The 57,671-nt window shown below is 70.4% G+C and carries 47 protein-coding genes (1 of these 47 running past the window's edge); 24 read left to right on the top strand and 23 right to left on the bottom strand.

Translation table 11 applies throughout. The features are described from left to right. On the top strand, positions 1-16 hold the end of the coding sequence (locus tag H6726_20310; protein ID MCB9660005.1) for a hypothetical protein. It extends 1,181 nt beyond the left edge of the window; the window shows 16 of its 1,197 coding nt (coding positions 1,182-1,197); the start codon falls outside the window, past its left edge; its stop codon occupies positions 14-16. A 26-nt stretch (positions 17-42) separates the two neighbouring features. Here H6726_20310 and H6726_20305 read toward each other — a convergent pair whose 3' ends face one another. Continuing rightward, the gene (locus H6726_20305) at positions 43-2,463 is read right to left on the bottom strand and encodes an AarF/ABC1/UbiB kinase family protein (GenBank protein MCB9660004.1); all 2,421 of its coding nucleotides are present in this window, start codon (positions 2,461-2,463) and stop codon (positions 43-45) included. Between the two features lie 66 nt (positions 2,464-2,529). Between H6726_20305 and H6726_20300 the strand changes: the two genes are divergently transcribed. After that, positions 2,530-3,645 (top strand): hypothetical protein, encoded by a 1,116-nt coding sequence (locus tag H6726_20300; GenBank protein ID MCB9660003.1) that lies wholly within the window; start codon positions 2,530-2,532, stop codon positions 3,643-3,645. Between the two features lie 99 nt (positions 3,646-3,744). Here H6726_20300 and H6726_20295 read toward each other — a convergent pair whose 3' ends face one another. Both H6726_20295 and H6726_20290 read right to left on the bottom strand, forming a co-directional pair. Beyond that, on the bottom strand, positions 3,745-5,112 hold the full coding sequence (locus tag H6726_20295; protein ID MCB9660002.1) for a DUF2330 domain-containing protein: 1,368 nt from the start codon (positions 5,110-5,112) through the stop codon (positions 3,745-3,747). A gap of 215 nt (positions 5,113-5,327) precedes the next feature. Next, complete coding sequence (locus tag H6726_20290; protein ID MCB9660001.1) at positions 5,328-7,130, bottom strand: ABC transporter ATP-binding protein; 1,803 nt, start codon at positions 7,128-7,130, stop codon at positions 5,328-5,330. Positions 7,131-7,443: 313 nt separating this feature from the next. Here H6726_20290 and H6726_20285 point away from each other — a divergent pair, with 313 nt between their 5' ends. After that, on the top strand, positions 7,444-7,764 hold the full coding sequence (locus H6726_20285; protein ID MCB9660000.1) for a hypothetical protein: 321 nt from the start codon (positions 7,444-7,446) through the stop codon (positions 7,762-7,764). Positions 7,765-8,599: 835 nt separating this feature from the next. Here the strand turns inward: H6726_20285 and H6726_20280 are convergent. Further along, positions 8,600-8,785, bottom strand: coding sequence for a hypothetical protein (locus H6726_20280; protein ID MCB9659999.1), 186 nt, complete (start codon positions 8,783-8,785; stop codon positions 8,600-8,602). 144 nt (positions 8,786-8,929) lie between these two features. Here H6726_20280 and H6726_20275 point away from each other — a divergent pair, with 144 nt between their 5' ends. Next, positions 8,930-9,223 (top strand): hypothetical protein, encoded by a 294-nt coding sequence (locus tag H6726_20275; GenBank protein MCB9659998.1) that lies wholly within the window; start codon positions 8,930-8,932, stop codon positions 9,221-9,223. A gap of 45 nt (positions 9,224-9,268) precedes the next feature. Here the strand turns inward: H6726_20275 and H6726_20270 are convergent, their stop codons facing one another. After that, on the bottom strand, positions 9,269-9,433 hold the full coding sequence (locus H6726_20270; GenBank protein ID MCB9659997.1) for a hypothetical protein: 165 nt from the start codon (positions 9,431-9,433) through the stop codon (positions 9,269-9,271). 338 nt (positions 9,434-9,771) lie between these two features. Here H6726_20270 and H6726_20265 point away from each other — a divergent pair, with 338 nt between their 5' ends. From H6726_20265 to H6726_20245, 5 genes are all read left to right on the top strand, one after another. Continuing rightward, on the top strand, positions 9,772-10,905 hold the full coding sequence (locus H6726_20265; GenBank protein ID MCB9659996.1) for a hypothetical protein: 1,134 nt from the start codon (positions 9,772-9,774) through the stop codon (positions 10,903-10,905). A 389-nt stretch (positions 10,906-11,294) separates the two neighbouring features. Next, positions 11,295-11,990 (top strand): PAAR domain-containing protein, encoded by a 696-nt coding sequence (locus tag H6726_20260; protein ID MCB9659995.1) that lies wholly within the window; start codon positions 11,295-11,297, stop codon positions 11,988-11,990. A 49-nt stretch (positions 11,991-12,039) separates the two neighbouring features. After that, on the top strand, positions 12,040-15,906 hold the full coding sequence (locus tag H6726_20255; GenBank protein ID MCB9659994.1) for an RHS domain-containing protein: 3,867 nt from the start codon (positions 12,040-12,042) through the stop codon (positions 15,904-15,906). Between the two features lie 142 nt (positions 15,907-16,048). Continuing rightward, the gene (locus tag H6726_20250) at positions 16,049-16,726 is read left to right on the top strand and encodes a hypothetical protein (GenBank protein MCB9659993.1); all 678 of its coding nucleotides are present in this window, start codon (positions 16,049-16,051) and stop codon (positions 16,724-16,726) included. Further along, positions 16,719-17,336 carry a pentapeptide repeat-containing protein gene (locus tag H6726_20245; protein ID MCB9659992.1) on the top strand — a complete coding sequence of 206 codons (618 nt, stop codon included), beginning with the start codon at positions 16,719-16,721 and terminating at the stop codon, positions 17,334-17,336. The genes H6726_20250 and H6726_20245 overlap by 8 nt, the downstream gene beginning before the upstream one ends. A 254-nt stretch (positions 17,337-17,590) precedes the next feature. Here H6726_20245 and H6726_20240 read toward each other — a convergent pair whose 3' ends face one another. The 5 genes from H6726_20240 to H6726_20220 form a co-directional block, all read right to left on the bottom strand. Further along, positions 17,591-18,769, bottom strand: coding sequence for a transposase (locus tag H6726_20240; GenBank protein ID MCB9659991.1), 1,179 nt, complete (start codon positions 18,767-18,769; stop codon positions 17,591-17,593). Positions 18,770-19,105: 336 nt separating this feature from the next. Beyond that, positions 19,106-20,095, bottom strand: a complete 990-nt coding sequence (locus tag H6726_20235) for a quinone oxidoreductase (GenBank protein MCB9659990.1) — start codon at positions 20,093-20,095, stop codon at positions 19,106-19,108. A gap of 38 nt (positions 20,096-20,133) precedes the next feature. Further along, positions 20,134-20,784 carry a hypothetical protein gene (locus H6726_20230; GenBank protein ID MCB9659989.1) on the bottom strand — a complete coding sequence of 217 codons (651 nt, stop codon included), beginning with the start codon at positions 20,782-20,784 and terminating at the stop codon, positions 20,134-20,136. A 208-nt stretch (positions 20,785-20,992) separates the two neighbouring features. Next, positions 20,993-23,311: a hypothetical protein gene (locus H6726_20225; GenBank protein MCB9659988.1), complete on the bottom strand. Its 2,319-nt coding sequence runs from the start codon at positions 23,309-23,311 to the stop codon at positions 20,993-20,995. Positions 23,312-23,313: 2 nt separating this feature from the next. Continuing rightward, a complete protein-coding gene (locus tag H6726_20220) occupies positions 23,314-23,910 on the bottom strand; it encodes a tetratricopeptide repeat protein (GenBank protein MCB9659987.1) in 597 nt (198 codons plus the stop codon). An 89-nt stretch (positions 23,911-23,999) separates the two neighbouring features. Between H6726_20220 and H6726_20215 the strand changes: the two genes are divergently transcribed. The 3 genes from H6726_20215 to H6726_20205 are packed head-to-tail and all read left to right on the top strand — an operon-like array spanning position 24,000 to position 28,604. After that, the gene (locus H6726_20215; GenBank protein ID MCB9659986.1) at positions 24,000-24,839 is read left to right on the top strand and encodes a dienelactone hydrolase family protein; all 840 of its coding nucleotides are present in this window, start codon (positions 24,000-24,002) and stop codon (positions 24,837-24,839) included. After that, complete coding sequence (locus H6726_20210) at positions 24,836-25,807, top strand: bile acid:sodium symporter family protein (protein MCB9659985.1); 972 nt, start codon at positions 24,836-24,838, stop codon at positions 25,805-25,807. Before H6726_20215 ends, H6726_20210 begins: the two co-directional genes overlap by 4 nt. Positions 25,808-25,853: 46 nt before the next feature. Further along, a complete protein-coding gene (locus H6726_20205; protein MCB9659984.1) occupies positions 25,854-28,604 on the top strand; it encodes a CehA/McbA family metallohydrolase in 2,751 nt (916 codons plus the stop codon). A gap of 38 nt (positions 28,605-28,642) precedes the next feature. On the opposite strand, the gene H6726_20200 is transcribed toward H6726_20205, so the two are convergent. From H6726_20200 to H6726_20150, 11 genes are all read right to left on the bottom strand, one after another. Further along, complete coding sequence (locus H6726_20200) at positions 28,643-29,563, bottom strand: hypothetical protein (GenBank protein ID MCB9659983.1); 921 nt, start codon at positions 29,561-29,563, stop codon at positions 28,643-28,645. Positions 29,564-29,566: 3 nt separating this feature from the next. After that, positions 29,567-30,874, bottom strand: a complete 1,308-nt coding sequence (locus H6726_20195) for a hypothetical protein (protein MCB9659982.1) — start codon at positions 30,872-30,874, stop codon at positions 29,567-29,569. 119 nt (positions 30,875-30,993) lie between these two features. Beyond that, complete coding sequence (locus tag H6726_20190; protein ID MCB9659981.1) at positions 30,994-31,581, bottom strand: hypothetical protein; 588 nt, start codon at positions 31,579-31,581, stop codon at positions 30,994-30,996. 39 nt (positions 31,582-31,620) lie between these two features. Further along, positions 31,621-32,673 (bottom strand): hypothetical protein, encoded by a 1,053-nt coding sequence (locus tag H6726_20185; protein MCB9659980.1) that lies wholly within the window; start codon positions 32,671-32,673, stop codon positions 31,621-31,623. Between the two features lie 77 nt (positions 32,674-32,750). Then, entirely contained in the window at positions 32,751-34,106 is a 1,356-nt protein-coding gene (locus H6726_20180; protein ID MCB9659979.1) for a hypothetical protein, read from the bottom strand. Further along, the gene (bamD, locus tag H6726_20175; GenBank protein MCB9659978.1) at positions 34,103-35,008 is read right to left on the bottom strand and encodes an outer membrane protein assembly factor BamD; all 906 of its coding nucleotides are present in this window, start codon (positions 35,006-35,008) and stop codon (positions 34,103-34,105) included. Before bamD ends, H6726_20180 begins: the two co-directional genes overlap by 4 nt. After that, positions 35,005-35,526, bottom strand: coding sequence for a sigma-70 family RNA polymerase sigma factor (locus H6726_20170; protein ID MCB9659977.1), 522 nt, complete (start codon positions 35,524-35,526; stop codon positions 35,005-35,007). The genes bamD and H6726_20170 overlap by 4 nt, the downstream gene beginning before the upstream one ends. A gap of 29 nt (positions 35,527-35,555) precedes the next feature. After that, positions 35,556-36,731 (bottom strand): hypothetical protein, encoded by a 1,176-nt coding sequence (locus H6726_20165; protein ID MCB9659976.1) that lies wholly within the window; start codon positions 36,729-36,731, stop codon positions 35,556-35,558. Between the two features lie 340 nt (positions 36,732-37,071). After that, positions 37,072-41,622 carry a hypothetical protein gene (locus H6726_20160; GenBank protein MCB9659975.1) on the bottom strand — a complete coding sequence of 1,517 codons (4,551 nt, stop codon included), beginning with the start codon at positions 41,620-41,622 and terminating at the stop codon, positions 37,072-37,074. An 823-nt stretch (positions 41,623-42,445) separates the two neighbouring features. Next, entirely contained in the window at positions 42,446-43,324 is an 879-nt protein-coding gene (locus H6726_20155; protein ID MCB9659974.1) for a TIGR03619 family F420-dependent LLM class oxidoreductase, read from the bottom strand. 269 nt (positions 43,325-43,593) lie between these two features. After that, positions 43,594-44,265, bottom strand: coding sequence for a hypothetical protein (locus H6726_20150; protein MCB9659973.1), 672 nt, complete (start codon positions 44,263-44,265; stop codon positions 43,594-43,596). 99 nt (positions 44,266-44,364) lie between these two features. Between H6726_20150 and H6726_20145 the strand changes: the two genes are divergently transcribed. The 6 genes from H6726_20145 to H6726_20120 all read left to right on the top strand — a co-directional run bounded on the left by H6726_20145 (position 44,365) and on the right by H6726_20120 (position 48,999). Next, positions 44,365-45,345: a glycoside hydrolase family protein gene (locus H6726_20145; protein ID MCB9659972.1), complete on the top strand. Its 981-nt coding sequence runs from the start codon at positions 44,365-44,367 to the stop codon at positions 45,343-45,345. A gap of 161 nt (positions 45,346-45,506) precedes the next feature. Continuing rightward, on the top strand, positions 45,507-45,662 hold the full coding sequence (locus H6726_20140; protein ID MCB9659971.1) for a hypothetical protein: 156 nt from the start codon (positions 45,507-45,509) through the stop codon (positions 45,660-45,662). A 143-nt stretch (positions 45,663-45,805) separates the two neighbouring features. Continuing rightward, on the top strand, positions 45,806-46,879 hold the full coding sequence (locus H6726_20135; GenBank protein MCB9659970.1) for a hypothetical protein: 1,074 nt from the start codon (positions 45,806-45,808) through the stop codon (positions 46,877-46,879). Further along, the gene (locus H6726_20130; protein MCB9659969.1) at positions 46,879-47,532 is read left to right on the top strand and encodes a TetR/AcrR family transcriptional regulator; all 654 of its coding nucleotides are present in this window, start codon (positions 46,879-46,881) and stop codon (positions 47,530-47,532) included. The genes H6726_20135 and H6726_20130 overlap by 1 nt, the downstream gene beginning before the upstream one ends. Further along, entirely contained in the window at positions 47,529-48,392 is an 864-nt protein-coding gene (locus tag H6726_20125; protein ID MCB9659968.1) for an HAD-IIA family hydrolase, read from the top strand. Before H6726_20130 ends, H6726_20125 begins: the two co-directional genes overlap by 4 nt. Positions 48,393-48,540: 148 nt before the next feature. Beyond that, entirely contained in the window at positions 48,541-48,999 is a 459-nt protein-coding gene (locus H6726_20120; GenBank protein MCB9659967.1) for a VOC family protein, read from the top strand. A 52-nt stretch (positions 49,000-49,051) separates the two neighbouring features. Here the strand turns inward: H6726_20120 and H6726_20115 are convergent, their stop codons facing one another. Continuing rightward, complete coding sequence (locus tag H6726_20115) at positions 49,052-50,032, bottom strand: fatty acid desaturase (protein MCB9659966.1); 981 nt, start codon at positions 50,030-50,032, stop codon at positions 49,052-49,054. A 65-nt stretch (positions 50,033-50,097) separates the two neighbouring features. Here H6726_20115 and H6726_20110 point away from each other — a divergent pair, with 65 nt between their 5' ends. The 5 genes from H6726_20110 (at position 50,098) to H6726_20090 (ending at position 55,638) form a co-directional block, all read left to right on the top strand. Next, a complete protein-coding gene (locus tag H6726_20110; GenBank protein MCB9659965.1) occupies positions 50,098-50,721 on the top strand; it encodes a TetR/AcrR family transcriptional regulator in 624 nt (207 codons plus the stop codon). A gap of 105 nt (positions 50,722-50,826) precedes the next feature. Next, positions 50,827-52,494, top strand: a complete 1,668-nt coding sequence (locus H6726_20105) for a protein kinase (protein MCB9659964.1) — start codon at positions 50,827-50,829, stop codon at positions 52,492-52,494. Between the two features lie 5 nt (positions 52,495-52,499). After that, a complete protein-coding gene (locus H6726_20100; protein ID MCB9659963.1) occupies positions 52,500-53,480 on the top strand; it encodes a hypothetical protein in 981 nt (326 codons plus the stop codon). Next, positions 53,477-54,283 (top strand): hypothetical protein, encoded by an 807-nt coding sequence (locus tag H6726_20095; protein MCB9659962.1) that lies wholly within the window; start codon positions 53,477-53,479, stop codon positions 54,281-54,283. Before H6726_20100 ends, H6726_20095 begins: the two co-directional genes overlap by 4 nt. A gap of 176 nt (positions 54,284-54,459) precedes the next feature. Next, positions 54,460-55,638, top strand: a complete 1,179-nt coding sequence (locus tag H6726_20090; GenBank protein MCB9659961.1) for an acetylornithine transaminase — start codon at positions 54,460-54,462, stop codon at positions 55,636-55,638. A 97-nt stretch (positions 55,639-55,735) separates the two neighbouring features. Here the strand turns inward: H6726_20090 and H6726_20085 are convergent, their stop codons facing one another. After that, on the bottom strand, positions 55,736-56,941 hold the full coding sequence (locus tag H6726_20085; protein ID MCB9659960.1) for an NADH:flavin oxidoreductase: 1,206 nt from the start codon (positions 56,939-56,941) through the stop codon (positions 55,736-55,738). Between the two features lie 39 nt (positions 56,942-56,980). Here H6726_20085 and H6726_20080 point away from each other — a divergent pair, with 39 nt between their 5' ends. Further along, complete coding sequence (locus H6726_20080) at positions 56,981-57,559, top strand: TetR/AcrR family transcriptional regulator (GenBank protein MCB9659959.1); 579 nt, start codon at positions 56,981-56,983, stop codon at positions 57,557-57,559. Positions 57,560-57,671 lie beyond the last annotated feature (112 nt).

The raw sequence follows: 57,671 nt of genomic DNA, 5'->3' as shown, positions 1-57,671 counted from the left end.
TCGGCGCAACCGCTGACCTGTTGGGCGGGCGAGACCCCGAGGTCAGCTCGCCCGCGCCTCGGCGGCCGCGACGGTGGCCTCCACCGCGGCCCGGAACGACTCGGAGGACGAGTCGACTCCGGTGCGCAGCAGGGCGAGCACGTACATCGTCCCGTAGTAGGCGCGCAGCCCGAACACGAGCTCGGGGGGCATCTGCAGGTTGTGGTAGTTGACGCTCTTGCGAGAGAGGAAGTCCGCCAGCTGCTGGCTGACCACGCTGGCCGAGAGCATGGGCACACCCCCCTCGTCCGCGGCGCTCGTGTAGAAGCTGGTGTGGAAGCGCTGGACGTACTCCTCGTAGTCGAAGTGGTCGGGGTCCACCGGGAAGCCGAGCTCGCGGATGCCGCGCCGCATGCCGGCCTCGTCCGCCTCCATCATGGCGCGCCCGAGGCGCACCCAGCGTAGGCGATGCTCGGGGTCCCAGCGCTGAACGCAGCCGAAGTCGAGCACCACGAGGTGCTCGTCCGTCACAAGGAAGTTGCCCGGGTGGGGATCGCAGAAGGTGTACTCGTCGTCCACGAACCCGAACAACAAGCGGAGCAGCGCTTGGGCGACGTCGCTGCGCTCGGTGTAAGGCGCGTCTTCCGCGAACGACGCGAGCGACGTCCCGTACACCCGCTCGGTGGTCAGCACGCCATCCGAGCACCAGTCGGGGAACACGCGCGGCACGCGGATGACCGGGTCGGCCGCGAAGTGCCGCAGAAACGCTGCCTGGACGACCGCCTCGCGCTGGTAGTCACACTCCGAAAGAAGCGTGCTCCTGAGCTCGTCGAGCACGGCGCGCCAGCGCACCTTCGGACGCAGGATGTGCGCCACGGGCACGAGGAGACCGAGCACGGCCAGGTCGCTGTGGATGGCGGCGCGGATCCCGGGGAAGCGCACCTTCACCGCGACCTCGGTGCCATCCGGCAGCTGCGCACCATGCACCTGCCCAATGCTGCCCACGCCGAGCGGCCGCTCCGAGAGCGTGTCGATCAAGCGCTTGGCGCGCAGTCCGAGCTCCGCGCGCAGGGCCGCTCGGATGTCCGCCGTGGGCACGGGCGCGCTGTGGTCGCGCAGCGCGGCGAGCTGCCGGTCCGTCTCGGGGTCGGTGTCCCAGCCCGCGTAGCTGAGGTGCTGGGCGACCTTCATCAGCGGACCCTTGAGGCTGTCCAGCTGGCGGACCGCGGCCCGCGTGAGCGCGCTGCGCTCGAGAGCCCGCAGGCGCTTCGTGCGGTCGGCTGGCTCGAAGAGTTGCCGCGTGCGGCTGACGCCGAGCTGTGCGATGAGGTCCGCCACCATGCTGGTGGTGAGCCGCACGCGCGCCCCACGGCTGCCCCCCGTTCTCACGATCACCGGGTCGGCCGCCCGTGACCACACGCCCGCGTCGATGTCGGCGATGAAGCCCAGTACGTCCTCGCAGGCGCCCCTGCTCGCGCGCCTCGAGAGCCGGCGATAGGCGTCGAGTACGACCCGCACGAACGTAGGGCGCTTGGCCTGCACCAGCCAACGCGCCATGCCGGAGAGGAACGCCAGCTGCAGTTCGAGTGGCCGCACCTTGTCCGCCAAGGCGCTCAGCGCCTGGCCCCCGTCGAGCAAGCGGAGGTGCATGGGCGTGTCCACCTCCCGCAGCGCCCCCAACTGCTCGACGGCCTCCGTGACCAAACCCGTACGTCGCTCCGGGAGCCACTCGGCGGTGCGCTCCGCCGCGAACTTCTTCGGTTCCGAGTGCGCGTAGAGCGCCACCCACGCACGTCGGTCTTGAAAGACCTCGGGTGCAGCGGCGAGCGCGGCCTCCCAGCGCGTGAGGTGCTCGCGGACGGGTGCGGTGTCGGCGCAAAGGTGCATCCGGGCGCACGCCCCCTGCCATGCCACATCCTCCGCATCCAGACCGGTCCGGGTAGCCTCGCCTTCGACGGCCGCCAGCACCTCGAACTGCGCGCCTGACAAGCGGAGGGCGCGCAGGTCGGAAGCGGCGGGCGGTGGGCGCCGCGACAGGCTCCCATCGTTCGTTGCGCGGGACGTCGCTGCCGCTAGGGGCGGCGCAGGCTCACGGACCGACCAGAGGTCGGCGCACAGGGCATCGCTGGCGGCCGCGAGGACGCGCGCATCGGGCTCTCCGACGTCCGCCTCGCAGTCCAGGGCCAGCAGCTCGCACCAAGCGCGAGCGAAGGCATCGCCCCGGCGCGTCGCCGCGTCCGCCGCAGCGCGGTGCACGTCGACATAGACGCGTCCGGCACGCGAGCGCCGCGGGCGCACGCCACGCGCTTCGAGAGCGTGCACGGCCTGCCGCTGCAACCGTTCGACCGTCGTACGCTCCTCCGCCACGCGCAAGCTGGCGAGGCAACGCACCACCACCTCCAGCGTCGCGTCGGCAGCCTGTCCACGGGCGACCGCGTCCTCGTAGGCGCGCAGCGAGAAGGCAGGTTCGGACCCCAACGTCATCGGGCCGCGAGGGTATCGCGCACGGTTACGAGCTCGCAACCGTGCGTCTGGGCTACCCTGCGCGCCATGGCTTCGACCTATGTCTGGCAAGGCTTTCGCCACGAGTGGCTCCGAGAGGTGCTCGGCGTCCGCCTCCCGCACCGCATCTCGCGACTTCACTCCCACATCGCCCCGGATGGTCGCTTCTCGTTCGCGCAGTCGACGGGCGTCGACGGCAACTACATGCGGCCCGTGGGCCTGTGGGCGCGCGTGGAGGCTCCCGACCTGCATGTGGACCACGCCGACGTCCAGCTGACGTGGCGCGACGCGATCGAGACGCGCGGCGTCGTCCCGCTCGCGACGTCCAGCCGGTCCGAGACCGTCCGCTTCGAGCTACCGCCGCAGCAGGGGATCGAGCGAGTGGAGGCGCTCCTGCGTGGCGTGCGCCTCGACACGCGCTGCTGCGACGCGCACCAGCCCGACGGGCAGCCCTGCAACTCGAATGGGTTCTGGCCTGTTTCGTTGCAGGTCCGCCTCGGCGAGGTGCGTCTCGCGCCCGGGTACGCCGAGGTGGACGTCGAGACGCAGGTGGTCCGCGGCTGGACCCCGACCCGCGGCGGCATTCCCGTCCTGGAGGAGAAGCCCCTGAACGCAGCGCTCGACTACGACCTCGAGGTCGGCGTCACGCTCGTGGGGAGCACCGCTGACGGTCTCGCTGCGACGCGGGTACGGACCGAGACGGAGGGCTCGGCGCGCCTCCGCGATGGACGCCGCGCGAGCCGCCGTGTCCGCGTACGCGACGAGGCGCCTGTCGTGGTGGGCATTACGGGCTTTGGGTTCGAGTTCGTGAAGACCGGACGGACGCGCTTCCACGAGCACCGAGGACGCTACCTGTCCGCCCTCGACTTCCGCGCGGGCGACGTCACGCGCTCCCCGGGCATCGCCGAGCTCGAGACCCGCACCGGCGTGTGGATCCCGCGGACGGTCGTCGGCACGGACGTGCGCGCCTTCCTCGAGACCAGCGTCCTCCAGCCTCTGCACGCCGATGCGCGCGTCGCGCGGGGAAGCGTCGCAGGGAGCCTGTGCATCCACAGCAGCGACCAGGCGCCTTTCTTCTCGTGGTGGCGACCGAAGGCCGGCAGGTACGGCGCCGTGCAGAGCGCCGATGCTCGTGTGCTTCCGAGCTCGTTGCCGGCGCGCTGACCACGACGAGTTGGTGCCGGGAGTGCGAAGTGGTCGCGCGCCAGCGTGCCAGTGCACAGGCTACGCGACGGGGAGCGCCAGCCGCCTCCGCCGTGGAGCTCACGGCCTGGCGCGTGCGTGTCGAGCCGTCCTCCACGGCGTGCCCGACCCGCGAAACGAGTGCGATGACGCCGCCGCCGCTGGACGCTCCGCGCCGAGGCCCGGTGGCACGACGGGTGTGGCCGCCCCCCATCCTCGGGAGGGTGGGGGTCCCCACATGTTCCTGCGCGGGTTGTCGCACGCGATGCGCCCGCCGTAGGGGTGCCGGATGATGTAGCGCGCTTGGAACGCGTTCACGCCTCCGACGGACGCGCCGTTCCCCGGTGTGTCCTCGCGACCTCCCTGGATGGGCAGCCCCACGCGGAAGACGAGATCCTCGCCGAGGACCGTCGGGGCGTACCGGTGGTGCAGCCGCGTCAACACCACACGACTCTGATAGGCCGACAGGTTGTAGCTTGGCCCCAGGACGTCCATGCCCAGCGTCTGGAGGTCGCTGGACGAGAGCCCCATCACGCCGCCCGGGCAAGGGTCGCACGAGCCCGCCGACCACGCGTACTCGGTCACCACGGCGCCCGGGGAAGCAGCCAGTGTCTCGCGAAACAGCGCTTCGTAGAAGCTCCCGAACGCGCTGCGCGTGCGGTCCTGTACCTCGAGGTTGGTCGGGATCGTCACGTTCGGGTAGTTGGCGACCTCGTAGCGGCGACTCTCCGCGAGGATGTGCACGATGAGGTCCTGCTCGCCGCTCGAGTTCAGGAGTCCCAGGCGCACGGGCAGGCTGAACCCCTGGCTGGCGTAGGCGATACGGAGCGGGGAGAGCACGGCGCGCCCACCCACGAACCGCACGCGCGAGGCATCCACCTTGGCCACGAAGAACTTCATCCCTTGCTGGACGTAGGGACGCAGGATGGCTGCCGCGCCGTCGGGGATGCGATAGCCGTGAGCGCGTAGCCACTGCTCGAGCGCGGCCGAGTCGCCGGCCCCCAGCACGACGACGTCGTACTCCCCCACCGCGAAGCGCGCGTGGACCTGCACGGGCTGGGGCGCCACCGCGCGCCCGAGGAGGTCGTCGATCGAGTGCGACATGGACGACGTGTGGGCCGTGGTTGCGGAGGCGCACGGGTCCTGCTCCCAGTACTCGACCAGCCGCGGGGCGGAGAGCGCGTTGACGCGGTCGAACACATCACGCGGCAGTGTCCGCACGTCGTCTGCCTGCAGCACCACGGGCACGGGCACGACCATGGCGAAGTCCGCTGGGGGGCCGCTGTAGTCGTTCTGCATGGAGAGGACGGTCAGCGTCCCGATGCGCATCAGCACCACGTGCGTGCCGCTGTTCTGCAGCTGCGCGCCAGACCCCGCAACGTAGAACCCGCAGAACGCATCGGCGTCTCGTGGGCACAGCACCGCCCCCGCGAGCAGCGCGCAACACATGAAGGCCCCGCGGGCGCCGCGGGACAACCATCCCTGTCCAACCGTCATTCGAGTCTCCTGAACCAGAGGGAACCCGCACCCTGCGGACCCTTGGGTGCACCGCCCGCTCTCCCGGCCGGCACCGCACGGCCTTCACGGACTGTCCGCGTGCCGCGCGGAGCCCGCCGCCGTCGGCGTGATGACCCAGATGCGGGCCGCGCAAACTCAGTGACGGCTCAGCGGTAGCCCGCCGCCTGCAGCTCGAACAGCTCGGCGTAGCGCCCGCCGCGTGCCAGCAGCGCGTCGTGGCTGCCCTCCTCCTCCACCTGCCCGCCGCTCAGCACCAAGATGCGGTCGGCCATGCGCACCGTCGAGAAGCGGTGCGAGATGATCACCGCTGTGGTGTTTGCGCTCAGCTGCTTGAAGCGCTGGAACACCTCGTACTCGGCGCGGGCGTCCAGCGCGGCCGTGGGCTCGTCCAAGATGAGCACGTCCGCGTCGCGCATGTAGGCGCGCCCGATGGCGACCTTCTGCCACTCGCCGCCGCTCAGCTCGACGCCCGTCTTGAAGCGCTTGCCGATCACCTGCGCGTAGCCGCGGGGCAGCTTGGCGATGACCTCGTCGGCCAAGCTCTGCTCCGCCGCGCGCTCGATGCGCGCCTGGTCTTCCAGCGCATCGATGCGGCCCACGGCGATGTTCTCACCCGCGCTGAGGTGGTAGCGCACGAAGTCCTGGAAGATGACGCCGATGTGCGCGCGCAGCTCGTCGAGGTCGTACTCGCGCAGGTCGTGGCTGTCGAGGGTGATGCGCCCCTCGCTGGGCTCGTAGAGGCGCGCGAGCAGCTTGACGATGGTGGTCTTGCCCGCCCCGTTCTCCCCGACCAGCGCCAGCACCTGCCCCGCGGGGAGCTCGAAGCTCAGGTGGCGCACGGCCCAGCGCTCCGCGCCCGGATAGCGGAAGCCCACGTCCTCGAAGCGGAAGCCGCTCCGCATGGGCGAAGGGAAGGGGAGCGCGTCGGACGGCGAGAGGATCTCCGGGCGCACCTCGAAGAACGAGAACAGGTCGCCGAGATACAGCGCCTGCCCGGCGAGCGACGAGAAGCCGCTCAGCAGCCCCTCGAGCAGCGTGCGCAGGCGCCGGAACGACGCGGCAAGGAACGTCAGGTCGCCCACGCTGAAGTCCCCGCGCAGCGTGCGCCACGTGATGACCCCGTAGGCCGCGTAGTAGCCCAGCGTGCCGACCGCCGTGAGCAGGCTGCCCCACCCCGCGCGGCGCAGCGACAGCGCTCGGTTCTGCGCGTAGATGCGCGCCGCCAGCGCCTCGAAGCGGGCGATGAGGAACGCGTGCAGCCCGAGGATCTTCACCTCCTTGGCGGTCTCGGTGCTGGCCCCGGTCTGACGCACGTAGTCCAGCTCGCGTCGCTCTGGTGTGCGCCGGTAGTCCAGCGTGTAGCTCTCCGCGTTGAAGTGCGCCTCGCCCAGGAACGCGGGCAGCAGCGCCAGCAGCAGGAGCCCCATCAGCCAGGGCGCGTACGCGACGAGGCCCACGGCGAACGACACCACCGTCAGGGCATCCTGCGCCTGACCGAACAGCTGCCCCAGCAGCGGTGTGCGCCCGATGGTCTGGCGCCGCGCGCGGTCCAGCTGGTCCTGCAGCTCGCTGTCCTCGAAGTCCTCGAGGTCGAGCGTGGCCGCGTGCGCCATCACGCGCGCGCCCATGGCGTTGCTGTACTGTTCGGACAGGAGCGCGTCGGCCAGCGACACCACGCGGCCCAGCACGTCGGCCAGCACCGCCAGACCCAGCTCGACGGCCAGGAGGCCCCACAGCGACCGCAGCTGCGGGCTCAGCAGCGCAGCGCTCAGCTCGGCCGGCAGCGGCCCGCCCCCCAGCAGCGCCAGCACCTCGTCGATGATCAGCTTGCCCACGTAGAGGGTGGCGACGGGCAGCAGCGCGCGCACCAGCCGCACGCCCACGCTGGTGAGCGCCAGCCCCCGGTGCACGCGGAACACCTCGCGCAAGAACGCCGGCACGTGGGCCAGCGCCGTCAAGCGCTCACGCCACGTCTTGGGGGTGCCGCGCGTGGCGGGCGGGTGAGGAGGGACTGATGGCACGTACCGGTCGCAGTCGGTGGAGCCACGCCAACGCTACGGGATGCGCCGAGAGCGAGACCCTGGATGTTGAACCTTGACGGTGTAGGTCGCAGTACGCCACAGTGCGCGCCTCGACCCGCGCGGCCGCGACGACCGATGCTGGCGCTGATCCTGGACATCCCCAAGCGCACCGGCGCGAGCGTCATCCTGTCCACGCACATACCTCCCGGACGTCGAGAAGCCGTGCCACCAAGTCGTCGTCATGACGCAGGGCGAGGCGCTCTACGCCAGGGCGGCGCAGGCAGAGCTGCTGCGGACCGACCACAGCATCTACGAGGTGCGCGTGAAGGGCGACCCGGACGCGGTGCGGAAGGCGCTCGAGATGGAGGCGCTGCGTGGTGCAGCGCGATGGCGCGGCGCTGCTGCGTCCGCTTGCCGGACGCCGTGGGCCCCCGACGCCATCCTGCGCGCCGCCCAGCGAGGCGAAGCAGCCTGTGCGGCACATGGCGCCGTTCAAGCTCACGTTGGAGCGAGCGTTCCTGGACACCCTGGCCAAGCGCGACGACGCCGACGAAGCCGCTAGCGGGGCCGGGGCCACCGCCCCCAAGCCGGAGGTACCAGCCCCGTGTCCGTCCTGTTCTGCCCTTTCTGCGAAGAGTCGTTCGAGGGCCTGACCCACTGCCCGGAGCACGAGCTGGAGCTCGTCCCGTTCGATCGCCTGCGCAGCCGACTGGACGAAGGGCGTGCTGCGTGAACAGGCGGCGCCCGAGGAGCGCATCACGGTGCGCTGCACCCCGGCTTCATGGCGCGCGGGCCCATCGCGCTCGGCGCCATCACCACGTTCGTCGGCTTCTTCCTGCCCTTCATCGAATTCGCGCATCTTCGACGACCAGCCTGGCGAGATCCGCCTCTGCGTACACGTTCGCGCTGGATCGCAAGGGTCAACCTGTGGACCCGCCTGCGAGTCGCGCTGGCGCAGCTCGCTTCGTGCTCGCCACGCGGCGCACCCCCAGCGCGATGCGCAGCGCCCGGCTGACCATCCCCCTGCTCTCTTGCGTGGTGGCGCGTCCATCGCCCACACGGCCCAGCGCGTGTTCGCGCACGTGGAGCAACCTGCTGCAGGCAAAGGGCGCCGCGGCGTGCGCAGCTGCGCAGATGGCCCAGCCTTGGTCATGATGATGGCACGCCTCGCATTCAGCGGGGTCGCGGGGGCGGCGGCTTCGGCCTGCCGACGCGTGACGTCGAGACACCGAACGACGGGTTTGCCAAATAGGTCGGGTTCGTGGCGGAGCTCCTCACGTCTCCCACACTTCCTCGAGCGGCTCGGCGCGTCCCAGGGGTCGGTAGCCCCGCAACGGTCCGTAGAGGGGCACGATCGACCGAGGATCGCGGACGCCCGAGCGTGATGCAGGAGGGCGTCAGGAGACCATGTGGCTGCGGGCCTCGCCGCGTGGCCCGGTCACGGCGTGACTGAGCGCGATGACCTCCACGAGCAGCGCGCGGTAGACGCTGTCGAGCTCCGTCAGCTCGACCTCTCCCTCGGCCTGCTCGATGGCCTCCTCCACGTGGTGCTGCACGAAGTCGAGCACTGCGGGCTGACCCATGGCGACCACGTCGTCGCTGCATCCAGCGTCTCCGTGGGATCGTTGGCGCGCAGCTCCTCGTCCACGCTGAGGGTCTCGAGGGCGATCTGCAGCGAGCGCTCGTCGACCTCCTCGAGGCGCGTCGGGAAGGCCTCGCGGAAAATCATGAAGACGGTCACCACCAAGAAGTACCCGAGTGACTGCACCAGTTCGTCCTGGCCGTCCGAGGAGCTGCTCCGCCAGCCAGTCGCTGAGCGCCGGCTGGCGCCTGTCCAGCTCGGAATAGCCGCGGTCCAGCAGGCCCTGGAGGTCGTCCTCGTGCGCGTCCAGCTGCGCCTCCACGAGCTGGACGAAGTGCTCGTCCACCACCGCGTGACGGGGCACGGGGCGCAGGGCCGCTTTGCGAAGGAACATGCGCCCGATCTAGCAGGCCCCGCCCCGCTGACCAGACGAAGGTAGCGGAGGGGCGCTGGCCTGCCGCACGGCAGCTGATACCGTGGGGCGTCAAGCCGACGACGCGCGCTCCTCCGAGGACTCACCGCTCGTCGGGCAGCTGGCCCCGAGCCTGCGCGCCACGCCCCCACGCACCAGCCGCGAGCAGCGCTGGGCCGCGTTGCTCGCCGCCGTCAGCACGATGGTCGGCGCGATTGGCACGGCGCTCTCGCCCATGCTGCTGCTGCATCACCCCGAGTGGCTGCTGGGGCTGAGCCCCGACACCAACGGCACATCATGCTCACCGCGACCTCGCTCGACCTGCGCACCGTCCTGCTCATCTGCGTGCCGCGCCGGGTGTTTGGGATGTACGCGGCCTGGGCCGTCGGCGCAGCGTTCGGTGGCGCGGCGTTGGGCTTCATCGAGGGACGCTATCCACGCGTCTTGCGTCTGGTGCGCTTCATCGAGCGCGCCTTCCTGCGCACTGGCCCAGCGCTCCTCGTGGTCTGGCCGTCCTACACGTTGAGCTCCATCGCTGGCGTGGTGCGCATCCCCGCTGGGCCGCTTTACAGGCCGTGGAGGACGAGACGCCGTCGGACATCTTCCTCTCGTTCGCGGTCCCCTGTACGGGTCTCGACGCGTACCTCGAGTCCATCTTCGTTCGCGCCAACCTGTGCATCGACCGCGCGAACGAGGAGCTGGCCGAGGAAGGCTTTCCGCCGCTCGCTGGTCTCCCGGAGATCTGCGGTGATGCCAGCGCCACGGTCTTCGAGCGCTTGAAGGCGATGGTGGAACACTTTCGGCAGTTGGCGGGAGATCCTCTCGACCGTCACCTGGTCATCGCGTTCCTTCCGCTGGAGATCGCGGACAGGAGCGCCTACGCCACCATCGTGTCGGGCTTCTTTCCGCGGGCCGGACACGAGCACTGGATGCGCGGGGTGCGGGTGTTCGTGCGCGACGACGCCAGCAACCCGTTCGTGCTGCCGTTCCTGCGTCGCGAGGGCATCGGGGACATCCGCGTGCTGGACGCCAATCTGTCGCCGCAAGCGCTGCTCGACGGAATCAGCGAAGCCACGGCCGACCCCGAGACGCCGATGCCCGAGCGCATGGCGGGCATGGTTCAGTTGGCCAGCATGGACCTCGCGCAGCGCAACTACCCCGACGCGGTGAAGAAGTTTCGTGCCGCGTACGGACACTTCACGCAGACCGGCAACGTCTCCATGCGCGCGCTGTGCTTGCACGGCATGGGTCTCGCCGCCGAGCGCGGTGGGCGTCCCGAAGACGCCAAGACCCTGTTCATGCAGGGCATCGGCCTGGCGGCCACCGAAGCGCACGCGCTCCCCGTGACGCTGCTGCTGGCGAGTAGCCTGGGCGATGTGTGCCACGCCTTGCGCCAGCACGACGACGCGCTGGGCTACTACGACCTCGCCGAGAAGCTCGCGACGGGGCTCGGGAACCTGGCGGTTCGGATCGAGGCGTCGTTGAAGCAGGGAGACGTCAAGGTGGACACGGGGCGCACTGGGGAGGCGCTGGCGCACTGGATCGCAGCCAGCGACCTGTCGCGGGAGTTCTCGATGTTTGCGCTGTGGGGCAACGCCTTGGACCGGCGCCAGCGGATAGCCAAGCGCGATGGGATGCGCGAGCAGTCGGACGCCGTGACCCGCGAGCGTGCGCTGATGGCCGCGATGGAACGGAGGATGAGCGCATGACCACGCCACGCGCCGGGCACATCGCGCGGTCCGCCGTCGCAAACGCCAACCGCCAGGGCCAAGCGCCCAGCCACGACGCGAGCCGCGACCCTGGGCCGAGGCTGGTTGCCATCCCGTCCATCAACTCCAGCTCTCCAGCGGCCGTGAGCGTCAACATGTTCGCCGACGCCGTGAACTCATCCATGGCCTCGGTGGGTCGGCCGGACCCGGACCATGGCGCGCTGGGCTGGGTTCAGGCCGCGCTGGGTGGGGTGTTGGGCGTCGTGGGGCTCGCGGGCGAGCTGGACAACGTGGGCATCGCGCTCGCAGCCAACGCCATCTTCGGCAACGGCGTTGGGCTGCCCGCCCTCACGCTGGGCACCATGCACGTGGGCTCGTTGCACGGGCACATGCACCCGCCGAGCTTGATCCCGCCTGCCCCAGTCCCCGTGCCGTTGCCCAGTCTGGGCAACATCTCGCTGGCAACGTGTGCCTCCGTTCTAATCGGTGGGCTACCTGCGGCGCGCGCCGGAGACATGGGAGCGGCGATGACCTGTGGCTCACTCTCGCCCACGTTCGAGATCGTCACCGGGTCCAGTAACGTGTTCATCGGGGGAGCGCGAGCGGCGCGCGCGATGGACCTGACGCTGCACTGCAACCCGCTGCAGGCCATTCAGCCAAAGGCGGTGAAGGCCCTCGTCGCCATGGGCGCGGCAGGTGCCGTGCTGGGTGCCGTGGGGGCCGCCACCTCGGCGATGGACTCGTCGGCCTCGGCCGCGGAAGGCAACGCGGCGGCCGCGGCTGGACAAGCGCTGGCTGCGGCCACTGGCGCGGCGCAAGCTGCGCTCGATGTGGCCGCGTTGGCGCTGTCGATGCTGGCCGGCAAAGACCCTGGTGTGGCGCCTGGGTTCGGGATGATGGTGCCGGCTCAAGCCAACGTGCTGATCGGGGGTGTGCCCATCCCGAACGACCTCCAGATCGCCGCGCCGTTGTTTCGTGCTGCGCGCCGGCTGGCGGGGCGGGCCATGCAGCGGTTGCGGCGGCGGCCGGGCCACGGTCCTGATGATCCCGTGCGCGCGGGCGGAGTGCAGACGTGTCCACGCTGAAGCGTTGCCCAGCGGTGGCGCCGACCCGTGAGTCGAGCGCGGAGTCGTCGTGGACGTAATCACGGGCGAGGTACGGGACAAGGCGATCGAGTTCTCGCTGCGCGGTCCCGCGCGCTTCGAGTGGCGGCGCTACTACGGTACGCTCCACGTGAACGACCAGCGTGGCAACGGCTGGGGACACCGCCACGAGTTCGATCGACTGTTGCGCTTCGATCTGGACGGAGTGCGCTACGAGAGACCGGACGGCGTCGTCGTCGAGTTTGGTCACCTCGAGCACGTCGGGGACCGCGACACCCGTCAGGGCCACGTGCTGGTGCGCGTGGGCGACGACCTGTATCAGGTGCGCACGGCCGGTGCGCCCGCGTACGAGTTCCGCCGGGACTTCGGCCCCAAGCGGCGCGTGGCGCTGCTGACGCGCATGTACGAGGGGCTGCACGAGGCGCGCTTCGAGTACGACAGCCACGAGCGGTTGGTGGGCGTCGTGGACTACGCGGAGCGGACACTGCGCGTGGAGTGGGACCGCGAGGGGCTGCTGCGCTCTGTGGTGTGGCTGACGCCCGAGGGGCAGCGGCAGCTGCTGGTGTACGAGTACGACCGCTACGGGTTCTTGCTGGGCGGCAAGGACGCTTACGGCAAGGCGTTTGCGTTCAGCTACGACGACGCCGGCTACATGACCCGCAAGGTCAACCGGCGCGGGCACGCCTTCGAGTACGCGTACGACGGCGCCGGGCGTTGCACGCGGGCGCGCGGCGAGCACGGCGAGGTGGCGCTGCTGCTGACGTACCTGCCCACGAAGCAGTGCACGCTGGTGACGCACGAAGAGAACGGCGCGCAGTGGTGGTACCGGTACGAGCCCACGGGGACGCTGCTGGAGATTGAAGACCCGTACGGCGGCATCCGGTCGTTCCAGCTCGACGAGCGCGGGCAGCCTGTGGCGGAAGTGGACGCGACCGGGCAGGTCTACCCGTACGTGCGCGACGCGGCGGGTGCGGTGCTCGGCAAGCGCGACCCCACGGGGCACGTGCGCCCGCTGGACGCGGCCCCGCACGAAGTGGCTGCGGCGCTCGAGTACGAAGGCCCCGAGGTGGCGCTCGAGTGGGAGCACGGCCGGCTGGTGCCGTTGGGCTTCGACGTGCCGTGGTCGGGCTCGTTGCCGCCGCAGGTGCCGGCCGCGGCGCGGGCCGCGCTGGCCGGTGCGGAGGTGGCGGGGGTCGAGCGGGAAGAGCGCGACGCGTTCGACACGCTGGTGCGCGTGGAGAAGTCGATGGGCGGCGAGGTGCTGCGGCGGACGTACCGCTACGACGGCACCGGGAACCTCGAGCGCTACACGGACTTCGACGGAGGCACGTGGGAGTACGTGTTCCGGGAGTGGACGGCGTGTGTCGAGGCGCACGACCCGCTGGGCGGGGTGACGCGCTTCGAGCGCAGCGGCTGGAACGACCTGCTGGGCGTGGTGGACCCCGGCGGCACCGAGAGCCGCTACGAGTACGACCTGAAGCGGCGGCTGGTGACGGTGCAGCGCCACGACAGGGTACGCGAACGCTACACGTACGACGCGGTGGACCGGCTGAGCGCGAAGCTGCGTGAGGACGGCACGCCGCTGGTGCAGTACACGCACGGCCCGGGCGCGTTGCTGCAGAAGCGCGCGACGTGCGACGGGCAGGAAGAGACGTTCGAGCACGACGCGCGGGGGTACAAGACGCTCGCCGCGAACGCCGCGGGCGCGTGCACGTTCGAGCACACGGCGGCGGGGCGTCGCAAAGCGGACCTGCGTGACGACGAGGGCGTGCGTGTGCGCTTTGCGGGCGAGCGCGTGCTGGGCATCAGCACGCTGGGCGTGGGGGTGCAGTACCACTACCCGAGCGCCGACACGGTGCTGGTGGTGGACCCGACGGACCGTGTGCACCGCGTGCAGCGGCTGGGCGCGGGCATCGTGCAGCGGGACCTGGCGAGCGGCGTGACGGAGGTCTCGCAGCACGACGGGCGCGGGCACTGCCTGAGCAAGACGCGCTTCCGCGGTGGGGCGGACCGCGTGGAGCGCCCGTGGGCGCGGCGCTTCTGGCGCTCGGGTGAAGGAGACCTCCGGGCGCGGGAGGACTCGCTGCGCGGGACCACGCGCTACGCGTATGACGCCGCGCACCGGCTCGCGACGGTCACGCACGCGGACGGCCGGCAAGAGGCGTACACGCACGACGCGGCCGGCAACCTCCGCCAGAAGCCTGGGCTGCGCGACGCGCACGTGGGCGGGCGCGACGACGGGCTGGTGCAGCTGGACCGCGGGAACCGGCTGTACCGCGCGAACGGGGACCGGTTCGCGTACGACGAGCGGGACCATGTCCGGTCGCGTTCGGGAGCGTGGGGCAAGCTGGTCTACGAGCACGACGCGCTGGACCGCTTGCGGCGCATCTCGTTCGCGGCGGCCGACGCGGGCGAGGTGTACCCGCCGGGGCACCCCGCGTACGGCCTCGAGCTGCACCGCTATGGCGCGCCGGAGACGGTGTGGGAAGCGGACTACGACGCGCTCGGCAGGCGCACCGAGGTGCGCGCCTACGGACGCGACGCGGACGGCGCGCGGGTGTGCGAGCGCAGCCGGTTCTGGTGGTACGGGGACAGGCTCGCTGCAGAAGAAGGACCCACCGGGTCCCTGCGCGTGTACGTGTACATCGACGAGCGCGCGCTGGTGCCGTTCATGGCGGTGGACTACGCGTCGCGCGAGGAAGCCGCCGAGCGCCCAGAGGATGGCGAGCGCTACTACTACTTCACCGACCACCGGGGCTGCCCCGAGCGCGTGGAGGACGACGGCGGCGAGGTGGTGTGGGAAGCCACCGTGCATCCCTACGGCGAGTGCGAAGTGCACGTCGGCGCGGACTTCCACCAGCCGCTGCGCTTCCCGGGGCACTACCACGACGCGACCACCGGCCTGCACTGCAACCGATTTCGGTACTACTCCCCCGAGCTCGGTCGGTATCTGGAGAGTGACCCGGTCGGCATCCAGGGCGGCCTCAACCTGTACGGCTACTGCGCCGATGGGAACCCGCTGCGGGACGTGGATCTACGCGGGCTCAACAAGCCCTGCCCTGGGAACTGCCCGCAGCAGACCCCGCCGGAGGAGTTGGCTGCGGCCGAGGGCACGGACCCACCACAGGCGGGCGGCGATGCGAGTGCGCCTCGTCGGACGGATGATGAAGCGCTCGGGTCGGACGACCACCTCACGCCAGAGCAGCGACGGCACTTCCGCCGTCGCATTATCGCTGCGCAAACCGCTGGCGACGCAGCCGGCGCCCGACAGGCGCGCTATGACCGCAACTGCACATCGCGTGACAATCGAGGAATGCCGCACCGTGACCCAGCTGCATGGCAAGCTGACGCCACCCGCGCGCAGGCCAACCGTGACGGCTCTCGTGGACCCGAGCGAGATGGTCGCGAGGCGCTGGGGCGGCACTTGGGTGCGGAGATTGGCGACAACAACTCCGGTACAACCGACCGCACAGGAGGCACCCGTCCCGATGGTCTCGGACGCCGCCCCGACGGGACACCGATCATCCATGACCACAAGCACTCCCGCACCGACAACCCAAACAACCCGCAGGCCGTATCGAACACGCCTCAGCTGGAAGCTCAGCGTGGACTGGGCGGCGAGCACCACGTGACGCTGAGCAGCGAACACCCTGACCTCGCCGGAACCCCACCGCGACCCCGCCCCACCGGGCCACTCGCGGAATCAGATAGCCATGTCCACTACGTCGAGACAGCCCCGCCGCCGGGCGGAGGTGACCCAGTTCCCACGGTCACGCACACGTGGGGTCCCGGACCAGAAGGCGAGCCCGCCGGCTGGCAACCCGCCACGCACGGAAGCGGTCCTGGTCGCGTCAGGTGGAGTTCCGCCTCTCGGCAATGGGTCTCGGCACCCGAGTAACATCCACCCCTCAGGAGCGAAGCGCAGAATGACAATCGCCACAACGAACCTACTTGGCCCCCCTGTACTCCGTGACCCCGCGACACTGACGGCGTTTCTTGGATGCATGCGGGACGCAGGGTGGGAGCCGCAGAAGTGGTCCGTGCACGAGCGCGGCGGCGTACCCTTTGTGCTCGAGGACGCCGTGGCTGCTGTCCGCGGAGGTGCGTTGTCACTGTACTTCAAACGGACGCGCGCGCCTAAACACATGATGTACTTCAGCACCTCAGGTTCCGCCGCAAGAACCGTGATTGAGTGCAGTGCTCTACCAATCACCCGCATGCAGGAACACTGGGCGCTAGGCGAAGCGCTCGCCGCCATTCTGACACCCGACTTCGGGGAAGTTGTTGCGCTGCCATGGGATCCGCTCCCCGGCATCTCGACACTCGAGGAGTACGGTGATGCCGACCAGGTCAGCTTGAGGCGGATGAACGGGTGCGCGTCTGGCTTCTTCCATGACGGCATCAGCACGCTCTCGACGCGAACCTACTTTGGCCCGAACTACATCGCGCAGTTCGGACGCGATTTCTTGCTCTCGACGCCCGCCATGGTGACGGAGCTCCCCTGGGGAGGCATCCGCATCGATCTCCACGAGAAGCCGTGGGAGGCTAGCCCCGAAGAGCTGCTGGCGGTCTATCACCCCGCGATGAACCACCTGCGGCAATCTCCGGTGCTGACCACGTCCAAGGCGCGGATGTGGGATGGAAGGCTCCTCGTGGAACGGAAGAAGGGCCCCGCCTTCAAGATGGTGGACTACCGAAAACCGGCACCGCATGTCTGACCCCTCCTTGGTTCCGGACCAGGCTGCGGTCGCGCTTCTGAACCCTGCGGTGGGCGCGGACAGTCCCGTGGAGGAGCTCTCGTTCGCGGACGCGCAGCTGCCGATGTCATCGCTGCCGCGCCTCAACCTCCGCTACTCGGGCGGCAGCGGGGTCGACTTCCGCGGCTCGGACCTGACCGAGAGCCAGTTCTGCGAGTGTGGCTTCCCGGCGAGCGACTTTCGCTGGGCCGTGCTCGACTTCGCGTGGGCGTTCGACACCTCGTTCGCCGAGTCCAAGTTCGACGAGGTCGAAGCGGCCGGCCTAGAACTCGTCAGCTGCGACCTACGCGGCTCCTCGTGGACCGCAGCACAGCTCGCTGGTGCACGTTGGCGCTGGTCCCTGGCTGACACCTACCCCCACGTCGAGCGCGCCGACTTCACGGGCGCCGACTTCACCAAGGCCGAGCTCACTGGCGGGCGCTTCGACGGGGCATCGTTCAAGGACGTAACCTTTGTGGACGCGACCCTCGTCGACTGCGACTTCCGCGGCGCGTGCATAGACGGTGCGTGCTTCGACGGTGCGACCCTCCAAGACGTGAAGTTCGACCCGGGTCGAGGGCCCACCAGCTAGCGGACTTCACGCTCCAGCGAGCGCATGGCACGCGATTCCGCAGCAGCGTTGACAACCGAAGCGGACTGACACCCCGTCCCGCTCCGCGCAGGCCGCGGCGCGGGCCGCGCTGGCCGGTGCGGAGGTGGCGGGGGTCGAGCGAGAAGAGCGCGGTGCGCCGCGTCACAACCTCCCCCCGCTCCAACCGCGCAAATGCGCGCAAAGCATGAATCAAAGGGGTTCCTGATTCGGCGAGCAGTGTGGACCGCGACCGCTCAGCCGTCGACCGCCTCCCTTCTCGAGGTCGTGCGGCCAGGTCCGTCGCAGCCTCCGCAGCTGGCACGAGCCTGGTTGAACTGAACGCGCTCGACACATGCTCGACGGCGAGCCGCGCCGAGTTGCTCGGGGAGGTCCACCTCGCGCCGGAAGAAGACCTCGTCGGGTGTGCGCCCGCCGAGAGCGGCGCGGGGGATCAAGGTGTTGTGGTCCTCGACAAAGGTCGCGACGAGCGCTTGCAGCGCAGCGACCGTGTCGAGGTCGTGGAGATACAGCCACCGGTGCTTCAGCTGCGCCCAGAAGGACTCGATGAGCGAGTTCGAGTACGCCACGTCCACCTGGGCGCGCACCCGCCGAATCAGGCCCGCGAAAACGTCGTTCTCGACCGCGACGTTCTCGGAGCCGCCGTCCGTGACCACCGTGACGATGCTGTCGCGGTCAGGGAGCAGCTGGACGGCCTGGCGGAGCAGCTCGCTGGTCGCGTCCGACCTGCAAGTTCCGCCGATGGTCCAGGCCAGGATCTTGCGGCTGTAGTTGTCGATGACCCCGTGGACCCAGACGACGGTGTCGTCGATGAGCCGGACCTTGCTGGCGTCGATGTGCCAGATCTCGTTGGGAGCGGACGCGCGCACGCCTACCTTCGGGCGGCGAGGATGGATCCGCTTGCGAGGCCGGCGAAGGCCCTGACGCCGGACCTCACGGTGCCAGGTTGATGCAGAGGCGACGGCGTCCTCGCGGCGTGCAGCAAGCAACGCCAAGGACGCGACCGAGAGGTGCCGAAGAGCGAAGTCGGTGACGTACTCGCGGATGGTCCGACGCTCGTTGGGGGTGAGCTGCTGCGGGGTCTGGTTTGGACACGAGGAGGCGTCGTCGAGCTGGCACTCGAGAGCGCGACGGTTCCACTCGCGCGCACGCTCCGGCGCCAACCCAAGGACACGCAGCGCAGCGCGCTTGCCCAACACAGGCTCAGCCCGGCGGACCGCCGCGAGCAGACGCACCTTGTCGGATCCGGTGGGCACGAAGTGGCTCGCGATGCGTCCTCCGCGAACGGCAAGGAGCGCGAGCAGCAGCTTGATGACGGCGCGCAGCTTCGCGTTCGCGGCTTCGACCCGGGCCAGCGCGACCTGGAGATCAACCAGGTCGCGATCCTCCTCATGCAACGCAACGACGTTGGGCACCGCACGCGTTGTCCACGACCGACGGGTCGACGGCGGGATGTCGATGGCGCGGAAGAGCCCGGTATCCCCTGACGTGGCGATGGCAAGGCGGAGCCTATGGTCATACGAACGGCGCTGCGCGGCGGTCATGGAGGGGCGCTCTTGACCTGCATCCTGGACATCGGCATGCCGACGACAGACGGTCGCCCATTGATTCCAAGGCACACGCGCACTTGCGCGCCTGAAATCGCGGGGAGGTTGTGAGCGGCCGCAGCGCGGTGACGCACGACAACGCGCGGCAAGACGGCCATGTGCACGACGCGGTGCGGGGCGCGTGACACGACGCGCACGCCGCCCTCACGGGATGAGCACGGACGCACCCGTGGTCTCGCGCGCCTCCAGCGCCCGGTGCGCCTCTCGGGCCGCGCGCAGCGGCCAGCGCTGGTGGATGGGCACCTTCAGCACGCCCCGCTCGATGGCGTCGAACAGGCGCTCGCTGGCGGCCACCAGCTCGGCGCGCGTGGCCACGTAGTCGAACAGCGTGGGCCGCGTGAGGAAGAGCGAGCCGTTGGTGGAGAGCGAGAGCACGTCCAGGGGCGCGGGCGGGCCCGACGCGTTCCCGAACGACACCAGCATGCCGCGCCGCGCGAGGCACGCGAGCGACGCCTGAAACGTCCGCAGTCCGATGGAGTCGTAGACGACGTGCACGCCACCTCCGCTGCCGGTCGTACGCACACGCTCGGGCAGCGGGCGCTCGCCGTCGCCGTCCACCAGCACCTCCGCGCAGCCGTGCCCGCGCGCCACGTCCACCTTGCTCTCGCTGCCCACCGTGCCGATCACTTCGACGCCCCGCGCGGTCAGCCACTGGCACAGGAGCGAGCCCGTGCCGCCAGCCGCAGCGTGCACCAGCGCGCGCATGCCGGGCTCGAGGGGCACCACGCGGTGCGCCAGGTACTCGGCCGTCAGCCCCTTCAGCATGGACGCGGCGGCCACCTCCTCGGACACGCCGCGCGGCAGCAGCACGCAGTGCTCGGCCAGCACGTTGCGAGCGCTGGCATACGCACCAGGCGGACGAGACAGGTACACCACGCGCTCGCCCACGCCCAGCTGCGTCGGGTCGACCGCAGCACCGCAGGCAGTGATCACCCCCGCGGCCTCGAGCCCGATGCCGTGCGGCATGCTGCCGAGCGGGTAGAGCCCGCTGCGGTGATAGCAGTCGATGAAGTCGAGCCCCACGGCGCTCTGCGTGATCTGGACCTCGTGCGGGCCGGGCGGCGCGAGCGGGGCGGAGTGCTCGTGCAGCACCTCGGGGCCCCCGGGCGCCTCGATGCGGATGGCGTAGTGCATGGTGCCGTGAGGGTACACCCGTGAGGCCGTGTCGGAAGCTAGCGGAGACGCACCCGATCCAGCGTCACGTCCTCGTCCCAGCTGTCGGCCCAGCCGTCGTAGTGGATGCGCACGCGCCCGTCGGGCTGCGCCGTGAGCACCGTGGCGTCGTACCACCGCGAGCCCCAGTACACGGAGACAGCCTGCCCAGGCACGAGCTGCCCGGCGGCGGACGGCTGGGCCCCGAGCGGTGTCTCGGTTGACCCCGCCGGAGAGTCACCGCGCGTGAACGTCCACAGCACGACCGGAAGCACCACACACAGGAGGAACAGCGCGACGGCCACGCCGAGACCACGCCCTCCCGATGCTCGCGGGGTGCTCGGCTGCGTGCTGGTGAGCGGCACGCCCGGCGGACGCAGCCGGTCAGCCCCCACCGTCTCGTCCCACGAGCTCGAGTAGCCGTCGTAGTGCACCAAGTATCCGCCAGGCTGGACCTCCAGCACGCGCGCCCGCCACCAGCGCCCGCGCCACTCGCACAGCACCGCCTGGCCCACCGTGTACGTGGCGGCCGGCGCCGCGTTGGGCGCATCCACGGCCACGCCCAACGCCGACACCACGTGCGTGTGCTGGCAATACTGGCAGCGCACCGTCGCCGTCGCGTCGGCCAGCTCAAGCGGGGCTCCACAGTGATCGCAGCGCACAGCTGTCATGCCCCGAGGAGATAGCACGCTCACCGGGCGCCGCACCGCCCCGCCCCGTCCCGTCCCGTCCCGAGAAGACGAGCCCGTCATGTGGGCCGCTGGACGGCTGCGCCCAGCATCGAGCGCAGCGGGGACGGGTTCTCCGTGACCGCCTCGAAACGACGAAGCGCGACGGGGATCCGCCGCGCTTCGTCAGGAGCCACTCAGCCGCAACCGCTCAGCAGCCGGGGTCGAGCACGACCTCGATGTCGTCCACGAAGTGGCTCACGGACGACCCTCCGGTGCGTTGGAAGGTGAACCCGAGGGGCACCACTTCACCCGCGAGAGCACGAGGGAGACAAACGGTCTCCAGAGGGAAGGGTGCACCGGTCGTGCCCGTGATCTCGGTAGACGTATCCGCGCTCGGAGTAATCGTGACGCGCGCGGATGATGCGGCGCTGGAGACGCCGTACCTGAAGCGCAGCATGGGACCCGACGCGCCAGTCGGGTCGACCGGCCACCTCGACAGATACGTCGCGCGCACGAACGTCACCCCATTGTCGGTCATGAAGAACTGCCGACCGCTCCCAGAGGGCGCGGTCCCGTATGTAGCCCGCGGCGAGACGTTCGGGGCCGTGCCGCTTTGACTCTGGGGCGCGATGTACATGCGGTTGTTGCCGTTTCCGCCGTCGAAGTTCGCCGACGTGTCGTCGCCGCTACAGCTCGCGTCCGTCACGAACTCGACATCATCGACGATGTAACTCGCTACGCGATCGATCGCGCACGTGCCGCCTGGATGACTGAAGAGAAACTGCAGGGTCGCTGTGGTCCCCTGAAGCCAACGGGGAATGCAGTACACGGTGTCTTGTGTGGCGTTCGTCCCGACGGGCTCGACGAGGACCTGCGGGAGGCCTCCAGTGATTGCGTTGACGACGATTACCTCGCCCGCGGTCGCAGTTGTACGGAACCGAAGGGCGGGCTGCTCCAACGTCGACTCGTCCGGGAAGGTCACTGTCTGCGAAATCTGCGCCGACTGACAGATCTTCGACAGGTCGACCATGGCGGCCCCGACATTGAACGCCACTGACCCGCTCTGGCCGTTGAAGCTACTGGTGACGTTCCACCCGGTCTGGCCGTTGAACTGACCGTTCACGATGGCGCCCGGCGTCGGGCACTCGTCCGGATCCGCGACGCGGATGAACACCGAGTCGATGGCGTCGGGCTCGCACATCGGCGCGCCGCCATCGAAGCACGTGCTCGAGCTGAAGCCCTGCTGGTACGGGTCCGCGACGAGCGCGATGTCGACGTCCGGCCCGTACCCACCGGGCGGCAGGCACGCGCGCCCAATGCGGTCGGGGGGCATGGTCGGCGAGTTCACGAAGTTGAAGCGGGTGTACGCCTCACCCACGCGCAGCATGGGCGCTGCGGCGCAGTCGAACTCACCAGCCAGCCGCTCCGTGCCGATCTCCACCACCAAGGGCTCGGCGGACGAGTAGCTGGGCATCTGGATGATCTGTCCGAGCTCGCTCTCGCCGCAGCCACCCACCGTCTGCGGCTCGGCCACGCCGTTGCCGGCGCCGTGCTCGTTGTCGTCGATCACGGTCTGGATGAGGTTCCAGGCGGTCTCGTCCGCGATCTGGTTGTCCAAGAAGCCGCCGCCGTTGGTGCCCTGACCGGCCCACATGCAGTTGGGCCCGAGGCGCCCGTAGCCCGTGACGCAGTCACACACGGGGATGGTGATCTGGTCGTTGCAGAACTCGTGCATCCCGCAGGTGCCGAGGCACGCGGGCTCGCACACGCCCGCATTCAGCACCCAGCCGGTGCTGCAGCCGTCGCACAGCGCGCCGGTGTACGGGAAGTCGCACTCGCACTCGGGCGTGCCCTGGTCGTTGGCGACGCAGGTGCCGTTGGCCCCGCAGTCGGGGGCGCTGCCGCCGGTGCACACATCCACGCAGCTGACGTCCGGGTCGCCCGCGAAGCCCGTGGGGCACTCGCACACGGGCGCGCCCGCGACCACGGTGCACAGCGCGTCGGTGCCGCAGGTGACGAGGCCACACGGGTCGGGGTTCTCACCCTCGGCCGGAGGCGCGGGCAGGTCCGTGCCCGGCGTGAAGGGGGCGTCGGCGCAGGTGCCACCGTTCTGGCAGACCTCGTCGCTGGCGCAGGCCTCGATCATGGCCGACGTGCAGGGCGAGGCCTCGAGGAACATGTAGAAGAAGCGCGTGCTGCGCGGCACGAAGCTGGTCCACGCCACGCCCTCGGCCACCACGCTGCCGCCGACGCCCAGCGCATAGACGTGCGCCACGAAGTCGTCCTGCGTGTCCTGGATCAACGCGAACGTGATTGGCCAGTTGGTCATCGGCACAGTCTCGCTCGAGATCGGCGTGGTCGCCCCGGGCTCGAAGAAGTCCACGCGCAAGGACACGGTGTCCGCGCGCACGTCGGTGTCGGCGTCGACGAACAGGGTGACCTGGGTGCGCGGGGTGGTGCCGCCGCAGCCGGCGAAGGACAGCGCGCTGAGCGCGACGAAGAAGAACGCAAGTGAGGTACGCAGCATGATCAGAGCTCCACCGTGATGGTGTTGGCGTCGTACGGCAGGGCGCCCTGCTGGCCCCCGCCCCCCGAGGCGCCCACGCCGATGCCCACGGCAGCGCCCACGACCACCACGCCGATGATGGTCCAGAACCACCACTTCTTCACGATGCGGTTGTCGCGCTCGCTCGGGGCGGCGGGCGACGACGGGTCGCTGCTGGGGTCGCTCGCCGCGGCCACGGCCTCCGGCGACAGGTCGGGGCGCTGGTTCTCGCGCAGGATGCGCACGCGCTCCTGCACCTCGGGCACCAGGTCGCTGTCGGGCTCGGCCTCGAGGAACTGCTCGAAGGCGTCGATGGCCTGCTGGTCCTGGCGCAGGCGGTCGTGGGTGGTGCCGATGTTGTAGAGCAGCGCCGACCGATGGCTGAGCTCGTAGGCCTCCTGGAAGTGGCCCAGCGCCTGCTCGTAACGCCCGCGGGAGAACGCCAGGCGCCCTGCCTCGAAGAGGGCGCGAGCCTCCTCGTCCGCGCTGTTCTGCGCGCTCGCTACGCTCGGAGCCAAGCCCCACCCGACGGTCGTCGCGCACAGCATGACGGCCATCAACCCCATTCGAACCACGCCCATGAACATCCTCTTGGTTGTTAAGAGCCCGAAGTGTAGCAGGAACGGAACAGACCGGCAGCCCGACGGCCACTCTGGTACAACCGTACGCCATGACGCTCGCGGGCTGGACCTCCTTCTCCTTCACCCATGACGGCCTCACGCGGGACGTCTACCGTCGCGGGCAGGGCCCGGGCGTGCTGGTCATGCACGAGATCCCGGGCATCACCCCGAAGGTGGAAGCCTTCGCCCGCCGCGTCGCCGACGAGGGCTTCACGGTGTTCATGCCCGACCTGTTCGGCGAGGTCGGCCGGCCGCTCACGCAAGGGTACGCCCTGGGCCAGATCGCCCGCGCATGCATCCGCAGCGAGTTCGCCATGTTGGCCAGTCGCGGCAGCAGCCCCATCACGCGTATGCTGCGCGCCTTGAGCCTGCGCCTGCACGACGAGGTGGGCGGCCCCGGGGTGGGCGCGGTGGGCATGTGCATCACGGGCAACTTCGCGCTCGCGCTGATGGTGGACCCGTGGCTGATGGCGCCCGTGCTGTCGCAACCCTCGCTGCCCGTGGGAGTGGACGCGGCCTCACGGCGCGGGCTGCACGTCAGCGACGACGACCTGCGCGTCATCAAGCGGCGCACGCGCGAGGAGAAGCTCACCGTGCTGGGGTTGCGCTTCACGCACGACCCGCTGTGCCCGAAGGCGCGCTTCGACCGCCTGCGCGACGAGCTCGGCGCGGGCTTCGAGGGCATCGAGATCGACTCGAGCCTGGGCAACCCCCACGGCAACCCGCTAATCGCGCACAGCGTGCTGACGGAGCACCTGGTGGACGAGGCCGGGCACCCCACCCAGCGCGCGCTGCACCGCGTGCTGGACCTGTTTCGCGAGAAGCTGCGGCCCGAGGAGGCGCAGGACGCTCCCGGAGCAGGCCCCACCACACCGACCACGTCGTCATGAGCGCCTTCGTGCGGGCGTTCCCGCTGTTCATCACGCTCGGGGCCGGGGTGGCGCTGCTCTACCCACCGGCGTTCACCTGGTTCCTGCCATACATCAACCCGGGGCTCGGCGTGATCATGCTGGGCATGGGGGTGACGCTCACGGTCGACGACTTCCGGCGCGTGGCCACGCTGCGTGCGCCCGTGCTGGTGGGGGTGCTGCTGCAGTACACGCTCATGCCGCTGCTCGGGTTCGCGATGGGTCGCGCGTGCGGGCTACCCACCCCGTTCGCGGTGGGGCTCATCCTGGTGGCCTGCTGCCCCGGCGGGACCGCCAGCAACGTAGTGGCCTACCTGGCCGGCGCGGACGTGGCGCTGTCGGTGACCATGACGGCCGTGTCCACCTTGCTGGCCGCCTTCATGACGCCGCTGCTCTCCACGCTGTTGATCGGCGACACGGTCGAGGTGGACCCGCTCGCCATGCTGCAGACCACCGCGGGCGTCGTGCTGCTCCCGGTGGTGGGCGGGCTGTTCATCCGCACCCAGCTCCCGCGACTGACGGCCGTCATCCTGCCGGTCGCGCCGGTCGCGGCGGTGGTCGCCATCGTGCTCATCGTGAGCGCCATCCTCGGGCTCAACCGAGACGCGCTCTTCGACGCGGGGCCGTCGCTGGTGCTGGCCGTGCTCGCCACGCACGCGGCTGGGTTCGGCCTGGCGTTCGTGCTGGGGGGCCTGCTCTCGCGGCAGCCCATGTTCGGCACCGTGGCGCGCACGGTGTCCATCGAGGTGGGCATGCAGAACTCGGGGCTGGGCAGCGTGCTGGCGCGGGCGCACTTCGCGAACCCGCTCACGGCCGTCCCTTCGGCACTCAGCGCCGTTTTCCACTGTGTGCTCGGGAGCGCGCTGGCCGCGTGGTGGGCGCGCCATCCCGCGAGCGACGTCTCGCCAGACGACGCGCAACGCGACTCGGGCACCCGTCTGCGCGCCTGATGCGACAATCGGGCAACAGAGCCGCGAAGCAGGTTACACTGCCGCGATGTCCGTGACACCTGCTGCTCCCCGGCGCGCGCGCGCGTGGGTCTCTTGTCTCCTCGCCCTGCTGTCCCTGCACCCTGGGTGCGGAGGCGATGGCGGCAGTCCCGACGCCAGCGTGGACGACCAGGCCGTCACGGACCAAGGGGAGGATCTCGGCGATCTCGGCGGCGGCCCGCTGCAGGTACCCGACGGGCCCTGGTACGACGAGGGGGGTGACGGCGTGGCCAACCCGCTCGGCGCCACGTCGACGCAGGCGCTGGCAGGGCGCGCCACGGCGGGCATGCTCCCGGAGTTCCACTCCGGGTTGCAGTCGTGGGCCGCAGGCGACTTCATCCTCGCCAACGACAAGATCGCCGTTGTGATCGAGGACGTGGGCCCCTCGGACAACTACGACCCGTGGGGCGGGCGCCCAGTGGGCATCGCGCAGGTCGTGGGCGGCCAATTGTTCGAGCCGGGCGACTTCGGCGAGTTCTTCATCTTCATGGGCCGCATGAGCATCGTCACGGAGTTCGTGGGTGTCATCAACGACGGCACGAACGGAGAGCCCGCCGTCGTCCGCGCGCAGGGGCGCCCGGCCGGCACGCCGTTCCTCGAGAAGCTGCTGAGCGCAGCGTTGGGCCGCGACTTCGGGCGCATCCCCACCGCCATCGACTACGAGCTGGCGCCGGGCGCCGAGCACGTGGACGTCTACCTGACCCACACCAACTACGACAACTACGCCTCGACCGGCGGCACGCTGCATGGGTTCATGTACGGCCCGCGCATGCCGGTGTTCACGGTGGGCGTGGGCTTCAACAGCGAGGAGGGCACGCCGATGCTCGCGTTCGACGACCCCGTCGCGACGAGCTGGGCCTACCGCATCCCTGACCAGGACATGCGCTTCCTCATCGCGCCGTCGGGCTTCACGGGCATGTCGGCGAACGGCTACAGCATCGCCGCGGCCACCACCGAGCCCACCGTCACGCGCAGGCACTATGCGCGCCTCTACATTGGCGGTCGCGGCATCGATGGCGTCTTGGCGGCCGCGGCCCGCACCGAGGGCGAAGCGCAGCGGGTGATCACGGGCACCGTCTTCGAGGCGGACGGGACCACCCCGGCGGCTGGTGTGCGGGTCCACGTCGAGGAGGTCCCGTCGAGCGGCTCCCCGGTGTACCTGACGCGCACCCTGTCCGCGGAGGACGGGACGTACAGCGTGCATGTGCCGAGCGACGCCGACGTGCGCATGCGTACGTTCCGGCGCGGAGACGCCGTGGTCGGGGCCGTCGCGGTGCCCGTGGCGACGAGCACCCAGGACTTCACGCTACCGGCGACCGGAAGCATCCACGTGGTGGCCATCGACCCGGCGCTGAGCGCGCCCGACGACCGACTGCCGGTGCGCGTGCAGGTGCTGCCCGCGGGGGCGAGCACGATCCCGAGCGTGCCCGGGTCCTTCGGGGAGCCAGGGGTCGTCGGCGGCCGTCTGCACGTGGAGTACGCCACGGGCCACGGCGCCAACAGCAGCGCCCTCGGCGAGGTCACGCTCACGGCGCCTCCCGGCGACTGGGAGGTCATCGTGTCGCGCGGCACCGAGTACGAGCTGCACCGCGAGATGATCACCGTGGTGGCAGGCAACACGACCCCGGTGTCCGCCGCGCTCACACACGCGGTCGACACGACCGGAGTGCAGTGCGCCGACTTCCACGTCCACACGCACCGCAGCAACGACTCGGGCGACGACGCGTACGTGAAGCTGCGCTCGGCACTCTCCGACGGTCTCGACATCCCCGCGCGCTCCGAGCACGAGTACGCGGTGCTGACCGACCCGCTGATCCTCGAGCTGGGGCTCGGCGCCTGGGGCTACGGCATGAGCTCGCTGGAGCTGACCACGTTCGAGTTCTACGGGCACTTCGGCGTGATCCCCGTGGTCCCGACCGACGGAGTCAACGGTGGGACGCCCCAATGGCAGACCTACCCTTCGGCCACGAACCCGAGCGCCCCGATCGAGTTCCTGAGCCCCCCCGACCTGTTCGACGACACGCGCGCCCGCCCCGAGGCGCCCGCGATCATCATCAACCACCCGCGCGGCGGCGCGAACTACTTCGACTACGTGGGGCTCGACCCCAGCACGGGCCAGGTAGACGACCTCGAGGCGTGGGACACCGAGTTCCAGATGATCGAGGTGTTCAACGGGAGCGGATGGAAGGACAACCGAGACGGAGTGGTGCGCGACTGGTTCGCGCTGCTCAACGTCGGGCGCCCCATGTTCGCCGTGGGCAGCAGCGACTCACACGGCATCAGCGGGTCCCCCGTGGGCTACCCCCGCACGTGCATGACGCTGGGCACGGACAACCCCCGCGCGCTGAACGACCCCATGATCCGCGACGCCGCGCACGGCGGCCACAGCTTCGTCTCGGGCGGCGTCTACGTGGACGCCCACGTGGGCGCGGCGAGCCACGGCGACACCGTGACGGGCGTCGGGATGAACGCAGACGTGGACGTGCGCGTGCAGGCCGCTAGCTGGATCCAAGGCAACTTCATGATGGACGTGATCGTGGACGGCGCGGTGGTGCAGACGATCGACATCGACGACATCCCCGCCAACGACATGAACTTCGACGTCGTGCGCTACATGGACTCGGTCAGCGTCCCCGTCTCCGCGGGCGGCAGCTGGGTGGTGTTCGCGGTGTACAGCACGCAGAACACGACGCTGTCACCAGTCCACCCGGGCCGCGAGGCCTTTGGCGTGACCAACCCGATCTTCCTCGAGCGCTGAGGGGAGACCGACCAGGCTGACATAGGCACCCCGTGCCCCTAGCCGACTGAACCAGACCGCGTCGCGCGCGCCCGCTCCGGCATGAGACGCTGCGGGGCCACGAAGCGGTCGTGGGCGTAGAGCGCCGCGAGCAAGAGCGCCGCCGCCGCGATGCCGCCCAACCCGAAGAACGGGCGGTAGACATCGGGCGCACCACCCGCGAGGTCCCGCGCCACGTTCATGAGCGTCGAGAGCATGGACCAGAACAGGGCCACGGCCATGACGGAGCCCGCGCGCACGCGCAGGTACACGAGCGAGGGCGAGAGCACGACGCAGAACACGACCATGCACGCGGCGCCGACGAGCGGATCCGCGAAGTGGTAGCCCGCGGCAGGCGCGAGGTAGAGCCCCGCCAGCGCGCCGATGCGCAGGGAGCGGACCCAGAAACCGCCCGGCATCTCGCGGAACAGGAAGCCGCGGAACCCCGACTCGAACGCCAGCGCGAACAGCAGCTGCAGCGTGAGCGACGCTGGGAGGCCACGCACCAAGAGCCACAGCGGGTGTCCGGGCGGGTCCTGACGCAGACGCTCTTCGAACACGGCCAGGTTCTCGGGCGAGACGGCGGCGCGCTTGAACGCCACGTACTGCTCGACGGTGTGAATGGGCTCCACCCCGCTCAGCGCCCAGCAGAGGAGCAGGCCGACGAGCAGCAGCACGATGGGCGAGATCCAGCTCAGGCCCCAGAAGCGGTTCACGCCGAACGTGATGCCCAGCGCCTCGCGCACGGGGCTCTTGAGCACGGGCCCCGTGAGGAACAGCGCCGCCAAGAGGGGCGGGAACATCGTCCAGGTATACACGGCGACCGCGAAGGGCTCGTCCCAGCGGATGCCCTGCGCGCGCATGTACACGACGGGAGCCCAGCCCCCCAGCGCCGTCAGGGCGAAGAAGGCGGTGACGAGGCGCGGCTGCGTGAGCGTCACGCGCTATTCGCTCTGACTGTCGTCGTCACCCGGGTTGGCGAGCTTGCGCGTCCACAGGATGGCGTCTTGGCGCGTGTCGCCCACCAGCACGCCTTGCGCGAGCAGGCCGGTCTTGCGGAAGCCGCAAGCGAGGTAGACCGAGGCCATCTCCACGTCCTCGCTGGGCGTGAAGGCGAAGCCCGCGACGATGCCGCGGTCCTTGAGGACCTCGCACATCTCCATCAGGGCCCACGACACGGCGAGGAGCCCGTCGTGGTCCTCGGGGCGACGAAGGATCTCAACCAACGAGTGACCGAAGCAGTCCTCGTACTCGGCGGAGATGTAGTTCACCGGCGCCTTCTTGTAGCTGCACGCGTAGTACATGCGCGCGGCGTCGCGGCCGAAGGCGTCGAAGGAGCCAAACCCGGTGGCCCGCTTCCACAGCGCGTCGCGGGCGGCGAGCGCCTCTTCCTCGGGCACCTCCTGCACCGAGGCGCTCTTGGGCTTCGGGTCGAGGTTGTCCAGCATCTTCTTGGCGGCCGCGATGGTGCGGTCGGCCACGCGCATGTCACGCTCGCTCACCTCGACGGACGCGACGCGCTCGCCAATGACGCAACCGCACAGGTGCCCGTCGCTGCGCTTGTAGAAGCCGGGGATGGTGCCCTCACGCACGAAGCCCACGCGCGTCCAGCTGGACACCTCGTCCTTCTCGACGAGCGTGATGACCTTCTGGATGCCCTCCTGCTTGGCCACCGACTGGATGTACAGGCGCTTGGCCGGCAGGGCCCCTGCGCGGAAGTCCACCACGCGGATGAAGCGGGTGCGACGGTTCAGGATGACGCACAGGTAGGCGCTGTCGCTGCGGAAGTAGAGCTCCTCGACGGCGGGCTTGCTGGGGTCTCGTTGCGGTAGCGTCGCGTTGCTGCGCGCGCTCTTGGCGGAGGGCTTGGCCTTCGCGCCCTTGGCAGGAGCGGCCTCGACCTCGACCTCGGGCTCGACCACGGGCGGCGGCTTGACCGACTTGCTCGCGGCCTTGGGCGCCTTGACGGCAGTCTTCGCGGGAGCCTTTGGGGCCGCCTTCTTGGCGGGTGCCTTCTTGGCCGGCGCCTTGGCGGCCTTGGTGGGCGCCTTCTCGGCAGTCTTCGCGGGAGCCTTCTTGGTGGCTGGCTTCTTCGCCGCCTTGGCAGGGGCCTTGGCTACCTTGGTGGCCTTCGCAGGCTTCTTGGCGGCGCTAGCGGGCTTGGTCTTGGTCGCGCCAGCCTTCTTGGCGGCGGCCTTCTTCGCAGGCGCGGCGGTGGCCTTCTTCTTGCTGGACGCTTTTTTGGTGGCCATCTACTTGCGAACCTCTCAAGATTGCGGAATTCCTCGCAGTTCGGGCCGGGGAATGTAGGCCGTCAGCCGAGGCGTGTCAATCTGTCCGACAAGGTGCGCTCGAGGGGGTCTCCTGCGGCTCAATCCGCGCGCCGAAAGCGCGCCACCGAAGGTGACACGGGCAAGCTCGCGAGGGCCAGCGGGCACGGCAAGACATCCTGTGCAGCGTCCTCGTCCCGCCCCCCCGAGAGCAGCAACAGCACGTGCTGCGCGGCCGCCCCGGGAGCGGGTGTGCGCCGATGCAGCACGACGCGGTAGCGCCCGGGGGTGACCACCATCGTCCGGGCACAGCGCGAGCCCGGCACTGGGCCGCCCACGTGGCCTTCGATGCGCAAGGTCCCACTGGGGGCATCGAGCAACGCACGCGCGGGTGGGAGCCAGCGCTCGTCCACTTCAATCCGTGGCATGACCTCCGCGATGTTTGCCTCCTCGAACACGCGCAGCTCCACGTGCGCGGTGTCGGTCACCTGGTAGCCCACGATCAACCCCTGCTTCGTGAGCGCGCGGAACTTGGTGGACGCGAGGGGGTCGTGCGGATCGAGGACGCCCGCGCGATGGAGGGTCTCGAGGTGCCCTTCGTCATAGATCCAGACCTCGGCGCTGGGCGAGGGGACACATGAAGGGGCTCGGGGAGGACGGGTCCAGGTGCTGGAGGCGGTCGAGGTCACGGAGTTCTCCTTGCCTGTGGTGGGGAGCTGCGGCGGGAGTCAGTCGAGAAACCCGAGCAGTCCGCCGGACTCGCCGACGTCGTTCGCGACGCTCTCGATGCGAGCGCGCAGCGCGGCGTTCACCGGTTGACCTTCGATGCAGTGATGGAAGCGGATGAGCAGCATGGTCAGCCCGATCGGCTCGAGCAGCGCCGTGCGCAGGAACCACGAGCCGAGCGCACCGAGCGGCGCCCCGATCAGCAGCCCCGCGAAGACCGCAGCGAACGCGCTGACGACGGCGGCCCCCTCGGCCGGGATGTCGGACGCGCCGACAGCGTCACCGGTCAGGGCACGCACGATGGCGCCGACCACGACGAAGCCGAGGGTCATGAGGATGAAGCCCACCGTCCCACCGATGAGCTTCTCCATGACGTAGGCGCGCACCGCCGTCCCCAGCAGGGGCTTCGGGTTCTGCGCGACGTAGGTCACGGCGTCCTTGGACGCCAGCGTCAGGTCCTTGGCACCCCGCGCCAGGGCGAACGACAGCGCCAGATCCGCGATGCGCGGCGCGATCCGATCGATCAGCCACGCGAGCGCCTTGCGCAGCGCCTCGACGTCGATGGGCAACGCTTCGCCGAGGCGGTCGAAGGAGCGGAAGAACTTGGAGACGAGGCGCTGCACGTCGTTGTGTGCGTCGGCCACGGGGCCGAGGTCCCCGAAGCGCTCGCGCAGGAAGCCCTGGGCCGCGGCCGCAGCGCGCTCGCTCGGCGCGGCCTCGCCGGTCAGCAGCTGGCGTGTGACCAAGAACGTGAGCGCCGCACGCATGGCCCACAGGCGACGGTCGATGGCCGGCATGAGGAGGAACGCGACGCCCAGGCAGAGCAGCAGGAAGACGACGGCCCCGGCCGCCTTGTGCACGTAGAGCGTGAGCAGCGCGGTGAGCACGATGCCGCCCAACAGCACGCCACCGAGCACCCCGAGCTGGGCCACCACCGCGAGGGCGCGCTCCATCGGGTAGCTGCCCGTGCCGCGCACGATGCGGGCCGCCGCGGTGAATGATGCGTCCGTCTCGCGGACGCGTTGCGGGGACGTGTGGATGTCTGCGCTTGCCATGGAACCTCGGGAGCCCGACCGAAGGTGGCGGGTCTCTCCTTGGTCGGGCGCAGGCGGCCCTTTCCATCACGAAATCCTCAGGGACCGATGCCGTAGATGCGCTGCGGGAAGGTCAGCGGGTCTGGGGTGTTGGCGGCGCACTCACGGTGCGCGTTGCTCCCGAACGCCTGCACCAGCGCGTCAGCCGTGACGAACACCGTGTGGTCTCCGCTGGCGGCGACACGCACGACGCCCTCGCCCTCGAGCTGCACTACGGCGCGGGGGGTGCGCGCGCACGGGATCGCACCGCACACGTCCACCGCCCCCATGCTGTTGCCCAGCTGACCGCGCTCGTCGCTGCCGAAGCAGCGCAGCGTGTCGTCCTCGAGCAGCACGCACGTGTGTTGGTCACCCGCGACGACTCGTCGGGCGGCGGCCAGGTCGGTCACCCGCTGTGGCGTGAGGGCGCAGGGCAGCGTGTCGCACACATCGGGCGCTGCCCCTCCGACGCCGAGCTGTCCGAGGTCGTGGGCGCCGAAGCACATGGTGCGTCCGCCTGCGTCGACCGCGCAGCCGTGCCGCGCACCGAGCGCGACATCGGCGGCGTCAGTGACCAGCAGGGCGGTTGGCGCGGCGACGCGCTCGCCCGCGGCGCTGTCCACGCCGAGCGCGCCATCCACGTTGCGACCGAAGCACAGCGGCGCGCTCGCGCGGAGCACGCACGTGCCGAAGGGACCCGCGCGCAGCCCGATGGCGTCGTCCACGCCGACGACGTCGGTTGGCGTCGAGGTGCAGCGCAGCGTCTCGCCGGTGTCCACGCCGAGACGCTCCGCGTTCGTGATGTCGCTGACGCCGCAGTCGTCCAGGGCGGCGGGCGCCGCTCCGAGCGCGCCGTGCACACCCAGACCCCAGCACGCAACGGTGCCGTCCGTGCGGCGTGCGCACACGTGCTCTCGCCCTGCCACCACCTCCGCGACGTCGCCCTCGACGTCTGCCTGGAGCGGCTCGGCGTGCACGTCGGGGTCGCGCGTCCCGCGTCCCAACGCGCCGTACGTATTGCTGCCCACGCACCACACGCGCTGCTCGAGGACCACGCAGGTGAAGGCGTCGCCAAGCGCTACGGAGGTCGTGTCGCCGAGCGCGAACGTGGTTGGGAAGGCTTCGCAGGGCTCGCCATCGCAGCTGGAAGCGAGCGAGCCGGGCGCGCGGCCGAGCTGTCCGGCGCCGCCGGCACCCAAGCACTGCAGGCGGCCCGAGGGGTTGAGCAGACACGTGCTGCGCGGCCCCGCGAACGGGAGGACGCCGTCGGCGAGCTCCGCGCTGTGCCCGAGGTCCACGCCCATGGTGCAGCTCGTGAGGGAGACCAGCAGCGCAGCCGTGGCGACCGACAGACGCGAGGGTCTCGCCGAAGCCGGCAGCACGGCCGCAGCGACTCGCGAGCGCATGCGCTTCATGGCGCGGGGTGCTCCCCCACGGCCGCGTCGACCGCCCGGCGCAGCATGGAGCGCGGGTAGCGCGCGCGGAAGCGTTCGGCACGTGCGACGGCGGCGTCCACGCGCCCGGCACGGGCCAGCGCCTGGATGGCGAGGGCCTCACGCTCCTCCACGAACTCACCACGCGGAAAGCGGCGCTGATGCTCGGCGGTCGCCGCCAGCGCCTCGCTCACGCGCCCGCGCGCGAGCGCCGCCTGGGCGCGCGTCACCAGCGCGTTCTCGTCGGCGAGATCGCGATCACGGGCGGGCCCGGGCGCTTCGACGACCGCAGCATCGGTGTCGTTCGCAGCGTTCGTGCGCGCCGGGCGCGTGCCCGCCTCCGCCGCGCCCTGCGCGGACGCGGCGTCTGCCTGCCCTCCGTCCGCTGGCGCAGCAGGCACGTAGACGGTCTCTACGACGCGCACAGGAACCTCGACGGTGCGCGTCTCCACGCGGACCTCGGGCGGAGGCGCGGTGGCCCGCATGCCGAGCGCCCCGGCGCCGACGCCGCCGAGGAACGCGAGCGCCGCGATGACGGGTACGGAGAGGGTCATACCCGTCGCCGAGGAGGCGGCCGCGGCCGGGACGGAAGCCCCGGGGGCGGCCGGCGCTCCTCCGCTCGGGGCCGCTGCGGACGGCGGATGACCAGGGGGCCCAGCGGGCTCTCCGCCAGGCGTCCCCGGCGCGCCGGCGTCGGGTTCGCCGCTCGCGTCGCCGTCCCCGCCGTCGTCGGATGGATCGCCTCCCGACGGGTCGAGCACGGTCCGCCCCACGCGCTCGAAGACGCGCTCCAACGCGCCATCGGGCGGTTCGAGCAGGTCGCTCTCCGTGGCGAGGAGCGCGCGCAGCTCCGGGTCCAGCTCGGGCAGGTCGTGCTCGCTCATGCCTGCCCCCTCTTCGCGCGCAGCCGCTGGACGGCCGCGGTGAACTCGCCGCGCGCCAGCCGAAGGCGCGAGTACCCCGTGTTCAGCGGGATCTCCAGCGCCTGGGCGATGTCGGGCATGGCGATGCCGTCCAGCTCGTGCATGACGAACACCGCGCGACGGGACTCGTCCACCGACGAGAGCGCACGCAAGACGAGGTCGCGGTCCTGCTGCGCTTCGAGCTGCTCCTGCGCGCTCGCGCCCCCGTGGGGCGTCGTGGCGTCGGCGTCGTCCCGCAGCTGCTCGCGACGGTTGCTGGCCTTGCGTCGATAGTCCGAGGCGCAGTTGGCGGCGATGCCGAACAGCCAAGGCTTCAGCGGGCGAGCAGGGTCGTACTGGTGGGCTTTGCGGTGCACGATGACGAACACGTCGTGGGTGAGATCCTCGAGGTCGGCCGTGCGGACGTCGAGACGCCGCAGCGTGTTCCACACGTACTTGAAGTGCGTGCGGAACACCTCGTCGAACACGAGGGTGTTCACTGGGGGTTGGGGTGGCGGCGCCGATTCCGTCATCGAAGTCTCGCCCCGATTCCCACGGACACCAAGCCGGACACGGGCGCACCTCGCCACACACGCGTGTCGTCGAGCTCCAGGCGCGGACGGAGCAGGGGCACGTCCACGCCCACGCGCGCGCTGAACGTGAAGCGCTGACCGAAGAGGTGGTCGAAGCCCAACGCCAGCGCAGCGCCCGTCACGAGCCCCACACCCCGCCGCGGCTGATCGATCCGCGCGCCGCGCGCGGGCATCACGCCCACGAAGGCCCCCGCACACCCACGCAGGAAGCGCGCCTTGCCGCACGCGTAGGCGTGGAGGTCCGTCTGCCACGCGGTCACGCGGCCGAGGGTGCTCGTCGCCGAAGCGGGGAACACACCCCGCACCACGAGCTCCGTGGCCCAGCGCGCGCGCTCGACGACGAGCCGAAGGGCCACTGCGGGACGAAGCTGGGGCACCACCTCGTACGTCAGCTGTCCGTCGAGGGCGAGCCACGTGTGCGTCGCATCGCGAGACGCGCCCTCACCGGGAGGCGAGGCAGCCACGACGTCGCTCGATGGGTTCGGAGCGAGCTCGCCTGGGGGATCCATCTCGGGCGCGGAGTCCGGCCCTTCGGTGCCGGGGTCCGGCGTGACCGCCGCTTCGTCTGTCGGTTGCTCTGGGGTTCGAGTGGCGTCGCCGCCCGTGGGCGCTGGTCCTGGGTCGGGCTGTGGGGCGGGATCGGTGGGCGGGCCCAGCAGGCTCACCGGATCGATGGCCACGCTGATGGCCAACGCCACCCCGCGCGCGAGCTCTTCACAGTCCCGCGTGCGCGAGCGGATCTCACGCTGGCCGACCACCTCACCATCCGCGTCGAACACGTCCACGGTCGCCAGCAACCCGCCACGCTCTGCGCGGATGACCGTGCGCACGTGCTGGGGCGCATCGTCCCGGAAGGGCACGTACCCGAGCCTTGCCGAGACCGCGTCGCGGAGCTCGGCGTCGTCTGGACAGCGCTCGGCCCCGCGCTGCCGCTCGTAGGTCAGGCTCGCGCTCGGGCGGGGCTCGTCGACCTCGACCGGGACCTCCGCACGCGCGGGCTGCACCGACGCGCACACCCAGTACGCGCTGACTGCGCCCAGGACCACCACCCCACGCAGCTGAGTGAGGGGAGCGAGCTGGGCGAGCATCGGAAGGCGTGCGGACCAGGGCATGTGGCCTCAGGGAGCGAACCCTGCTCCTGACGCTGACGCCTTCGTGAACCGTGCTCGGTCTGGGCGGATGGTGTGACCGGGAGGGTTCCTCACCCGAGAGCGTACGAGCGCGGTGTGCCAGCCTTCCCGTGGACCACGCGCGGAGCGACGACGCGCTTGCGCGACACGCACACGAGAGAGGGCGAAGGCCGGATGCATGAGAGCCGTCCTCATAGCAGATTGCTGTGAAGATGGGAGCACCTCGCGCGAGGCCGAGCCGCACTGGCGACGTACGCACGGACACGCGGACGCGCGCGAAGAGGCTCGCTGCCCCCACACGCGCGTCGCGTCGCTTGCAGCGTCAGTACGTTCGACGACGGCGCAGACGTGCGAGCACGAGGCCTGCGACGAGCACCAGCAATCCCCCGGACGACGCGCTGGACTCCTCGTCTCCCACCGTACAGCCACAGCCGCCGCCGCTCGCGCTCGGAGGCGGACCCGCGTCCACGCCGACACCCATGTCGCTCGTGTCCGTACCCGAGTCCGTGTCCGACGCATCGGGGCCTGCATCGACGCCCGCATCCGGGTCGACACCAGCGTCGTCCAACGGGGCCCCTCCGTCGTCCATCGGGGTGCCAGCGTCCCCGTCCGTCATCCCGGCGTCCATGTTGCCCACACCCGCGTCCATGGTGTTGCACACGGGGTCGCTCGCGTGGACGCACGCGTTCGCGCTGCAGTCGTCGATGGTGCACGGGTCACCGTCGTCGCAGTCCGCGGGTTGCTCGCAGCAGTCCGGCCCCGCATCGACCGTCTCGCACTGGTTCGTCGCGGTGTTGCAGCTGGACGTCGAGCACACCGTGCTGCGCGGGCAGTCGCGGTCCTCCACACAGCACCCTGCCATCATCGGGCCAGCCGCACAGACGCCAGACTGCAGGTTGCAGGTGTCCGAGGTGCAGACGTTCCCGTCGTCGCACGCGGCGTCGTTCATGCAGCACCCGTTCACGTCCGCGGGACACGACGCGGCGCTCCCCGAGCAGACCTCGGCGGTGTCGCACCCTCCGGTCGAAGCCCGACACACCGTGCCTCCTGTAGCGAACACACTCGAGCAGCTGCCCGCCGCGCACACGTCCTGCGCGTCGCACAGCCCGGAGGGCGTGCCGCCGCAAGCCATGCCGTCGAGCGCGTTCACGTTGTCGGCTGGGCACGCGGCGCTGCTGCCCGTGCACTGCTCGGCCGCATCGCACTCCCCGTTGGAGGCGCGGCAGACGGTGCCGGCGCCCGCGTAGACCGCCATGCACGTGTTCGCCATGCAGACGTCCTGCGCATCGCACAGCCCCGCCGGCGCGGCCCCGCAGGGCATGCCGTTGAGCGCGCTGGTGTTGTTCGCCGGACAGCTGGCGGACGAGCCCGTGCACATCTCGGGCGCGTCGCACTCGCCCGTTACGGGCCGGCAGACCGTGCTGCTGCCCGCGTACACTGCGGTGCAGCTGCCCGCGTTGCACACGTCCTGGGCATCGCAGACGCCCGACGGCGCTCCGCCGCAGGGCGTGCCGTTCACTGCGAAGCCGTTCGCCGGGCACGCCGTGTTGCCCGCCACGCACGTCTCGGCCACGTCGCAGGCGTTGCTCGGCGACGCGGCGCGACACGTCACCATCGGCGCGGCGGCGGCGCCGAGCGCCGTGCAGGTGCCGTCGGTGGTGCCGCCCGCTGCCACGCTGCAGGCCACGCAGTCGTTGACGGCTCCACCACCGCACGCCGAGCTGCAGCACACACCGTCGACGCACACGGTGCTCGAGCACTGGTCGCTCGCGTCGCACACCTCACCCAAGCCGCGCAGCACGGAGAACACATAGGCTGCGCCTGCGTCGCTCGCGTCCACGTCACTGAGTGGCGCGCCCACGAGCACAGTGTGACCGTCGGCCGCGACCACGCGCCCGAACCCATCGGCGTTCGAGTCGTCGGAGGCCGGCGCGGCGAGGACGGCGTTGGCCACCCAGGCCCCACCGGCGCGGTGGTGCGGCACGACCACGCCGACATCCGTGAGGCCACCGCTCTCGCGCCCGGGCGCGCCCACCATCAGGGTGTCGGCGGCGAGCGCCAACGTCGCGCCGAACTCGTCGCCGAGCGCCCCGCCGCTCAGCAGGAAGTTGGACTCCATGCTCCAGGTGGCCCCGCTGCGCGTGAACGTGCGGACCGTGCCAGCGCCCATCGCGACGCCACCCACGGGCACCGCGGGCGCACCCACCGCGACGCGCGTTCCGCGGATGGCGACGGCGCGCCCGTACGCGGACCCCATCGTCGAAGGCCCGGCCAGGATGGCCTGCTGGGTCCAGAGGCTACCGTTGCGCGTGTAGACGTAGGCGAGCCCGATGTCCGTCGCACCGCCCCCGCCATCGCGTCCGGGCGCCCCCACGACGAGCAGGTTCCCGTCGACGGCCACGGCGTAGCCGAAGAGATCCGCGTCGTTTCCGTTCCCCGCCGTGATCACCGCCTGCTGCGCGAAGCTCCCTGCCTGATCGACGAACACGAACACCGCACCGCGATCGCTGCCAGCGCCGTTCGCCCCTGGCGCGCCAATCACGAGCGTCCCTTGGCGCAGGCTCAGGCTGGTGCCGAAGCCATCCCCCAGCGCGACGCCCATGGGAGCGAGCGCGACGGGAGCGGACCAGGCCGAGCCCGTGCGCCGAGCTACGTAGACGGTGTTCGCGCCGCCGTTCTGGCTCCCGATGGCGAGCACGTCACCGCCGAGCGCCAGCGCACCGCCGACCAGCTGATGCCCGGGGATCTCCAGCCGCGCCTGTACGGACCACGTCGTCCCCGAGCGTGTGAAGATGGTGACGGCGCCGGCGTTCGGACCGATGGTGTCGTCGTATGGGGATGCCACGGCGGCCGTGTCGCCGTCGAGCGCGACGGCGCTCCCAAAGCGGTCACCGCTCACCGAGTCGGGCGCGAGGGGTGGCTCGAACCCGCTCGGGCTGAGGTTTTGGCTGCGCACCAGCCCCGCGTCCGTGCCGTACGTGTCGTCACCGGGCACGCCGAAGAGCACGTGCGTCGCGTCGGGCGTCGCACACGACGTGCCGGCCCCGTGCCCCGGGGCCGTGCCCGTGGTGCGCTCCACGAACGTCAGCACGAACGCCCCGCTCAGCGTGTAGCGATACAGGGCGCCCTGCCCCGTCAAGATGGCCGAGAGGTCGACTCCCGGCGCGCCGATCAGCACGTTGTCGTTCGCGCCGGCCTCGGACCACGCGAGCGAGCTGCCGAAGCCGTCACCGGCAGCGCCGTCGGCGGCCGTAGTGGTCGAGGACAACACCAACCCGCCGGCCTGCACCGTGATCCGATGCACGGCGCCGTTGGTGCGCCCCGGCTCACCCACCAGCCACTGCCCATTCGCGACGCGCACCAGCGCCGTCCCCAAGCGTGCGTTGGTCGCCGGGGTACCGTGGGCGAGCTTGGCCTGCTGGTTCCACACGGCGGGCATCCCCCCCGCCCGCACGAACTGGTAGACGGATCCCGCGTCTGCGGTAGCGCCGGCGTCGTCGTTCGGGGCGCCGACGAGGAGTCCGTCCGAGTTGATGTAGGAGGGCGTGAGGGCCGCACCGAAGCGGTCTCCGACAGCGCCGTCGCTAGCCGTCAAGGTCGCCTCGAAGCTGTCGGAGCCGTACACGAAGACCGCGCCCGTGTCGTTGCTCACACCGGGGGCGCCGATGGCGAAGCTGGTCCCGTTGAGGGGGACGTTGACGGCGATGGACGCGCCGAACTCGTCCCCGGTGGTGGGGGTCGGCGCCGTGTACGCGCCTGTGTCTGCAAGCGTCAGGGTCGCGACGGTGTACGTGTAGCGGTACACCCGTCCCCCGCCGGCCGCGCCCGGCGCGCCCACCAGGACTCGAATCTGCGTGGGCGTGTAGTGATGCACCGCCACCGCCGCACCGAAGCGCGCCCCTGCGCCCGCGCCGCTCTCGGTCAACATGGCGATGGCGTCCCAGCCGTTGTTCGCAGCGTTGCGCCGATAGAGGTACGCCGCCCCAGCGTCGAGACCGGCGCGGTCGTCGTTCGGCGCCCCTACGACGGCCCATGTGCCCAGCCCAGACGTAACCGCCGAGGCCACGCTGGAGCCGTGTGCCCCCGTTCGCGCGGTGGCTGGCGACAGCCGCGCCTCTTGCGTGGACACCAGCGGGTCCACCACGATCGGGTACTCCGCGCCGCGGTCGTCCACCTCGAGGGCGATGCGTCCATCCACCACACTCATGCGCGCCGGCAGCTCGTCGCCCGCAGCGTCCAGCACGAACAGGTCCGAGTAGTGGGCGCGGTCCGTTCCCTGGGCGTCGAGCAGCGCCACGTGGGTCTCACGCGCGACAGGCACCAGGCCCGCGACCTCCAGCTCGAAGCGCAGCGGCCCCTCGCCGGTGGGCCGCTCGGTCAGCTCGAAGCCCTGCTCGAGGCCGAGCGGGCCATTCAGGTACCACTCGAGCACGTCGCCGCGGGCCAGCTCGACCCGGTTGCCTTGGGCCGCCGGCCCCTCTTCGGCGAGCGTGAGCTCGGCCCCCTCACGACCCACGGCGGCGAGCGAAAGCGTCACGTCGAAGCCGCGATCTTCGGCGGTCACTCGCGCGCCTCGCGCGGTCACCCGCACGCCAAAGCCCTGCTCCGGGTTCGCCGCCGTCGCGACCCCTTCCGCCACCTGAGCATGATAGCGCCCGTCTGCGTGCTCGGCGCTCGCGCGGAGCTCGAGGCGGCGGAGCGCTGCGGGGGCGGCCGGGCCGTGTCCGTGCGTGAGCGGGACCTCGTCGGGAACCACGACATCGCCGGGCGAGATCGGGTCGTCAGAAGAACGGACACCCCACGCCGCGCCGAGCGCGACCGCCGCGAGCGCCACGACGAACCAAGAGAAGCGAGAGCTGCGAACCATCGTCATGAGAGCCTCCGTGCACCCCGTCGGGGGGCGACACGATGGGCTCGGAGCGAGGCACGACGATCCGTCACGAGAAGTTTGGGCTCGACGGCTACCGCCTGCGCCGACCCCAGCCCGGCGCTCAAAATGGGCTGCTGATGCAGCATCCACACGCGCCTGTGTCCCCTCGCGGAATGCGCTCCTGCGAGACGCGCCGATAGCGCCCGTTCCGTTCTCCGATCACCGTGACCCGCTCCACGACCCGGCAGGCACCCGGGCACTCGGTGGCGTGGCAGCGCCAGCGTGACTCGCCGTCCACGGGGGGTTGCGGAGCGCAGTGGTCTACGCTGCCGCGGGGATCGTGGAAGCGACGCACCGCCTCGTCGATGTCACGCGGCGCGCGGTTCGTCCCACGCCGCGCACTGCGCGGTTCGTGCTGTGCGCGAGGCGAGCCCTCCCAGGCGCTGAACGCCACCACCACGCCCACCAGCGCCAGGACGCGCAGGGTCAGCCCCGCGCACCACGGGGCGCGAGGATCGGCGGCGCGGCGGACACGATGGCTTGGCTCACGGTTCCTGTGCCCCGAACGGGAGCCACGGTCGGTAGACCGGCGGGGAACGTCGGCGACCGCGCGACGGACACCATGGGCACCACCCGACGGCACGCGGTCGGCAACCTCGGCGGCCAGAGCACGGCGGTCGTTCTGGATGGACGGGTCAGAGCACACGGAGAGGCCTCCCGGATGGAATCCACCGTCCACTCGGCGCGCGGGCGGCGCATCCGTCACAAAAAGAGACAGCGCCCTCGCGCCCCCGCTGTGCGTGGCGGCGACCACGCACGGCCGAAGTCAGGCGTTGGTCGGGAGGACCACCTTCTCGTAGTACTTCTCGAGCCCGTCGATCTTCTTCTGCAGGTCGCCACCGGCCATGGGGACCCCGTAGAACAGCCAAGGGACGCCGATGATGTCGGTCACCCCCGCGTCCTCGAGGCGCTTGTAGGCGTCCGGGGTGAAGGCGTCGGTGACCACCGCCTGGATCTCGAAGGGCTTGTGGTCCGTGCCGTACTCCTTGCGGAGCTCGTTCAGCTTGTTGACCATCTCGATGATCTTCTTGCTGGGGAGCATGGCCGACGACCAACCGTCTCCGTACTTGGCCGCGCGGCGCAGGCCGGGGAGCGTGTGCCCGCCCAGGTACAGCGGCACCGGCTTGGTGGGCGCGGGGCTCATCTGGATCTTGCCGAAGTCGTAGTGCTCGCCGTGGAACTCCACCATGCCGCCGCCCAGGATCTTGAGCAGGATCTGGATGTCTTCGTCCATGCGGGCGCCGCGCGTCTCGAACACCTCGCCGCACCACTTGAACTCCTCGGGGAGCCACCCGAGCCCGGCGCCAAAGCCGAAGCGGTTGTTGCTGATGGCCGCCAGCGAGCCCACCGTCTTGGCGACCAGCACGGGGTTGCGCACCGCGAGCTTCACGACGCTGGTGTAGAAGAAGATGCTGTTGGTCGCGCCCGCCATCGCGGCGGCCCCGACGAACGGGTCGATCCAGGGCGTCTCGGCGCCCCACATGCGCTTGCCGTCGGTCGTGTAGGGGTAAGGCGCCGAGACCTCCTCGGAGAAGAAGATGGAGTCCGGGAGCACGATCGCGTGGTAGCCGATGCGCTCGGCGGCCTGGGCGAGGGGGATGTAGTGCTCGGGCTCGCTCATGGCGATGGAGACGCTGAACTTCACGGGAGACTCCTTGGCGACCGGGTCGCGGGACGGGTTCGCGTGACAGGGTGGACGCTGCGCCTCCGCGCGACCACTCGCGTTCGGAGCCCCTCCGCAAGCGCGGGAGAACGGGCGACTTACGTTTCGTCCCCATCGGTGCCGCCCGCAGTAGACGATCTCGGACGCCCACAGGACCTGGGCGAGGTCAGGAGGAGGGGCTAGCGCACGGTCCGCGATCGGTGGAAGCCCTGGCTCGTTCGAAGGCCCTCCCAGCGATCCCGATCGGTGCTCTATACGCCCGCATAGTGCATGGCCAGGCCCACGCCGATGGGCACCGTGCAGGTCAGGAGGAAGATGGGGATCCAGCCGTGGGTGCGGACGCCCAGCGCTCGCGCGGCCAGGTTCAGCGGCTTGTTGCCGAGGCCGCTCATGATGCAGAAGTCGTGGTCATACGGGTCGACGTGATGCTTCGCGTGGGCCGCGTACGGGATGATGAAGCGCACGCGCTGCATCATGGTGACGAAGGTGCCTCGCTGCGCGTCGGGTACGTGTGCCCAGCGGTGACTCATCTGCATGAGGTGCAGCATGGCCACCATGCCGAGGTAGCCCACGAAGACGAGCGGGTTGTTGAACGGGAGCACCGCGAAGAAGAACAGCGTCAGCGGGAGATGCATCACATAGAGGTGCTGGTAGAGCGACAGCTCCCGAAAGATCTTCTCCGGGTCGTTGTGGTGGTTCTGGAACCCTTGAGCCAGCGGCGCGATGAACTTGATGTCCAACGAACGGGGGTTGTCGAGGATGATGTGCAGCATCCCGCTGACCACGTCGGTCACGAAGTAGCAGAGCACCAACATGATGAGGACGGCCCGCCAGCTGGGGGGCTCGGTCACGATGCGATAGGACGCCCACGCGATCCCGAGGGTCATCAGGATGGTGAACTTGCTGCTGTACTGCGCTTGCATGCGGCCTTGTAGCAGAGTCGGCGATGAATGGAACGGCGAGAATGCAGTGCCCCGGCGACGGCGCCTTCGTCGCTGGCGACCCCAGGGTGGCCAATGGCGATGGACGACCGCTCACTCTCGGGCGACGCTGAACGCATGCCACCGTTCACGTACACCCGTGTGAAGACTGCGCCTTGCGCCCTGATCCTCCCCGCGCTGCTCGCCGTCGCATGCTCGGACGGTGGGGTGTCACCCAGTGACGCTGGAGCGGCCGACGCGCAGGACGCGCGCGACGGCGGGACGGACGGCGCCATCAGCGCTCCCTCTTCGTGCAAGCGCGGCATCGCCTACGGCCACCACACCGACGCGGACATGAGCGCCCTCCAGCCCGCGGTGCGCTGGTGGTACAACTGGGCCTACCAGCCGGACGCCGAGCTGGGCAGCGGCACACCCGGGAGCCTCGGCGTCGAGTACGTCCCCATGGTCTGGGGCGGCACCTTCGACGCCGAAGCCATGGTCGCGAACATCCCCGCCGGCGCGACCACGCTGCTGGGCTTCAACGAGCCCAACTTCGGCGAGCAATCGAACCTGAGCGCGACGGCTGCCGCGGCCCTGTGGCCCGACGTCGAGGCCATCGCCGACGCCCGCGGCCTGACCCTGGTCTCCCCCGCGGTGAACTTCTGCGGAGGCGACTGCCAGGACACCAACCCGTTCGACTACCTCGACGACTTCTTCGCCGCCTGCGACGACTGCCGCGTCGACCACGTGGCGTTCCACATCTACGTCGGCTGCCACCCCCCGGGCGACAACAAGGCCCAGTGGCTCATCGACCACGTGGAGACGTACAAGGCGCGCTTCGGCCAGCCCCTCTGGCTCACCGAGTTCGCCTGCACCGACGCCACCAGCTTCGCCGACCAGGTGGCCTTCCTCGAAGACGCCGTGGCCTACCTCGAGAGCGAGCCCCGAATCCACCGCTACGCCTGGTTCTCCGGCCGCTTCGCCGGCATCCCTTATGTGGACCTGCTCGGCGCCGACGGGCAGCTCACGCCCCTGGGCGAGGCCTACGTCGACGCCCCCGCGAACGCCGCCTGCACCGACTGACGGGACAGTCCCTCGACAAGCGAACAGATCACCCGTCGGCAACGCGGTCGAGGCAGGGGTTGCGTTCGCCGAGTCCTTCATGTAAGTTGGTCGAACAACCAATGACCAGTGTGCGCTCAGGATATGCCATCGAGGTCGTCACCAGAGCCCGCTCATTCGAGATGGCCGAGGTCACCGGTGGCATCGTCGAGGAGGCGTTCGCGCTCCTGCTCGAGGCACTCGAGCGCGCAGGCCTCGAGGCCACCCCCGCCGCCCCCGGCGTGCACACAGACTTGCTCCTCGCGCCACCTCCCGGCGCCCCACCCGCGACCTTCTGAGCCCCACCGACCGTCCCGTCCGAACCCCGAACACACCCGCCCAAACCAACCCCACCCGAACCAATCGGACTGACCCGAGCCCGGGCGGCGGGCCCCGCTCCCGCTCTCGCTACAGAGGCCGCGACCGATGGTAAGGTACCCCCGTGACGGACACCGACGCGCCCCCCCAGTCGATCCCCCCCCTGCTCGCCGCCGCGTGGGAAGCCTATGGCGACGAGCGCCCCATCGTCCTGGCCGAGAACATCAGCGCCACCGTGTCCACCAACACGGTCTACCGCGTGACCCTCTCGGACAAGAAGCAGCTCATCGCCAAGACCTCCAGCTACGGGTCCTACGTCCACTTCCGGCAGGACCACGACCGCATCCTCGAGTGGACGCGGCTGCTCTCCGGCTCGCGCTTCGGCAACTTCCTGGCGCCCGTACTCACCTTGGACGGCAAGGCCTTCACCTACCGTGACGACACCGGCTGGGCAGTCTTCTACGGCAAGACCGACATCTACGACTTCCTCCCCAAGGTGCTGACCGAAGGGCAGATCGAGTCCTTCGGCGCCGAGCTCGCGAGCTTCCACCTGCAGTGCCAGAAGATCTGCCACCGCATCCCGCCCACGTGGAAGAGCATGGGCTCGGACATCGCGCAGCTCTTCGACAGCTTGAGCAACCCCCGGTACCGGGCCGAGCGCAACCTCAGCAACGAGGACGCGTCCATGCTCAAGACGCACTGCGACCGCTTCCTCCACAACGCCGAGGACCTCGGCTATCACGGCTTCGCGAAGCTGCCAGTCCTCGTGGACTGGAACACGGGCAACTTCAGCGTCGGCCTCGACGGTGACGGCTTCAAGCTCTTCACGCGCTGGGACTACGACTGGTTCCGCATCGAGCCGCGCACGCTGGACTTCTACTTCGCCAGCCGCGTCGTCCGCTCCGAGGGCGACCAGACCATCTTCAGCTACCTGGTGGACCCGCTGCTCGAGCCGCGCTTCATCCGCTTCATGCGCGCCTACGACGCCATCAACCCGCTCGCGGACGAAGAGATCCTCTTTCTCAAAGAGGTCTACCGCTTCTTCATCCTGAACTACGTCATCCGCGAAGGAGAGCACTTCTTTCAGGGCCCCATCTGCCAGCGGCTGCAGCGTGAAGCGGTGGACATCTATCTGCCGACGCTCGACGCCGTGCGCTTCGAGAAGGTCGTCGAGGCGCTCGGACACGGCGGCGCGTGATGGCCCAGCGGGAGCCCCTGTCACCCCGGCGCCGGCCGCAGCAGGCGCGCTCACGAGAGCTGGTGCGCGCCATCGCGATGGCGTGTGAGCGTATCCTCGTGGACGAGGGAGCCGCGGCACTGAACACCAATCGCATCGCCGAGGTGGCGGGCGTGAACATCGGATCCGTCTACCGCTACTTCCCCAACAAGGAAGCCATCATCGCCGAGGTCTACGAGCTGCAGCTGCAAGACCTTGCCGCCGAGTACGAAGACGGTTGGGAAGCCGCGCAGGCGGGGCCGGGCCCGCGCACGCTGACGGACGCCGTGCGCGCCCACATCGCCGGAAACGCCGCGATGCACCGGCGCCTGCTGCGCATCGACGACGCGTTCTATCGCGCCTACCAGCGTGAGCTGGACCTGGGCGAGCGCCGCAGCGAGCGCTTCGACCGCACGTTCCTCGAACAAGCCGAACACTGGCTGCGCGACCAGCTCGCCGTCCACCGCGCCTCCCTCGTCGTGACCGACCTCGACATGGCCGCCTTCCTGGTGGCCCGCTCGGTGGCGGGCGCCTTGCGCAGCGCGGCCCGAGACCAACCCGAACGCCTGGCCGACGCGGCGTTCTTGAGCGCCCTCGAACGCATGGCGCTGCTGTACCTGGAAGGAAACGCGTGACCCTCGAGATCCGCTCATTCGCCGAAGTCACCGCCAACTACGACGTCATCTTCTTCGACTCCTACGGGGTGCTGAAGAACTCCGGTGGCGTGCTCAAGGGCGTGCCCGACCTCCTCTGGCGCTTGGTACAAGCCAAGAAGGACCTCTACGTCATCACCAACGACGCCAGCAAGTCGCCCGAGCGCATGGCGCAGTCCTTCTCGCACCCCATCGAGGGCGAGCTGATCCCGCCGAGCCAGATCATCAGCTCCGGGCTGCTGGCGACGGACTTCCTCGCCGCGCAGGTCGCGTCCAAGAAGCCCAGCGGGCGCGCCGTGTACCTCGGCAAGCCGGGCTCGGCGTACTACGTCGAGAGCGCCGGACTCACCGCAGTACCCCTGGTGGAGTGGCGCGACGACGAGGACCCCGACGCCATCGTGCTGCTCGACGACGAGGGCTTCGACTGGTTCCGCGACATCAACCACGTCCTCAACCTGATCCGCCGCAGCCTGGCCCCCGTGGTCATCGGCAACGCGGACCTGCTCTACCCCACCAAAGACGGCGGGGTCGCGCTCGCGGTGGGCAGCCTCGCGAACATGCTGCAGCCCATCGCGCAGAAGACCTTCTATCGCTTCGGCAAGCCCGACGCGATGATGTTCGTGTATGCGCTTCAGGCGGTGCGTAGCGCGCGCCCCGGCACCAAGAACCACAAGGTGCTCATGGTGGGAGACACGCTGCACACGGACATCCTCGGCGCGCGGATGGCCGGGCTGGACACCGTCCTGGTCCTCAGCGGCAACACGATGGCGCACCAGGCGGAGATCCAGATCCAGTCGACCGGCATCGTCCCGACCTACGTGTGCGCCGACATCCTGAGCTAGCCGCTCACTTAGACGCGGAGCCCCGTCACTCGGAGACACTGACCAGGTCGGTCGCGACGGTCGCCGGGACGTCTTGGGTCAGAAGGCCTCCAACCCGACCATACCCACCACCTCATATCAAGCAGTGTGCGGTAGGCTCACGTCGACCATGGAAATCAACGGCGTCGCCCACATCATGCTCACCGTGCGCAGCATCCCACACTCACGCCCCTTCTACGTGGCGTTGCTGGACCACATGGGCCTGCGACGCATGGTGGACTCGAGCGAGTACCTCTACTACGTCGGCGGGCGCACCGCGGTCGGGCTCCGGCCCGCGTCCGCCGCCGTGTTGGCCCTCGAGGACGACGCTCCGGGCGCGCGCTTCGACCAAGGGCGCGTGGGGTTGCACCACGTGTGCCTCCGGGCCCGCTCGCGCGAAGACGTGGACTCGGTACACGACGTGTTGATCGCGCTCGGCGCGACGATCGTGCATCCACCGCGCGAGGAGCCTTGGGCTCCTGGGTACTACTCCGTGCTGTTCGAGGACCCTGACGGCATCCGCCTCGAGGTGAATCACGTCCCCGGGAAGGGGCTGTTCGAAGAGGGCGCGAAGCGCGGCGAGCCCTAGGCGCAGCGCTCGGCATGGGGCGGGAGCCATCGGAGGCTGAAGCCCATGGACCTCACTCGCGTCGGCTGTGGCGCACCACGCGCGCGAGCGGCCCGAGGCGTGCGTCCGTCATGAACCGCCACCACACCGCGCTCCACGATCCGTGGCTCACCAGCTCGTCGTCGTAGAGCGCGGCGCACGCCCGGCGCAACGCCGGGAGGCGCGTCCAGGGGACTGCCGGAAAATCGTGGTGCTCACTGTGGTATCCAACGTTGAGGGAGATCGCATTGAGAGCGCCGTAGTAGCTGTAGGTCTCCTGCTGTTCATGGACGACGGTGTGCTCTTGGAGCAGCCGGCCGGCCAACGGATGGAGCGCGATGGTGAAGTACAGACTGAGCGCCAGGTAAACCAGCCCAGGGACGCCGACCAAGAGCGCGACTGCTGCGCAGAACACCCCCTGCGACGCGACGTTCAGCGCCAGCCACCCGCGCGCTCGGGGCTGGGGCATGGTGCGCGTGCGCCACAGCTGCCAGAAGGGGAAGCTGACGTGCCAGGCGAGCTTCCCGAGCGCACCGCGCTGCGCGAGGGCGTGCTCGGCGGAGCCAGGGAGGTCCGGATCGAGGGCGGGCTCACCCTGGTGCCGGTGGTGCAGCAGGTGGAAGTGCGCATACGTGATGGCCATGGGAAGCACGAGGGGCAGGTTCGCCACCAGGGACACGACGCGGTTCACGGTGCGGCCACGCCCCGCCAGCAGGTGCGTGCACTCGTGCAAGACGGCGTATAGCGCGTGGCTGATGAACGCCCCGACGCCAAAGGCGAGCAGCGGCACCAGCGCCCAGCCCCACACCCCCCAAGCATCCGGCTGCGCGAGCGAACGGGCGAGCGAGGACACCCACGCGGTGAGGAGCACCTGGACCACGACGAGACCCAGGGTGAGCGGCGGAGTCCACCAGGTGGGCCCCTGCAGCCGCTTGAGCTCGGGGTGTTCGCGCCGTAGCCGCGCCGCGCGGGCGCGGTGGGGATCGGGATAGTCGACGAGCTGCAATTGGTTCATGCGGACCTCCGGTCAATTAATAGACCGACCAGTTGGTTTATATCGATGCTAGACTGGCGCGTCAAGTGGCCCGTACGAAAGACCCCGAGCTCGAGGCTCGCAGACGCCGCGAGCTGCTGGACGTGACCATCGCGCTGCTGGGCGAGGAAGCGTTCCACGCTGTGACGCAGGACAAGGTGGCCAGCGCCGCAGGTGTCTCCAAGGGCGTCGTCACCTACTACTTTCCGACCAAGGCCGACCTGCTGGTCGCGGCGATCGAGCGCTATCACGAGCAGGTGCGCGAAGGACTGGAGGCCATCGTGGCGCTCCCGGGCCTGCGTGCGCGCGAGAAGCTGCGATTGCTGGTACACGCCGCGTTTCCCTCGTCGCAGGCCGTCGAGCGCGAGGTGCGCTTCCAGAGCGAGGTCTGGTCGCTGGCCAAAGACCACCCGGCCGCGCGCGACGCGACCATCGCCAGCTACCGCGCGTTCCGCGACGCGTGCGGGCAGCTCCTGCGCCTCGGCGCCGAAGAAGGGCTCCCCACCGCTGGCTCGTCCGAATGGACCTATCTGTTCATCCACGCGCTCATCGACGGGCTGAGCTTTCAGCTGGCCGTTCAGCCCGAGCTGGACCTCCCCGCGCTACGGGAGCGACTCGAGCGCGTCATCTTGGCGCTGGCGGCGGGTGTCGCCGACGCGGAGCTCGGGTAGGCGAAGGTATGGAGAAAGCTCCCACCATGGCCAGGGACGTGCCGTCCGCCCAGCGTCCGTGATACAGATCAACGGCGAGTGACCAGTGTGACTCCCCAGACGCCCGTGACGGCTTGGCACCCCGGCTCGGCGACGCCGCCACCCGTCGGCACGGTGGTGGCGGAGAAGTACGTGATCGAGGCCCTCCTCGGTCGCGGCGGGATGGGTGCGGTCTATCGCGCGCAGCACAAGTTCACGCAGCGCCGCGTCGCGCTGAAGTGGCTGCTCGCGGACGACGAGGCCATGCGCCTGCGCTTCATCCGCGAGGCGCGCACCATGGGGGCGCTGGAGCACCCCAACGTCGTCGGCATCATGGACATCGGCGAGGACCAGGGCGCGGTCTACCTCGTGATGGAGTTCATCGAGGGCGAGACGCTGCGCGACCACCTGGACCGCCGCCCCACCCCGCCGGCGCGCGCCATCGGCCTCCTGATGCCGGCGCTCGAAGGCATCGCAGCTGCGCACCAGGCGGGCATCGTCCACCGTGACCTCAAGCCCGCCAACCTGTTCGTGTGCCTGGACCGGGACGGCACGGCGTACAGCACCAAGGTGCTGGACTTCGGCGTCGCGTTGTCCATGCGCCAGTCGGGCAACGCGCTCGGCCTGACGCAGAGCGGCGCCGTGGTGGGGACGCCACGCTACATGGCGCCCGAGCAGATCCGCGGCGACCGGCGCGTGGACGCGCGCGCGGATCAGTTCGCGATGGGCCTCATCCTGTACGAGGCGCTCACGGGGCGGCTCCCGTACGACGCGGCCGTGTACGAAGCGCTCGTCGTGGAGATCGCCACGGTCACCCCGCCCAACCCCCGCTACTTCGCGCCCGAGCTGCCTCAGGAGCTCGCCGACGTCGTGCTCAGGGCGCTCGCCAAGGATCCGGCGGAGCGCTTCCCCGACATCGCCACCTTCGCGCGAGCCCTCGAGCCGTTCGCCGACGGCGTTCGCTTCACCCCGCCGCGCCAAGCGCACGCACGCCGATCCATGTTGGGCGACGAGGTGGCCGAGCTGGCGATGGCGAGCGCGGCGCTGACTCCGAGCCGCCCGCACATGAGCCCCGTGGACGAGCGCCTCTCGGGCCCCCCTACCCGAGCGCTGGGGGGTGCCTCCGTACGCGCGTCGGCGACCACGCTCAACGACGTCGACTCCGAGCCCAGCGCGGCCACACGACGCGCCGGAGCCCGCGGGCTGGCGCCGGGTGACTCAGGAACCAGCGGCGCGCGCTCCGTCGAGGTGGCGAGGAACTCCGACGTGGAGTCCGTGGTGGAGCTCCCGGTCCGACGACCGACGGCGCTCTTCGTGGGCACCGCCCTGACCGTCCTGGCGACCGCGGGCTGGCTGGCGTGGCGCATGCTCGGTGAGGCGGTCCCGGCACCGACGGAGAACCCGGACACCTCACCCGCCACGACGCAGACGAGCGTGTCGGCCGAGCCCTCGACACCACACGCCCCGCCGACGACGGGCGCGGAACGTGACGATCCTTCCGTCGCACCCAACCCGGACCCCTCGGCGTCGAGCGAAGCGACGGACGGCCACCCGACCGCAGTCAGCGCCGAGCCCACGGACGACGCGGCTGCGCACTCGGAGCCGAACCCGGACGAGGTCGAGCCGAGTGGTCGTCGCAGCTCGAGCGCCCGGCGGCGTCCCACGACGATCGACGACCCCACGGCCATGATGGCCGCCGCCACCGCCATGCGCGCGGTCGGCCGCTCCGGAGAATTCTCCGTGGAGGACTTTTGAGCCGCTTGCCCTACCTATTCCTCGCGCTCGCGTGGCTGCTCGCGAGCGTCAGCTCCGTCGGCGCCCAGCCGAGCCCCATGGGGGACATCGACGAGCCCCCGCCCGCCTATCTGGCGCTGATCGAGGAGGCCGTGCGCGAGTCCGCGGCCGAGCGTTGGGTCGAGGCGCGGAGCCTGTTCCGTGAAGCGCAGCGCGTGTACCCGAACGCCCGCGCGCTGCGGGGTGAGGGCATGACGTCCTTCGAGCTGCGCGACTACACCGCCGCTCACCGCGCGCTCAGCGCATCGCTCACCGAGCCTCGACGCGCGCTCGACCCCGAGCAGCGGGCGCAGGTGGAAGCCCTGCTTCAACGCGTGAACGAGCTGATCGCGCGGTACAGCGTCGACCACCTGGGCGAGGGTGCGATGGTGGCGGTCGACGCCGTACGACAGGAAGCGGACGCAGAAGGCTACGTGCTGGTGCCCGCGGGTCGACACGAGGTCGTGGTGACCACCGCAGACGGCCGTCAGGTGCGTGGCGCATGGACGGTGCGCGGTGGCGAGCTCGGGCCGCTGCCGATGGAGCTGTCCGAGACGCGGCCCATGACGGACACGCCTCCCGTCACGGAGGCCGAGCCTGCCCGAGCCGAGGCGCTGGTAGCGCCGAGCGTCCCAGCTCCCGAACCAAGGGACTATGGGCCTTTGGGCTGGTCGCTGGTGGCGGGCGGCGTCGCCGTGGCCGTCACGGGCATGGCGTTGACCGTCGTCGGACGCCGCGACCAGCAGCTGCTCGAGGCCCCCCCCGCCAACACGCGCTGGGACGACGTCGCAGTGCTTCAGAGCCGCAGCCCACGCTTCATGCGCGCGGGGACCGTGATGACCCTGCTGGGCACCGCCAGCGCCGTCACGGGGCTGGTGCTCGTCCTGCGTTCCGGCCGCGATTCGGACGGCGCTGCGGTGCGGGCGTCGCTGCTGCCCAACGGCGGCCATCTGGAGGTGCAGTGGTGAGGGTAGTCTCTCGTTCCTTCCAGCGGACGCCCACCTGGGCGCCCCTCGCGTGTGTGATGTTGGCGGCCGCCTCGGCGCCTGGGTGCAGCGCCGAGCTCCCGGAGGGCGCGTTCGTGTGCGACAACGGCGGAGGCTGCCCCGACGGTTGGCGCTGCCTCTTGGACGACCGCTGCTACTCGCCGACCTTCCCAGGGTTCCCCATCTACAGCCGGTGCGAGGCGGACGACGAGTGCGCCTCGGGCAAGTGTGAGATGCCCTTCGATACCGCGTCGGTGGGTCGATGCTCCATCGCCTGCACAGCCAGCACGGATTGCCCCAACCGGGACGGGGTGCTCGACCCCACGGGTGAGCACGGGGTGTGCTCGCCCGACATGGACTGCATCATGCCCTGCGACGACCTGGACGACTGCGACAGCGGCCCCGACGTGCCGACCGCGCGACTGGAGAGCTGTGTGGTCGTCCCCATGACGGCTGGCGAGACGGCGTGCATCGGGTTCCCCGACACCTCGTTCAACGGGGACCAGGACTGCATGGGGCCCGCGGACTGCCAGGAGGGCCTCTTCTGTCTGCGCGCCACGACACTGGACGTGCGCGGCGTGTGCGTGTGGCCCTGCTCGCCGAACGGGAACTGCCCCACGGGCGCCACCTGCGAGCCGCTGCCCACCAGCATCAGCAACCTCCCGATGAACCCGGGGCACGCCTGCCTCGCGACCTGCACGCCGACCCCGGGACGGTGCATGCCGCTCACGTGCGACGAGTTCCCCAGCACGGACCCTCACTGCGTCCCGCCTGGCTGGCTGTAGCCGCTGCTCGAGCCCACCCCGCAGTCCACGGCGTCCATACCCGCCTATCCGAGCGCGTGACGCGCCCCACCGGGGGCGAAGCGCGTGCGGAGCGCGAAGGTGGGAAGGCCCGGGGACGGGGCGCCAAGCGCCCTCTAGGGTAGCCGCGGGCGCCGCCCTGCACTAGACCACGCACCATGGAACCCACCGCCGACACCGTCCACGTGCTCGAGACCGCCATCCGCCCGTCGTCGGTGATGGTGCGTGGCGCCGGTGACGAGCTGTTCGACGCGGCGGGCACGCGCTACCTCGACTTCGTCCAGGGCTGGGCGGTGAACGCGCTGGGCCACGCCCCGAGCGTCGTCGCGGAGGCGCTCACGCGGCAGGCCGAGCAGCTGGTGCACTCGAGCGCGGGGTACTTCAACGCGCCGCAGCTCGCGCTGTGCCGCACCCTGGCGCAGGCCAGCGGCCTCGAGCGCGTGTTCCTGTGCGCCACCGGCGCCGAGGCGAACGAGAGCGCCATCAAGCTGGCGCGCAAGTGGGGGCAGCGCGAGCGGGGCGGCGCGTGGGAGATCATCACGACGGCGGACGGCTTCCACGGGCGCACGCTGGCCACGATGAGCGCGAGCGGCAAGGCCACCTTCGCGCCGCTCTTCGAGCCCAAGGTGCAGGGCTTCCGCAAGGTGCCGTTCGGCGATGCCGAGGCCGTGGCCGACGCCATCGACGAGCGCGTCGTAGCCGTGCTGGTCGAGCCCATCCAGGGCGAAGCAGGCGTGGTGGTGCCCCCCGAGGGCTACCTGCGCCAGCTGCGCGAGCTGTGCAGCGAGCGTGGCGTCTTGCTCATGCTGGACGAGATCCAGACGGGCGTCGGGCGCACCGGCACGCTCTTCGCGCACCAGCGCGAGGACGCGCGGCCCGATGTGATGACGCTGGGCAAGGGCATCGGGGCGGGCGTGCCGCTCGCGGCCATGCTGTGCGACGCGCGCTACGCGTGCTTCGAGCCCGGCGACCAAGGGGGCACCTACGCCGGCAACGCGCTGACCGCCGCCGTCGGACAGGCCGTGATGGAGACCGTGATGGCGCCTGGGTTCCTCGCGCACGTGGAGGCCATGTCCGCCCGGCTGCGGTCTGCGCTCGAGACGCTGGTGGGGCGCGGGCTGCTGCGCTCCGTGCGCGGCGCGGGCCTCTTGATGGCCACGGAGCTGCCGCAGGCGTCGGCCGCCGAGGTGGTGCGCCTGGCCCACGCAGAGGGTCTCTTGCTGAACGCGCCGCGACCCAACCTGCTGCGCTTCATGCCGGCGCTGAACGTGCGCCCCGAGTCCATCGACGAGCTGGCCGAGCGGCTGCCGCGCCTGCTCGAGGCGGCCGCGGGCTAGCGCGCTGTCCGCTTCGCCACGCGGATTGTCCCACACCACGGCGAGGCTCCCAGCGTGCCGAGCGCAGCGTGCCGCGCGCGGCGAGTGACCGCCGAGCTCACGCGAAGTTGTCGGGCCGCTCCACGCAGCGAATCCCGTCGGGATCCTCGATGAGCACGGCGCACTCGTTGCAGTGGCTGCACCCGTTCACGTAGCTCGGGTCGGCCGCCGCGTGCTTGGGCAGGTCGGGGTCGTACAGCAACGCGCGCCCCAGCTGCACGAAGTCGAAGCCCTCGGCCATCAGCGCCTCGAAGCTGGGCCCGTTGGTAGCGCCCCCCACGTAGCAGACCCCACAGCTGACGCGCTCACGGATGCGGCGCGCGTGCTCCAGAAAGAACAGCTCCTCGTAGGGGTAGTCCTTGAACAGCATGCCGCCCGCGAGCTTCACGCCCAGCTTCATGAACGCGCTCTTCTGGGTGCGCATGATGCCATCGCGGATGTTGGTGCCGCGGAAGAGCAACATGGGGTTGAAGCTGCTGGTGCCGCCGCTGCAGATGATCACGTCGAGCCCGCCGCGCTCGAGCAAGGCCGCGATCTCGAGCGAGTCCTCGTAGCTGACGCCGCCGGGCACGCCGTCGGTCATGCTGATCTTTCCGAACAGCGGGAAGTCGTCGCCCACCGCCGCGCGCACCTCGGCCAGCACCTCGAGCGCGAAGCGCATGCGGTTGTGCAGCGCGCCACCGTACGCGTCCTTGCGCTTGTTGGTCAGCGGGCTGATGAACTGACTGATGCCGTAGCCGTGACCGAAGTGCACCTCGATGGCGTCGAAGCCCACGGACTTCATGAACGCCGCAGCCCGCCCGAACACGCGCACGCGCTCGCGGATCTGGTCGGTGGTCATCGCCACCGCCAGCGCGCGACCCACCGTGATCCCAATGGGACTGAACGCCCGCGAAGGCCCGAGGGGGCGCTGGCCCTTGAACAGCGGGTTCTTGGTGAACGTCCCCGCGTGCCCCAGCTGGCCCATGACAGCCGCGCCCGTTTCGTGCACCTCGGTGATCAAGCGCTCGAGCGGCGCCCGCACCCCCTCGTGCATGTACATCATGTTGTCGTCGATGCGCCCGTCCGACTCCGCCGCGCAGTATCCGATGTTGGTGAGCGCGATGCCTCCTTCGCCCAGGCGACGGTGCATGCGCGTGAGCGCCGCGGTGGGCACCCCCCCGGGGGTCATGCCCTCGAACGTAGCGGCCTTGATGAGGCGATTGCGGAGGGTCAGGCCACGCACCTGGGCGGGGGCGAAGCACTTGGCGTAGTCTGCGCTCATGACCTGCCCAAGATATGTAATTGCGCTACATATGTCAACATGACGAGCGCACCGAGACGAACCCAGGCCGAGCGACGACGCGAGACCCAGGCCGCGGTCCTCGGGAGCGCGGCGCGCTTGTTCGGCGACGCGGGCTACGCCGCGACGAGCCTCGAGCAGATCGCTGCGGACGCGGGCACCACCATCCGGCCCGTGTACCACTACTTCGGCAACAAGCAGGCGCTGTTCGAGGCCGTGGTGGAGGCACACGAGGCGCAGCTCCTCGAGGTGCTGCAGGACGCGTCGTTTCCGCCTGGGAAGGCGGGCCTGCTCGCGCGCTTCCGCGCGTGCTTGACGCTGCTGTCACGACGAGACTTCCAGCGCGTAGTGCTGGTCGACGCGCCAGCCGTGCTCGGCAAGAGCCGCTGGGCGGACTCTCCGGTCGTGCAAGCCGCGGGTGAGCTGCTGGGCACGCTGCCGCTCGGGGCCGACCCCGTACAGGCTGCGCTGCTCCGTCGCATGCTCATCGGCGCGCTGACCGAGGCCGCGCTGACCTTGGCCGAGAGCCGCACCCAACGTGAGCTCGAGCAGCGCACCAACGCGCTGCTGCGTCTGGCTGCGCTCTTGCCCGCGCCTTGAGCGATCACTGCGCGCCGCGAGACGCGGGGTCACGGGCAGGCCCCATCCCGTCGCGCGCCCGCTCGCGGCATCCCCCACTCCGTCGGTGACGCGAGGGCCCATGCGCTCAGGG

Source organism: Sandaracinaceae bacterium (assembly GCA_020633055.1).
Classification (GTDB): domain Bacteria; phylum Myxococcota_A; class Polyangia; order Polyangiales; family Houyiibacteriaceae; genus JADJJE01.
The sequence above is the reverse complement of the archived record's forward strand: the minus strand, read 5'-3'. Positions and strand labels throughout refer to the sequence as shown.

Coding starts and splice junctions, on each gene's coding strand:
- H6726_20305 (MCB9660004.1), bottom strand. CDS start 2,463: ATGACGTTGGGGTCCGAACCTGCCTTCTCGCTGCGCGCCTACGAGGAC.
- H6726_20300 (MCB9660003.1), top strand. CDS start 2,530: ATGGCTTCGACCTATGTCTGGCAAGGCTTTCGCCACGAGTGGCTCCGA.
- H6726_20295 (MCB9660002.1), bottom strand. CDS start 5,112: ATGTGTTGCGCGCTGCTCGCGGGGGCGGTGCTGTGCCCACGAGACGCC.
- H6726_20285 (MCB9660000.1), top strand. CDS start 7,444: ATGACGCAGGGCGAGGCGCTCTACGCCAGGGCGGCGCAGGCAGAGCTG.
- H6726_20280 (MCB9659999.1), bottom strand. CDS start 8,785: ATGGGTCAGCCCGCAGTGCTCGACTTCGTGCAGCACCACGTGGAGGAG.
- H6726_20275 (MCB9659998.1), top strand. CDS start 8,930: ATGAAGACGGTCACCACCAAGAAGTACCCGAGTGACTGCACCAGTTCG.
- H6726_20270 (MCB9659997.1), bottom strand. CDS start 9,433: ATGGGCGAGAGCGCCGTGCCAATCGCGCCGACCATCGTGCTGACGGCG.
- H6726_20260 (MCB9659995.1), top strand. CDS start 11,295: ATGCACCCGCCGAGCTTGATCCCGCCTGCCCCAGTCCCCGTGCCGTTG.
- H6726_20245 (MCB9659992.1), top strand. CDS start 16,719: ATGTCTGACCCCTCCTTGGTTCCGGACCAGGCTGCGGTCGCGCTTCTG.
- H6726_20235 (MCB9659990.1), bottom strand. CDS start 20,095: ATGCACTACGCCATCCGCATCGAGGCGCCCGGGGGCCCCGAGGTGCTG.
- H6726_20230 (MCB9659989.1), bottom strand. CDS start 20,784: ATGACAGCTGTGCGCTGCGATCACTGTGGAGCCCCGCTTGAGCTGGCC.
- H6726_20225 (MCB9659988.1), bottom strand. CDS start 23,311: ATGCTGCGTACCTCACTTGCGTTCTTCTTCGTCGCGCTCAGCGCGCTG.
- H6726_20220 (MCB9659987.1), bottom strand. CDS start 23,910: ATGGGCGTGGTTCGAATGGGGTTGATGGCCGTCATGCTGTGCGCGACG.
- H6726_20215 (MCB9659986.1), top strand. CDS start 24,000: ATGACGCTCGCGGGCTGGACCTCCTTCTCCTTCACCCATGACGGCCTC.
- H6726_20210 (MCB9659985.1), top strand. CDS start 24,836: ATGAGCGCCTTCGTGCGGGCGTTCCCGCTGTTCATCACGCTCGGGGCC.
- H6726_20205 (MCB9659984.1), top strand. CDS start 25,854: ATGTCCGTGACACCTGCTGCTCCCCGGCGCGCGCGCGCGTGGGTCTCT.
- H6726_20195 (MCB9659982.1), bottom strand. CDS start 30,874: ATGGCCACCAAAAAAGCGTCCAGCAAGAAGAAGGCCACCGCCGCGCCT.
- H6726_20185 (MCB9659980.1), bottom strand. CDS start 32,673: ATGGCAAGCGCAGACATCCACACGTCCCCGCAACGCGTCCGCGAGACG.
- H6726_20180 (MCB9659979.1), bottom strand. CDS start 34,106: ATGAAGCGCATGCGCTCGCGAGTCGCTGCGGCCGTGCTGCCGGCTTCG.
- bamD (MCB9659978.1), bottom strand. CDS start 35,008: ATGAGCGAGCACGACCTGCCCGAGCTGGACCCGGAGCTGCGCGCGCTC.
- H6726_20165 (MCB9659976.1), bottom strand. CDS start 36,731: ATGCCCTGGTCCGCACGCCTTCCGATGCTCGCCCAGCTCGCTCCCCTC.
- H6726_20160 (MCB9659975.1), bottom strand. CDS start 41,622: ATGACGATGGTTCGCAGCTCTCGCTTCTCTTGGTTCGTCGTGGCGCTC.
- H6726_20150 (MCB9659973.1), bottom strand. CDS start 44,265: ATGCAAGCGCAGTACAGCAGCAAGTTCACCATCCTGATGACCCTCGGG.
- H6726_20145 (MCB9659972.1), top strand. CDS start 44,365: ATGGACGACCGCTCACTCTCGGGCGACGCTGAACGCATGCCACCGTTC.
- H6726_20140 (MCB9659971.1), top strand. CDS start 45,507: ATGGCCGAGGTCACCGGTGGCATCGTCGAGGAGGCGTTCGCGCTCCTG.
- H6726_20130 (MCB9659969.1), top strand. CDS start 46,879: ATGGCCCAGCGGGAGCCCCTGTCACCCCGGCGCCGGCCGCAGCAGGCG.
- H6726_20120 (MCB9659967.1), top strand. CDS start 48,541: ATGGAAATCAACGGCGTCGCCCACATCATGCTCACCGTGCGCAGCATC.
- H6726_20115 (MCB9659966.1), bottom strand. CDS start 50,032: ATGAACCAATTGCAGCTCGTCGACTATCCCGATCCCCACCGCGCCCGC.
- H6726_20090 (MCB9659961.1), top strand. CDS start 54,460: ATGGAACCCACCGCCGACACCGTCCACGTGCTCGAGACCGCCATCCGC.
- H6726_20085 (MCB9659960.1), bottom strand. CDS start 56,941: ATGAGCGCAGACTACGCCAAGTGCTTCGCCCCCGCCCAGGTGCGTGGC.
- H6726_20080 (MCB9659959.1), top strand. CDS start 56,981: ATGACGAGCGCACCGAGACGAACCCAGGCCGAGCGACGACGCGAGACC.